Here is a 57671-nt window from a genome sequence, read left to right as displayed (position 1 = left end):
AGTTACCTTGATCGTTCCATGGACAGATTCAAGCGAAGCATCAACCCACGTCAAATGTTCCCCGATCTGCGGCTGGATCCGTATTTTTTTATAGCCTGCTTCTAATAGTTCGATGCCACCGGCAGTGCGATAGAGCCAATCTCCAATAGCACCGTAAGCATAATGGTTATAGGAGTTCATATCATCGCTCCAGAACGAACCGTCCTGTTTTATTCCATCCCAATGTTCCCAAATGGTTGTAGCCCCTTGGATTACAGAATATAACCAGGAAGGATACTCTTTCTGCAGTACCAATTGGTAGGCTACATCCGTATAACCAAATCTAGAGAGGACTAGACACAGATAGGGAGTTCCTACAAAGCCGGTCGTTAGGTGCACTCCATTTTCTTCGATATGGTCGGCTAGCATCTTGGCCGTCCGATGACGATCCTTTTCCTCTAATAAGTCAAACATAAGGGCAAGTGTATACGCAGTTTGTGTCGGTGAGGCCACCCGACCATTTGGTGTTACGAACTCTTGGCGGAATGCCAGAACAATCTTCTCATGCAATGCTTCATATTTTAAGGCATCTTCGGGTTTTCCAATGACAGCCGCTGTCTTAGCTAGCAATTCCGTTGAATAAGCATAGAACGCGGTAGCGATCAACTCTTTTGGTGTTGCTCCGACGTAGCTGTTTTCTTTGGCATCCAGACCTAACCAATCTCCGAAGTGAGAACCTGTATTCCATAGATATTCGTCTTCACCTTGCGCCCGAATATACTCGACCCATGCTTTCATACTTGGATATTGCGTTTTCAGCACACGAATGTCCCCATAACATTGATAAAGCGTCCAAGGACAAATCACCGCGGCGTCTCCCCAAGCAGCAGAGCCGTATCCTGCCGCTGGCACATCGGGAATAACATGCGGAACTCTTCCGTCTCCTTCTTGGTCAGCGGCCAAATCCTTTAGCCACTTTTCAAAGAACGGAACGACATTCATGTTGTAGGCAGATGTGCGAATAAAAACTTGAGCATCCCCGGTCCATCCCAATCTTTCGTCTCGTTGTGGGCAATCTGTCGGGATATCTAGAAAATTCCCCTTTTGCCCCCATAAGATGTTGTGCTGAAGCTGATTCAAGAGTTCATCTGAACAGTTGAAGTTTCCCGTTTGCTCCAAGTCCGTATGGATGACGCAGCCGATAAATTGTTCCAATAATTGATCTAGCGGTATGCCAGTCACTTTTACATAACGGAATCCTTGGAAGGATAAATACGGTTCAAACGTTTCTGCCTCCCCGCCATGGCATATATAAGTAACAGTCTGCTTTGCAGATCGTAAATTTCCGATGTAGAAATTCCCCTCGCGGTCCAACACCTCAGCATGTTCTAAAGTAATTATCGTTCCAGCTTCAGCATGAACCGTAAATCTTACCCATCCAACCATATTTTGTCCCATATCCAGCACGTGTTCGCCTTTGGGTGTAGTAATGACTGCGATAGGCTTGATGGTTTCTATAACCCTGGTCGGTTCGTTTTCCTGAGCAACCAATGAAGTCTCTGGACGGTCCTTGAGAATAGTCTTTTGCCACTTTACATCCTCAAAACCGGGAGAAGACCAACCTTCTACCTCGAGCCTCGCATCATACGATTCGCCATGATACAATTCTGACATCAAGAGTGGACCTGTAGAAGTACGCCAGTTGTCATCCGATACAATGATTTGTTCAGAACCATCAGATAATGTGACGTGTAGCTGGATAAGCACAGCACGATCCTCACCAAAGATGTCTTTCTTTCCTTCCCAAGCTAAATATCCTTTATACCACCCGTTTCCCACCATGCAACCAAGAGCGTTATTGCCAGCAGCAATCAAAGTAGTCACGTCATAGGTCTGATATTGAAGCCGTTTATTATAACTGGTCCAGCCAGGGTTAAATAACGTGTTATCTGCTGGTTTACCGTTTATATATAAGCGGTACATCCCAAGAGACGTTGCATACACACGCGCTGATACAACATTAGCAGGGATTGAAAATTCCGTACGAATATAGTCGCAAGGATCAGCCCCATTCTCTTGGTGATTCGGAGGTGCTGCTATCCATTTTGCCTGCCACTCATCTACCGATAACAATGCCGTTTCCCAGTGCGCAGGTTCACTCCATTCTGAAACTATCCCATGATCGTCCCAAGCTCGAACTCTAAAGTAATACCGGGTGCGGGATTGTAAGGCGGAACCTTCGTATTCAATATACACATTGCTATCCGACTCTACCTTTTCAGAATCCCATATGATTTTTGAAAAGAATTTGTGATCATTTGCGACTTGAACTTGATAGGCTGATTGGATAAATCCCCGTATTTCTGTGCTGATCCACCAACTAAGCCGCGGATGTAAATCATCAATCCCCAACGGATTCTTTCTATAGTTCACTTTAAGATTTGTAACTTCAAAATTGGACATTTGTATCAACCTCCTATATTCATCCAGTAACCTGCCGGAACACTTTGAACTGTATTCATAGATCTTTGATCCGGCAGCTATTTCTATTGTATGAGTTGAGAGAATTTAGAATTGGGGGTATTTCAGACATTTTTATAGGTGGATCTAGACATTCATTCATTAGTTTCGTACGATATGTCTAGCCTTAGCAATTTGAAAGGGGCCACGATTATGAGTATCAGACGCAGCACTTTTGTCATGTCTGGAGATAGCTTCTTCGAGCCTGGTGTGCCAATTTATGTGAACAGGGCTTACGAAACGTTCGAATTGAATGCGCATTCCCATGAGTTTATCGAAATTACTTATATCAGTGAAGGAGCAGGCGTTCACTACATTGACGATGAGGCTGTTCCTGTCGAGCACGGTACGTTATTTTTTATCCCCATTGGACGCAGTCATGTATTTCGACCTAAGACCCCGATGAAAGACCGCCCGCTCATCGTTTATAACTGTTTATTTCCAGTAGAGTATTTATCAGAACTTCAGACTACCTTTCCTCACGCTACAGATATTTGTGAATTTTTCACAGACATGCAATTGCTATGGTTCTCTATGAAAGATGTCAATGGCGCATACCATATAATGTTTCGTGAACTGTTTCGTGAATTCTCGGCAAAACCGCCAGGATATCTAGCTGTCCTCGATGCTCTTGTCGTACAAATATTAACAGGCTTGTTTAGACATCGATTGCAGATTGTTGCGCCATCAGGGGATAAGCCGCAATGGATGGCAGTGGATGATGCGATTGCATTTATAAATTACAACTATGCCAATGGGCTTAAACTTAGTGATCTCGCCAGTAAAGCGAACCTTAGCGAACGGCAATTCAGTCGCCTTTTTCAGCATCAGACTGGAATGAGCTTTACAGATTATACGCAAAGTATTCGAATGGATGCTGCATGTCGTATGCTTTCAGGAGGTCATAGAAGTGTAAGTGAAATTGCCGCTGCAGTTGGATATGCTGATCTCAAATTTTTTCACCAAATATTTAAAAAAAAGATAGGAATGAGTCCCCGACAATATAGTAATTCTATTCGAAGTGAACACTAGCTTCTAACATTCAAGATAACAAAAGCTACCTAGCAATTGCTAGGCAGCGTATCCTACTTATCACCGGCAAGTGTAAGCCACTTGCGATTGTGATGCTCCTGAACTTCAACGGGGGTATCAAAGAAATCGCTCAACACATCCGACTGCAAGCAGTTTTCTGTCTCATCCCCTTTGTAGATTTCTCCGTTCTTCACCAGCAAAGTATGTGTAAAGCATGGTGTTATCTCCTCGATATGATGCGTTACATACAGCAAAGTTGGTCCGTTCGGTTGCTTCGTAATCTTCTCAATCATTTGTAACAGCTGTTCTCGGGCAAAAATATCGAGTCCTGTGCAAGGCTCATCAAGGATCAATAGATCTGGATTGGCCATAAGTGCGCGTGCAATGAGGACCTTCTGACGCTGACCTTGCGACAAGGTATCGTATGTACGAGCGGCTAAGGAAGAGCAGTCTAGAAATTCCATCAGCTCCTCGGCTTGCTTTTGATCCTCTTCATTCGTCTTGTCATATAAACCGATAGTTGCGAATTTTCCGCTGAGGACGATGGTCAGCGCAGTCTGATGGCCGTATAGCTTCTGTTGCAGCGAGGTGCTGACCCAACCGATTCGCTTCCGTAACTCTCTAAGATCCACATCGCCAAAGCGGTGGTCTAGCACTTCGACTTGCCCAGTCGTCGGCCATGTATAGCCGTTTACTACGTTCAGCATCGTCGTCTTGCCTGAACCGTTTAGTCCGACGATACACCAGTGTTGCCCTTGTTTCACTTCCCAATTCATATCGCGTAAGATCATTGTTGTATCACGTTGCCATGATACATTTTTGAGTGATATAATCATGCCCAAATTCCTCCTCTACATGAATGTCTATATTGAACTTAAAGCTCAGAAAGTGTTCCATTTAAAATTTTGAGCGTCGATTGTACTGCTTGATCTGAATCCCCATTTTTAATAGATTCATATACTTGTTCATGGTAATCGGATTGAGGATCATGGGAACTATAATTACGGTTTAATTTACTCATTGCATCTGACAAAATATGAGTAAACGTTCTATATAAGTCAATGATTACAGCGTTTTTACTTGCCATTGCTACAGCCATGTGGAATTCTATATCCGATTTGGCATACAGTTCACGATCATTCTGCTTTAGAGCCATATCTCTTGTATCCAAATGTTTTCGCATGTTGAATAAGTCAGTGTCATCATGCCGTAGAGCTGCTAATCTTGCGATTTCTAATTCAATCATTTTTCGAGCTTCAAAGACCTCAATCAATTCTGCACGAAGTAAACGATGGGTAAGTGGTTCTTGAATAATAGGACTGGATTTTAAGTAAGTTCCAAAACCCTGCTTTTTCTCCAATAGACCAGCATGAACTAACACACGGACTGCTTCTCTTATCGTTGATCGCCCTACATTAAATAATTTCATTAATTCAGGTTCTGGAGGTAATTTGTCTCCTGGCAGGATTGTTCCTGTTGAAATTTTTTGTTGTATTTGATTAACAACATCGTCCACTATCTTAGTGGCTTGAACGGGTTGGAACGACCCCTTTTCAAACATCTGATCATCTCCTCTTTTTGCAGAATAACATGATATTCTTTACTTAACAAGTAAGATTTTGAAGTTTATAACGGTCATAATGGGAATAAAAAAGCAGCTAATCATTTTGATTAGCTGCTGACGTAATTTATTTAACTATCCCCTTATTGCATGTTCACTCAATTTTATTGCCCTTTTCCATTACCGCAAAGTAGTTATTTTCACCGTCTGCGAAATTGAATACTCTTCCACCGGGAATTTCTACAATATCTCCAACCGTAACATTTTTGTCCTTCAACTCTCGATTCAATTGATCAAAATTATCCGAAAAGAACATTAAAGAAGGTGTTCCGAGATTCATTTCAGGATTCATTTGGGCAACCAACTCTTTATTATGAAGAACAATACTAGTCGCTGCACCTTTCGGAGCAAGCTCGATAAATCTCATAGGGCCATTTGTTTCGTCTAAAATCACCTCAAATCCTAGCTTTTCTGTCCAGAATTTTTTGGATTCCTCTTGGTTATTTACATATAACATAATTTGTCCAATTTTATTAATCATAAGTTATACTCTCCTTCTTAGTCGGGATAATTTATTGCTTTTACAATATACCTCATGAAGAATATTCACGTCAAGGAATATTAATTCGAACTCCCCTTTTGCAAATATAAGTTGGCTTTGTTTCCGGAGGTTGTCCATATCCCCATATTATTTACTTTCTTTTCCTACATTAAACCGAATTTCAGACCAGCGAAAGAGAACATCGATAATTATTTTTATTTTTATTTTTATATACCTCTACAATATTTCAATATAACCTTCTGTTCCATTCACACGAATTCGTTGCCCGTCTTTTATCAGCTTAGTGGCATTTTCCACTCCGACAACTGCTGGCAAGCCATATTCACGAGCGATAACGGCTCCATGGGTCATCAGTCCGCCAACTTCGGTGACCAGGCCTTTAATAGATACAAACAATGATGTCCAGCCAGGGTCAGTAAAGGCGGTGACTAATATATCGCCATCTTCCAGATCTGCCTCTTCCATGTTTAAGATGACACGAGCTCGTCCCTCTATTACTCCGGTAGAAACAGGGAGACCTATAATCGCGTTGTCTGGCAGATTTTCTCGTTTGTATTCACCTGTAATAATTTCACCATCAGATGTGATTACACGTGGCGGAGTAAGTTTTTCAAAAAAATTGTAATCGTCTTTTCTTTTACTGATGATCTGATCATCCAGTTTATTTGTGCGTACGACTTCGTGAAGTTCTTCAAAAGTGAGATAGAATATATCTTCTTTTTCATGAATAACGCTAGCTTGTACAAGTTGTTCGGCTTCTTTCAGTAAAGCCTGCTTATAAATGAAGTAGCGGTTAATCATTCCGTATTTTGGATATTCACGGTAACCGATATAATTCCGGATAAAACTGATTACTCGTTTTGTCTCTTCAGCTTTTAGTTCTCCATCCGGTAATTGCTTCAATCGATCTAATAACTCTTGTTCTTTTTCTAAAGCCTCCTGTCGGCCTTGCTCAAATTTCCGATTGCCAGCATTAGGCTCAAAGTTTTTGATATTACTGAGAATCATGGGGACAAGTGTAATCGGCTTTTCACTCCAACGAGTTCTCGAAATATCGATTTCACCGGCACATCGCATTCCGAATTTGTTGAGATAAGCATAGATTGCGTCTTGAGTTGCTTGTCCACCATCAAACTTAACCAGTTTATCCAAAAAACCATCATCTTTTACATGTTGTAAATAATCAACTATTTCCGGGTAAGGACGAATCACATCTGCAACATCCAAAAGCGCCAGACCCATTTCTGAGGTAATGTTGTTTGGTACAGATTGAGAAAGCATATCTGCTGCGTTTTTTTCACCTAACCACTCGTACATTTTTTCATTAATCCATGACGAAGCGTTCATAGCAGTCATAAAAACCTTTGTACTTTGTGGGTCAGATAAGAACTTCTTTAATTCCTGGAGATCTTCAAGAATAAAATCAAATAGATCTGCTCCTGATTTCGTTCGGATGTTTTGTCTTAATTCTTCTATCGACGTTTGACTGTTCTTAATCAAATCAGAAACGATTGCCGGATCATTTTCGATTAATGCTTGAAAACCTTCTGACGAACTATCTTTACTGCTATTAACGGGACTCTGTTCTTTTCTATCATCTGGTAACGATTTTATATATTCTCGTTCTATTAGGGTCATAAATGCGTCTTTTATGAGCGGATCGGATTTCCCAAGGGTATTTATGAAATTTTCTCTGCTGACAGGTGAAGCCAGCATATGTGTAACATCAACAAACAACCTTCCACCGGCCTTACGCATGGGTGCAGGAGTGATTAATAGGTAAAAAGACAATCCTAATGGTTTCATGGGATCCGTCATCATTTGTTGATGACCGACAGATACGTAAACGTGATTTTCTTGATCATTTACTTCAGGGATCGGGTATAAAGTAGTGATTGGCCGGCTTTGAACAATATAAAAAGTATCATGATCCAAACACCATTCGATATCTTGTGGACAACCAAAATAAGCTTCAATCTCTCTACCTAAACGTGCCAGTTGTAAAATTTGTTGTTCGGAAAGGGTTTGAGTCTTTTGCTGATCGAGATCGATTTTCAGGGTCTCTGTTCCACCTTCTTTTAATCCATAGATAGCCAATTTTTTGGTTGCTATCATCATATCGACGATTTCCTCTTCCTGTACTTTATAACAATCGGCAGATACCAAGCCAGAGACCAGAGCTTCGCCAAGCCCAAAACTGGCATTAATAGATAGCAGCTTTCGATTAGAAGTCATCGGATCCGCTGTGAATAAAATCCCTGAAGCCTGAGGGAAAACCATCTTTTGCACGATAACAGATAAATATATCTGTCTGTGGTTAAATCCATTTTGCATGCGGTAGATTACCGCGCGATCCGTAAATAGAGATGCCCAACATTTGCTGATATGCTGCATGATTGCTTCTCTTCCGATGATATTTAAATAGGTGTCCTGTTGACCGGCAAATGAGGCATGTGGTAAATCTTCAGCAGTTGCACTAGAGCGTACTGCATAAGCCTGTTCTTCACCAAGTTGGGAGAGATAGTGAGTAACTGCTGTCACAACATCGGAAGGAATTTCTACTTCCATGAGGAGTTGTCGAAGCTTCTTACTGATTTCACCAATTTGCTCTCGATCGTCTACGTTTAATATGGATAGTTGATCCAATAAAATATGATACTTTTCGTTCTTTTCGATGGCTTTTTGGTAGCCCACTGTTGTAACACAAGATCCTCCTGGTACTTTTATTCCTTCGATAGTTGATAATCGCCCTAAATTCAACCCTTTTCCGCCCACGAGCAAAAGCTGTGTGGTTTCTATTTCCTGAAAACCAAGAACCAATGAACTCATACAATATCTCTCCTAACCATTAAAATGAGAAAAAAATTTGACAAGATTTTGGCTGCATGGTATATTAATAATATAAGATGCATTAACTATACCTTTATATTTTTTATAGTCGTAATCCGATTATATCATCGTGTCTTTTTATATGCAATATAAAAGAACCTGAAAGCTATTCAGGTTCTTTTTTGTGTTTCCCGCTATTATTTGTTATTCAAAAACCATGGTTTGAACCGAACTACAACCCATAGACTTCAAACTCATAAATTCGTGCTGCTGTATCGGCTCCTTGGGTGGGCTTAAGAGTTATTAATTTTACATAGCGAGCTTTCACCAAAGCAATCGCGTCTGTCGACTCAGCTGCCGAGTTTCCTTGCACGTTTACAACATCCGTCCAGTTCGTTCCGTCGTTACTCACCTGAATGGTATAATCGCTTGTATTAAACCCGGACCATTCTCCTCCACTCTGAGCATGCTTGATGATAAAAGTGCTGATTTGATGCTCGGCTCCTAGATCGACTTGTAGCCAATGAGGCAGATTTCCAAGTGCACACCATTTGCTATTATCCGTCACTTTACCGTCAACTGCGTTTGGTGCGCCTTCTTTGTCTCCACATGCATGATCGGCTGTTGCAGGTTTTCCAAGTGCTAAATTCTTCACCGCACCAGCTTCCTTACTCACTGTAATGAGCGCCTTTTTCATAATTGTGTCTTGGCCCGAACTGTTGGTTGCAGTTAGTGATACCTTATATATGCCCTCCTGATTGAACGTTACAACCGGGTTTTTCGATGTGCTGACAGCTGGGCTACCGCTTTCGAAGCTCCATGACCATTCTTCTGTCACTTCGGTCGACAGGTCGGTGAAGTTTACGCTCTCACCTGGAGCTACCAAGGTCCGATCTGCCTTGAACTCTGCAATCGGCTTCGGATAAGCTGGCCAGCTGATCTTCGCGCTGGAGGCCTGACCTTGCTCGTATCTTCCATTGATTGCAACGACCTTTAATGCTGTTAGTGTTTCTTTGTCTATTCTTCTCATCTCAGGAACGTAAAACACATGATTTGGCGTTGCGCCCAATAAAACCTCACTACCATCTGGAAGTACTCGATAGATTTCGTATTGCTTCACCTGCTGATCAAGTGCTTTCCACTCCAATCTAGCATCTCCATAAATTCCATCGCGGAAATCGGATTGAGTAACCTTCAGATCGCGAACCGCCGGCAGCGTTTTGATCGGGTCGTTGGCATTTTGGATGGAGAGCTGGCCAATTTGAATACTATAATTACTAATCGTATCCTTGGAATCAAAATAAAGTGATACTGCTACGATTCGTTTCCCTTTGTATGGGGTCAAATTCAAAGTTTCGGTAGTCCAGCCTGGTGCTGTCTTATCATTCACATTAAGAAAGATAAATTGGTCTGGTTGGTCTGCAAAAGCAAGACCTACCTTCAAGCTAGGCTTGTTCAGCGTTTTATAAGTAACCGATAGCTTTGTGCTTGCTTCGATTTTAAGGTCTGTCTTGTAGAGCTTCAGATGCGTTGCATTGTTATGGCTCAGATCACCTGAAACCTTCAGCGAACTGCCACCGTAATACGCATCGGACCAATCGAGCTCTGGAGTAAGTGAAGTTCCTTTGCTGTCTGCGATCCAGCGCCATGTTGGCAGGATATCCTGCAGGCTCCGGTTATTCCATCCCTTATCTCGTACCTGCTGCCCTCGGACATAATATTTCTGCCCGCTTCCTGTATTGAAATTGGTGATGAAAGGTAGCTTATTTACAGGGGATGATTCTGCCACATTGTTCGCGATTCCTTTCCAGGCCTGATCGCTCACGGTGTTACCCGGATTCCCGTTTGGCCCCACCCAGAATTTGTTCTCGCGTGCGAAGAAATCCTCCATGCTTTCTGCGCTGTTGAAAGACCAGTCTGGACGGTAGATACCAAGGGAAGTGACGGCAGGTTGACCATCCGGAAACAGCAGATTCCAGTTCACATTCGTATCGTAGCCCTTGGCTTCAACATCTATCCCTGCATACAGGTCATACGGACTTCTATCTAAACTTTTGGCCTTCTCTGCCGAGCTTTTAAGATCTTTCCACCAGAAGTTCAGGAACATATTGTCTGTTATTTTCTTATTATTGTCTTGCAGGAACATTGCATTCTTGTCATTTAGCGCATTTTGCCAACTGATACTGCCCTCCTTGGTCATGGAGTCGTACCATACGATTTGCATAGATGCAGATTTGTGCGATTCTAGATAACTTAGGAAAGCTTTCATTTTCTGGGCATCAGCTGGTGTTCCACCCTCAGTCTCCTGGTTAATAAACCAACCGTCAAATCCGTAATACTTCGCAACCTGGATCAGCTTATCTGCGGCAGGAAAGGAACCGTCGCTGTTCTGCTGAAGCATTTGCTTCACCCATTCAAATTTCCCTCCATAAACAGTTGGCGGGAAGAACACCGTTCCGACGATCGGTACCCCATTTTTATGTGCTGCGTCGATCGTATCAGCGCTTGGTGGTACGATAATTCCTTCACCGGCAGATCCGCCCCAATAGACCAGCTTGTCAACATATTGCCAATAAGAAAACGTATTAGCTCCAAATTTGTCTGATCCCTGTGATGGCACACCACTTGTTCCCGAGTTCAGTGCTGATAAAGCCATAACTTTTGGCGCTTTTGTCGCATGAGCATTGACTCCATCTGTCACAAAGCGGTCTTGCAGCGGAATTGTACTTCGGTTGAATACCGCATCCGGGTCGGATGCAGGACTCCACTGAAGCAATTGCTCTGGAAACCAGTAGGATGAATAAGGCTGTTTAGCGAACGCAGTAGTGGATAATGCTACGCACATCACAAATAAGAATATAAAACCTGCACCAATCTTTTTCATGCCGTACTCCTCCAATCGATTATTTTATGATTGCGCTTACATTTTATCAAGTTGGACAAAGCTCTAGATAGTGGATTAATGACAAGTCCAGGTGCAAATATTACAGATTGTAAGTCTGAAGCTAGTATCAGACAGCACTCCATAAATAAAAGAGCCCTCATTTAAACAAATGGGGGCTCTCAATCTTTTTATGTCATTTAGAATCAATACTGGACTTGTTTGGGATTTCAAGTTATGTATCCTGACGTTAAGGATTCAGATTTAAAAGAAATTGCCGTGTGTTCTGATAAGCATCGTCCCATCCCATTTTAGCATAGAAGCGTAGTCCGTCGAGCCCCTTGAAATAATAAGCTCCCATTAGCCGCTCTTTAAAATAAGGTATCTTTATGCTGGCTTTCTCTTGATTGATTTGATATGTCTTAATGACATCACTCCACGGCATATGCCGATCGAGAATCGCAAGGTCTATGAGAGAATCACCGTACATGCAATTCCCATCGATGATGCCGGTAATTCGTGTTCCATCGGACAAAATATTCCACTGTTGAAAATCTCCGTGTATAAAGCTTCTGTACGATTCATTATAGGGTACGTAGTCCATCAACCGACCGTATATTTCTTCATATACATCTCTCTCCAAGCAAGAAGTACGGAAGAGATCATGCCAGTTCTCCCAGAACGTTCCGCTTTGATCCTCTGCATTTACGGCAACGACGAAGTCTTTCCATGATACATAGGATCCGTTGCCGTCAGCAGCGATCCACCCATAGCCGTTAGTTGACCCAATATCTGCTTCAGCCATTTTTTTCAAAATACTAATAATCTCAGGCAACTGATGAGTTTGTTCCTCTGCTGTGAAATCGGATAGATTCCGTCCTTCCATTCGTTCCATGATTATATAGGTTAACTGGTTAATTCTCCCTAACGCCAAACATTTGGGGAAAGGGATGTTTTGACCTGAGAGCAAATTGGATACATAGTGTTCCGTTTCATATGCTCCTTCCAGATCACTGAATTTCACAACATACCCCTTCCCTTCGTGGTTGAATGAAAACACATTACTTATGTTGCCGCCAGAAAGCGGTTTAATCTCAGTTGAACCAGGCCCAAGATGATTTTCTAATACTTTTTCAATTTCACTTATGGCCAATTTCGGTTTCTCATACATCACCATTGCTTCAACTCCTATAAATCGAATAGTCTCAGATCTGTATCCTTTGAGGACTACTTCAAAATTTTCTTAGCCTTTCGTTTCCTAATACGATCAATTTACGTACAGCTTACCAGATAGTATTGATAAACTGGATAGTAAAAACAATTATAATTGAATTATCCGCAACTGAGCATTATTGAACAGAGGGGACATTTTTAGGGGACCAACTAGTTAAGTATTAGACTTAATTATATTTCTGGAAAATCATCCTATGGGTGTTCCATTAGGCAGTTTCATATCTGGCTTCAATAGAATTACGTCACCCTTTTCAGGTACACCTCCAAGGACTAATACCTCTGAATTAAAGCCTGCAATTCGTCGAGGAGGAAAATTGACTACCGCAATTACTTGTTCTCCCATGATATCTTCAGCCACATATCTTCTAGTAATTTGTGCACTAGATTTCTTTATTCCGATCTCATCTCCAAAATCAATCTCAAGCTTGATCGCAGGAACTTTTGCTTCGGCGAAGAATTCAGATTTAATTATTGTTCCAACACGAATATCCAATTTCAAAAAATCATCAATAATAGCCATATAGCATTCTCCCTTTAAATGATATTTTCTTAATTTATTTGCTTATCTACTTTGATTCTGATATTTAACAGTAGTGTAATTGAAGGCTTTTACCCAGAAATACATCCCCATGCCGAGTAGAGTCATCATCCCTCCTATAAATTGAAAGCTAGTGATTGTTTCTCCCAAGAATAGATAAGCTAGTATTATGGCGAGAACAGGCTCACCAATAATCCCTACAGAAATAGTAGTTGCACCTAAAGATTTCAATAACATATTAATAATAGATTGTCCCAAAATAGTTGGGATTAATGCGAGTAAAAAGAAATAGATCCAGTCCGAAGAGTTATAATCTATCAAAGAGAAATGGTTTGACAAATTGTAGATTAACAAGACGCTTCCGCCAAGGAAAAAAACAATAACACTGTATAAACTTGCTCCTATTTTATGACTTACTTTTTGTCCTGCCAGCATATACGCTGATACAAAAACGGTTCCTAATAATGATAAGCCATCCCCTATTAACGCCACTTTAGAAACTCCAAAGTCTCCCCAAGCGATAACTATTGAACCCAGAAGTGCAATCACTAAACAAAGAATGTTTACCACATTTACCTGTTCTCTGAAGATGAAGTATGAACCAATCATTACAAATAAAGGCTGCAATGATAATATCACCATAGAGCTTGCAACTGAAGTATAAACTAAAGACTCCATCCAAAATAAGAAGTGTAATCCAAGAAAGAGACCCGCTAAGAAAACAATACTCCAGTCTTTTTTACTCATCTCCAGACAGCGAAGCTTTTTCCATGATACAAAAGGAAGCAATAAAATTACAGAAGCAAACAATCTATACATGCCGGCTACAGAGGTGGGAGTATTTGAAAATTTTATCATGATGGAAGAGATCGAAATAGATAAAATACTAATAAAAAGCAAAATGTACGGATATGACGGTTTATTTGATTTCACATATAATCCTCCAAAATGTTCTATCTACTTCCTGTGCACAGAGTGATAAAATCAAGATTGGATATAATAATATCATCATCATTGTTTAAATTGTGTCATTATATCGTTGTATTATATATAAATATCATCATTTTAGAAGGGACGTCATTAGATGTCAAAACTGCTGCACGAGAACATTCTTTTTCCTGATGCTTCATTTCCATACGTTATGTACACAGCTAACTCTCGGAAAATTATCCCTGAAGGACGAGGATTTAATGACTTACATTGGCACGAAGAACTTCAGATCACTTTGGTTACTCAAGGTAAACTAGTTATACAAGTGAATGGTATTGATTATGAATTGAAAAATGGCCAAGCCATTTTCATCAATAAAGGTGCCCTTCATGTTACGACGCACCTGACTCCTGACGGTCAGTATGTGAGTTTCAATTTTCCTGAAAAGCTGTTGGTCTTTTATGCAGATAGTGCTATGGAAAAAAATTATGTATCACCTTATACGAACTCTTCCTTACTGTCTCTAGTAATTAAAGGAGATGCTGAATGGCAAAGAGATGTACTAAACATGCTTTTGGAGCTGAAGAATAGATTTGATATGCCAAAGAAATGGGGATGGGAATATGAGGTTTCTATCAGAACCGTACAACTCTGGTTAACCTTGATATCTAATATTTCTCTCTCCTTTGAGGACACAGCTAAATACGTAAAAAGGCAGCAAGAACGACTTCAACTCATGCTTTCTTTCATCCATCAGCACTACGCAACTAATATAACTTTGCAAGATATTTCTGATGCTGCTCATTTAAGTGTTTCAGAATGTACCCGTAGTTTCAAAAAGACCCTTCATATCACACCGTATGAATATTTAATAAAGTACCGGATTAAGAAAAGTATGGAGCTATTAATTTCAACTGATTATACAGTAACTGAAATTGCCCATAGAGTTGGTTTTAATCATGTTAACAACTTCATTCAGTCCTTTAAAAAACATCAAACAAGAACACCTAAAGATTTCCGGAAATTAAGAAATGAAATCAAAATCCAAGATACTTTGCCAATAGATACTCCTGGACGGGGGCCGGAATTGTTTTAAACTATATAAAAAAAAGTGGCAGTCACGAAGGCTTCTTTTGCCCTGTTTGACTACCACTCACTGTTTAATATCCCATATCCTTTAATATTTTGGATAACGTGCTCAGACGCTCACCGATCATTTCATCGTCATCGCTAAGAGCTTGATTAAATAGCTTAATATCTTCATTAATTCGCTCATTATCTGTACATACCGCTACAGTCATCGCATCCCCTTGCAAGCCAACTCTGTCGATGACGGGCTGCTCCGGGTCATATAAATTCTCATATCGATACGCTTCGCGGAAATGTTCTAACGACCGGCAAATTAGAATGGACAAATCAAGCACGCGATGAAGAGGCAGTTCTTCTGATTGTCTGGACCATTTTTCCCCGGTATATCTCCATACCTTAGCAGAAATATCGACCTTTCCTCGATCATTCCACTGCGCCAATCCTAAGGAAAGACCTTTCGCATCTGTGTTTCCAGCCATTCGGCCGTCAACCTTCTCATAATTCTCCGATACGACAACAGGCTTATGTTTTAAAGTTGTAGGTATTTTCATGTTTTTTTTCTTCCTTCCAGTTACTATTTTACTAATTTACTAAACGACGGTTTCATCTTATCTTGGATTTCATCGTTAGTCAATTCGTGGTTTGTTATAACCTTTATCTCCGTAGGGCTGTAACTTCTCTAACCATGGCTTTAAGATTTTCTTCCGTTCCCAGCGCATATCAGTTACCTTATCTATCTCCTTCTGTTCTAGTACCTCATAAGTGAACGCATCCGTACCGAATTCTTTCCAATCCTTCTGGAGCTGGGCATTTGCAAATCTCCCTGAATCCAACTGCATTTGCAGGGTAAGCCATTTGTTTTTCAAATTAGGATAGCTGTCGATAAATATTTTGCCGTTGATTTGGTTTTTGATTTGAGCAACACCCATATAAATCTTAATCTGTTTGTACTCCTCGATCAGCTCTTTGCGTTTATTCATATCCATATCTTTCTCTCCTTATCTTAGATAATAAATTCATGGAAATTGTAGTTGGATTTTCATTTTCCCAGCGATTCCAGCTCCACATTACTTCTTATCTTAACCACAATAGGAAGCAGAAAAAGCGCACCGATAATCACAAATACACCACTCGCCATAAATACGCCCATCAAGGAGAACGTATCCTTAAGGTAGCCGGAAATGAACATGCCAACCACCATCATTCCCATAAAAATAGGCATGATTGCTCCTGAAACTCGGCCAATAAAGGCCCCTTCGGTATTTCGCACAAGAAGTGTCTGAATCCCTCCTTGAATGCAAGGGTAAAACAAACCACTGATCACCAAGAAAATAATCGTCAGCCAAATTTGCTTAGAAGCTCCCATTCCAACCGTACAGACGGCATTGACGAGTAAGCCTATCAAAAGCAATAGCTGTGGCCTTACTTTTTTGGCTATCCCGATTATTGCAGCTCCGCCTACTAACATGGCTGCCCCACTAGCCATCACAAGCCACTGAAGAAATTGTTTGTCCTTACCTAAGTTCTCGATGACAAGAAAAATCTGAAGCGGCTGAGTTAGTCCTGATGCCAAACCCACCGCCGAGAAAGTTAAACTAAGTGTTCTTAAGGGTTTACTCGATCCGATGTATCGCAAGCCAGCCGTTAACTCTTTGATGAAGCCGCTGGCTTTACCTGACTTGGGTTCTTCTTCATCCCGAGGAAGGGAAGACAATATAAGCGAAGAGCCCAGAAACATAACGGCTGTCAGGATCAGAGATACGTGAATTCCAAACTTAATAAAAATAAACGTACCAATAACGGGTCCCAAAACCGTAAAGACAGCGACAAGGGTTTGGGACATCGCCATAACGCCTTGCAGCTGTTCAGCTGGCACATGTCTCTTGTACAGTTTCATCGCCGAAGGCTGAGAAAATTGAGATAAGCTGGCAGATACAAAAGATCCGATAAGAAGCGCAATCCATTCGCCATTCATGACCGCAATCAGCACCACCCCGACGGACAAGCCAGATAACAAATCGCTCCATACCATGGTTCTCTTCGGCCGCCATCGGTCGGCAAAGGTCCCACCAATAAGACCAAAAAGAAAGATCGGTGCAAATTCGGCAACCGATATCAGAGATACATCTACCGGATTATTATTCGTCAATTCAGATACATAAAGAAGGACGGCATAATTCCGGATCCATATTCCGAGCTGCAATAACACACGGGAGAGGATAATTGTTCGAACATAACGATTAGAAAACATTTTAATTCCCCATATCCTTTACTATTTTTTACACCTTCTCAAAACTCTCCAACATGACAACATGATTATGTTTAAACGTTGTTGGTATTTTCATTGCACCACTCCTATTTACTAATTTACTCATTTACTAATTTACTAAATCACTGCTTCATTTTATACAGGATAGTGTCGTTCGTCAAGCCGTTTTCAGTCTCGATATTCCACAATCCTTTTTTTAAAGGTGTTAATTGATTCTGTAAACAAATAAAAAAGTGGAGCAACTGCCGTAGCATTTGCTCCACTTTTTTACGTTTATCTAATTTCAAAAAATTCTTTAGCGTATTCGACAACGCCATGGACATCTGAGAGACCGTCATCTATAAGCTCAACGGCCATAAAATTATCGTCTGAAACTTCGAAAGGTGCTTCTATACCAAATTGACTAGCTTTTTTATAACCAAACTTCGGATAATACTTATCATGACCCAAAACGACAGAGCCTTTATATCCAAGCTGTGTTGCGATTTTGTGGCCTTCAGTAATCAGTAGCTTCCCTATACCCTTGCTTTGCATTTCTGGTAGTACTGCAACAGGTGCAAGCGCAACCAGAGTTTGATCACCCACTAGAATTTCTGAAAAAAGGATATGACCGACGATCTTATTCTCATATTCAGCTACAAGAGATAACTCCGGAATAAACTTTGTCGAGCTCCTTAGTCTATTTACCAAATTGTGCTCATCATGATCTGAATGTTCCGCATTTTCAAATGATTTTTGGACTACATGGTAGACTTTGTTAATATCTTGAGCTTTTTCTTGTCTAATGATAATGTTCATTGATTTAATCTCCTGATCATGGATTTGAGCTCATTGCTTTCTATTCTGGGTCTTGGATAACCGTTAATAGTTACCTGAATCATAGCTCGTCCCAATTGTTCCGATGTAATGACACTGTTTAACTTCTTTAGCAAGGGATAAAGTGGCTTCATCACATCATAAAAAATCTGATACACTTTTGTTTTGGATTGTACGCCATATAGGGGTAGAATCACACCTGGTCTGAACATATATGCGTCCTTAAAAGGTAGCTTCAACAGATCGTTTTCTGTCTTCCCTTTCACTCTCGCCCACATAGAGCGTCCTTTTTCCGAACTATCCGTCCCACTTCCAGAAACATATATAAAGGTCATTTGAGGGTTCAATCTTGCTAATGTTGTTCCGGCGGATAGCGCGATATCATATGTTACTCTTTTATATTCCTCTTCCTTCATACCAGCAGAGGAAACCCCAAGGCAGAAAAAGCATGCATCATAACCTGTGATTTCATGTTCTATACTTGATAATTCAGCTACATTGGAAAGTTGAATTTGTCTTAGTTTTGTATGTTGCTGCTCTGTCTTTTTACGCCCAATCGTAAGTATTTCTTGAACTCTATCATCCATCAAACATTCACGTAACGCGCTTTGACCAACCATACCTGTAGCTCCAAAAATAATGACCTTCATATCATTGACTCTCCAATCTAAAAGATGATTCTATTTCCAATATTAACAGGCATTTTCGAAGCCAACAATCTTTTGGCGTAATCATGGATTGTAACAATGTGCTTGCTTCTTCATCCTTTATAATCATGCAACAACAGAAGGATTCCCAATTTCCGCTTCACCTAATATAAAGTCCTAGAAAGCTATACTATAAATCTATTAAAGTTTGACCTTGTTTAGGATCAGTGAGACGAGCATATTCTATCGAGATTGATAATAGAATGAATGAAATGAAACTCACTCCAAGCCCTTCAACTTAACTATGATGCCCTAACCCCAGCTAGTGGCCTGGGAGGAATAAGTGAAACGATTAACGGAGGTGTTTTTTATATGCAATGTATTTTGTGTGGTCCTTCTCCAGCCATCAACGTATTCCATGAGTATAGTTCGTTTACACTGATGCGGTGTAGCAACTGTGGTCTTATCTTTAGAGCGAATATTGCGGAGGTTGATACAACCGGCTTAATCGCAGATATTTATAATACAGAATGGATTGCAATGCGTGAAAAATATGCTCAAGCTACCTATTCTGATCATGCTCTGTTTAATTTAATGCTGCTGGAAATGTTCAGTCCAGAAAAAGGAGCATTGCTAGAGTTTGGTTCTGGAACAGGTGAATTTTTACATGCAGCTGAAAATGGCGGCTGGAGAGCGGTTGGCATTGAACCCTCACAAATGTCACGAGCCTATGCCAAATATAAATACGGTGTGGATCTGGTTAAAGATGAATGGAAAAGCACCCAAGACGATGACTCGGCTGAAAATCCTGATCTTCCTCGTTATGATGCGGTAGTGTTCTGGCATGTGCTTGAGCATATTTCCGATCCATTTGCATTTTTGAAGGATATTCGTAATCTTTTGACAACGCAAGGGAAAATTTATTTCAGTATACCCAATAGCCATTCATTAACCAACGAAGTCTACGGACCTGAATCACCGTTATTTATTGAACCCGATCACCTGTATCATTACACGGACGCTAATGTGCGTGAATTACTCAATCAGGCTGGATTTGAGATCATTTCGATATTCACGCGGCAACTGGTCTCTGTTTCGGATGGATTGATCGATGCACATCCTCACTATGGGCCAAATACTCCATTTGTTGAACGAATGGCTCTTTTGGCCAGATGGCAAGGTGAACGTCGCGGACATGAGATATGTTGTGTGGCCAGTCTGAAGGAATAATTTATTATACTTGCAAGAAAAAAAGCTGGAGCCAAATACACTTGGCTCCAGCTCTTTTGTGATGATTACAATCCCATAATTCTATAAATCAAAGCAGCAGCCTCCGCACGGGTGGTCAGATTCAGTGGTCTGAAGGTTCCGTCGGAATAACCATTGATTATCCCTGACTGCTGCAGGTACTCAACTGCTTCCCTGGCATAAGCTCCGATTTGCTTCTGATCAGCAAATACTACGGTTTTGCTGGAGTAATCCGGCTGAAGAGCTGCTAAACTCCGAGCGCGAAACAAAATAACAGCCATTTCTTGGCGAGTAATCGGTTCTTTTGCGCCAAATAAGCCTTCGCTGCGTCCGTTAACAATCTTTAGCGCCTGAGCTGTTGAGACAGCTTGGTAATACCAAGCGTCTGGACTCACATCTTCGAAAGTACTGCTGCTATCGGCCTGAAGGTCTAGCGCTGATACTAGCAGTTGAACAAACTCAGCTCTGGTGATTTGGCGGGCAGGCTCATATTTGCCATCGCCTGTGCCGTGAACCAAATCACGAGATGCCAACGCTTCAAGGATAGCACCGAAGACCGAATTGACATCAGAGAAGTGTATATCTCCATTCGCTGCAGCGTATAATCCAAACTTCCGTGTTGTGAAGGTGATGCTCTCTGTACCTGAAACGTATTTGGAGTTCTTGACCACTTCCGCCAGCCCCTCGCGGGTAATAGAATAGACGATGGCTTGATTCGGCGCTTCACTAGGATTCAATTTATATCCAAACGATACCTTCATTGCCGCAGTTTGACTTAATGTTTCTATTTGCTTTCCGTCTACCATCAAGGAGATCCGGTACACGGCATGCGTTTTCCATTTCTCTTTTAATGAAAGAGAAATGGTTGAAGGATCAACAAAATGAATGGACAGCTCCAACTGCTTGGAACCCTCCGGAATATTGCTACCCATCTTGTCAATTGGGAACGTTACGGTGGTTTCACCTGCTTTTATTGTAAGAGAGATAACATTATCTTTCAGTTCGGTAACGGGCAATTGAAAGGTTACTCCCTTAGCTGTGGCATCTAATTTAGTAAGCTCAAGTGCCAATGCACCATCTTGCACACCCTTCATCGCTTTTTGAATTTCTCCAGTAGGAAGCTGTGCAAGGCGCATTCCTTCAGCATCAGGTGAAGCCTGAATCTGAATACGGCCGGCTGAGATTATATTCACTGGATTAACTATTTTCCCTCCACTGTTACTATTGTTACTGCCATTATTGCTGCCGGACGAACTGCCAGGCGTTTCTGTTCCCCCGCGGTCTTCGCTCCGTACCACTTTCAAAGTGTAGGTCTTTGTTGTTGTTCCATTTGCGGCGGTAACTTTGATGCTGACGCTATTTTCTCCTACTTTTAGTTCACTTCCGCCAGTTACTGTTAATTTGGCTTTCGGATCTAAAGGTATCCCTGTAACAGTCACGGCTGTTTTAGAAAAGGGTACATTTATTGTATAGGTCAATGTATTACGGTCAAACCCGGGAATATCTGTACCCTCCATACTCAAAAAGCTCAAATCAGCATTATCACTCGGTTGTGTCTCCTCCTCATCTTCGACATTCATAAACTGGAAGGTGCGGAAAAGTGTCGCATCTTTCGCAGCGCCTATACCTGATCCCCACTCAATATACCCTTTTCGGCCCGCACCATCATTATCGTTAACCAACATCGAGAAGCTCAAGACATTGCCTCCCGCTCCTCGAATTGGACTTACTTCACTCCAAGGTAGTGCCAGTGCATATGAGGTAATCTTAGTCGCTTCATCTCGGGTTACTCTTAGAGTTCCTTTGGTCAACACTCCAGTAGCAGCACCTTTCATGGACAGCCAGCGGTATATTTGCGGCCCCTCCGGCGTCTGTGAAATTCCGTATTCATACCAGGATTGGCTATCACCCGGTACACCGGGAGCAAGGCTGAATTGAATACTGTCATTTTGCCAAATATTAATCCCGGAAGCGTTATGGCTGAATACATCATCACGGATGTCGGCGGTTAAATAAATGTTATCCGCATCCCAGTGTAATTGCGCTGTTCCGCTAAGATCCTCCGCACCGTTATACCCGCTCAACAAAGGGGTTCCGTCTGCAAGATCAATCAGCGCGGGAGTTCCTGTGTCTGATTGATGATTCATCCGGTTAATATCTATGTTTTGCTTGAGGTGAATTGTCTCATAGCCTTCAAGGTCAACGGTCAAGTCAAGAAGATATTTGACACCTTCAGAGAATCCCGGCAAGGGTATTGGATAAGTAAATTTGTTATTCGGAGCGATTTCGGCTAGTTGCGACTCGCTACCGCTGAGTTGGCCACTTCCTTCCCCTATTTTCCAGGAAATTTTGTTAATTTTCAGAGGGTCTACTCTAGAACTGTTTGTAAACTGAAGTTGAAGGGATATGCCTCCGTTTCTACCATCTGTAATATGAGGAGCAATTTTTAAGCCTTGAAAATATAATCGCAGATCATCTACAGGTGCTTCAGGCAGTGTGGCAGGATCAAGTCCGGGTCCATTATAGGCTCCGATATTCGGTGGATTTTCTGCTGAAACAGCATTTCCCCAATAGTCATGGCCTCCGTTGTCTGCAATGATTGCACCAGCCCCAAGCGCAGGGGAGCCTTCTCTTAGCTTGTAACCGTCCACTGTATTCCAGCCAATTCCACCGCTGCCCTGAGCAACCAAGAGCGGATTCGCTGTGACGGGATTCGTATTTTCCGGCTCACTTACTGGATGATTTCCATACAACAGGTTGTGGTCGAAGCTGCCATTTACCCCGGGCAGATTATAACCTCCCTGTCCAAGGTTGTAGACCAGATTATTCCTGAACGTATAGGGAGCGTTGATATTTCCCGCGTCGTCCCATTCATGGTCGATTATTTTGGTGTTTTGCCCAGTGCCGATATAGATCGTATTGTTATAGATTTGCGTATCCGGCGTAACCCCGCCTGCAAAATTAAACGTATGCGTCAGATCATTCTGGCTGATGTTGTATCTGACTACATTGTTAGAGGAGCCGGTCAGCACTCCTGGAGTTAAACGGGCATCGACAAAAAGCATGAATCCGCCCTTATTGCCATGGCTGTAATTATATTGAACTACACTGTCCATAGTATCGATATCCAGATTAAAGCCCTGACCATCTCCCTCTGGTTTATTTGTGTTAAAGGACTCATTAAACTGCACGATATTATTCTTGCCCCGGGTCGGCCAGATTGCGGCTGAGCCGTTAAACTCGCCTTCTTCGGAGTAGTTCCCACCTTCTTCTGCTATGTTATGCTCAATTAACGCTCCGTCCGCACCGAAAGTGAGAATGCCGTCGCTGTCTGCTTGTTTGACATAATTTCCGCGGATCGTAACATTGACCGTAGCATAGTCGGCTCCGTTGAAACGCTGATCCCATACCACAATTCCTGTCCGTCCAATTCGTTCGACCGTGTTGCCTTCGATCCATACCCCATCAAATTTGTCCGTGCCCGTCGTTCCGCCCACATATACGGAGATTCCACCGAATGCATGCGGACCGCCTTCAGCTCCAGAAACTGTCGGATAACGGAAGCTGCTTGATACATCATGAACATAGTTATCCTGGATGAGGATATTTCTTAATGTCCCTCCGTTTGCGTTCTCCACCATTATGCCTTCCCGGTAAACCGTTCCTCTCTCGGAAGCATAATTAGTAACCTCAAGATCCCGAATTGCCCAGTTTGAGGCATTACGCAGGTATACAGCTGCTCCGGCCATGCCTCCACCATTGATAGTCGGTTTACTTCCGCTGCCATAGGAAGTGATTGTTATCGGTTTATCGTCTGTTCCGCTACCCTTAGGATATAATTGTTCATTCCAGATTCCACCCTTCTTTAACAAAATTCGGTCTCCAGCCTCAAAGGTAGTCTGGTTAACTACAGAGAAGGTCTTCCAGGCTGTCTCAGGTGTTTTTCCATCATTGCTGTCGCTGCCTGCAAATGAATCGACGTAATAATCTCCGTCTCCACCGCTGTTCCCTCCATCTCCAGGCAAGCGGTTGGACAAGGAGACCGATCCTAGCTGCAACAGCCAAGGGGCGGAATCGCCGCTGAGCTCTATTTTTAAATAATGAATGCCTGAAGGAATCCCTTGTGCTGGGGTATAATTCGTCCCGGTCCAAGCTGCATCTCCTGTAGATTGTGGAGCTTCATGTATTGCTGAAATCTCTGTCCAGGTGGATGCATCCGCCGATCCATAGAACTTTATGCTTCCGCTAGACCCGGCAAAGGAATGCAGACGGACGATGAAATGCTGCAAATTATGCAAATGGTACACAAGTGATTCTGCCGAATCTGCTGTTCTCACAGCACGAGAATGATCTCCACCAAAAAAAGTGGGATTGCTTGTATCTAAAGACCAATTTGTACTAAATGTATACAGCTGTGAAACATCATCAAGTTCATCATTAATCGTTTGGGGTGCAAGTGATACATTGGAGAGCGTAAGGTGTCCAAGCTGCATCAGCCAGCTGTCGAGGTCGCCGCTGATCTCGATTTTGAGATAATTGACATCATTCGGAAGTGCACCGGCGGGCGTGTATACTGTTCCATACCAACCAGAACCGGTTGCTGTGGGACTGTCATTAATGGCTGGAAGCTCCGTCCACGCTGTCGCATCACCCGATCCGTAGAACTTGATTACAGCTGTTGAGCCAGAGAAATAATAGGCTTGAAGCGTAAACGACTGAATTCCTGTTAATGAATAAACGGCATAACCGGTATCCGTGGATGTCCTGACCAACCGCGTAGCATCTCCGCCGAAGAATTGAGGATTGCTGCTGTCAATCAACCAATTCTCCGAACTCAGCTCCGCTGCTGGCAGAGCAGAGAAATCATCGGCATACGTCTCTTCAGCATGGGCAGAAGCACCCATTACTGGGAACACTGTCGTAAAGATCAGAACCATCATTAGCAGTGATTTTGCGAGTTTTTTTAACATTGTTGTGTTATTCCCCCTTGAACATTTATTGAATGGCTTGGTTTGCGAGTCTTTCAGCCATTGGGTAATTCCATTCTGGGACAGCTTTGGATAGCTTATCGTCCACCATGGATCTAAACTTCTGTTGCGCCAAATGAAGTGTGATAGCATCCTTCACTTGATCGAAAGGTATAACTCCTGCATCCTCTACCGATAGACAGTAAAGTAGATGGATGGCCCCATTTTCAGCAAACAAGCCACTAATCTGTCCAGGTGCAAGCTGATCGGCAGCAAGCAATACCTTAGGATTTTCCAGCGCTGCTGTTCGCCGGGAAGCACTTGTTATTTTGACTTCGCCCACGTTTATACCCAGCTCTTTTGCCTGCTGATGGATGCCTGCGTCTGATCTTATTTCTGCTGTTGCTGCTGCCCGGAGCAATTCCATTTTCTCCATGGCCTCCTGCTGATCCTTGTATTCTGTTTCCGGACCAAAGGGCAGTGATGCCCATTCAAGATGTATAGCTCCCGGCCGAGAATATTTAGCAGCTTGCTTTGCTTCATATTCCAGCCTTACCTGTTCATCTGAAATCACGATGCCTCCGTTGCTGCGCATTGCCTCAATCGTGGCATCTTCAAGGTTGCTCATGTAATAACTGTAATAGGCCTGCGCTTCCAGATGAAGAGGACCATACACCACCTCCTTATTCGCTACCGCCTGACTCCGCCGTTGATTCTCACGCCCCATTCCTTTTAGAAAACCTTCATAGCTGATATCCGATACCACACCTGCTTCTTGAGCAAGCTGCAACTCCATCCGCTTCGTCAGTAGCTGCGTCTGGGATTCTTTTATCCACCTGTGGATTGGTTTTTCGCCGGAATAGTCGGTAGACCAGAATTTCTCTGAGTAGTCGGCATCGTAGGTCTGTTTGAAGTAATCAGCAGTCAGTGCCCGATTCATTTGAAGATGCCAGTTGAACTCCGCTGCAGTGACCTCCTGTCCGTTAAGGGTCAGAAGTGGTGCTTCTGCTTGTGGAGCCTGCATATTCATCGCGCCAATCAGCAGCAGGCTTCCCGCAATGAGAGCGAATAGAATAGTGATAAGTCGATTTCTTTTGGAATGAAGCCTTAAAGTCATAAGTTGATTCCTCCTCTCCGCATTCTTATTAAGCGCTTTCATTCTCTTCGATATTAGACATGTTACCCTTGAAAAAACAGGCGGGAATGCTGCGAAATGGTTTGCCATTTCACGATTTGACCAAAAAGAGAAATTTCACTCCATCCAAAAAACAAAAACAGCCCGAAATATTCCGGACTGCCTTGCATTGCTTTTAGGACGGGACTACCCCCGGACACATACTGAAGCTCAGGACGCCGCCTTTGATAATCTCTTCATGAGGCAAAGAATGGTGCTCCCAAAGCGTATGGTTCCAGTGGATTGATTTACTGTACACATTGGCGGGGCTGTTGTTTTGCGCTTCAATGACCCATTGCCGCCCATTTTCAAGTCGAATCGTTACTTTATCAAATAGTGGGCTGCCCAGTACATATTCGGAAATCCCGGGACTTAACGGATACAGTCCGATGGCGCTCCAAATATACCAGGCACCCATGCTGCCATTATCCTCGTCACCGGGTAACCCATCCATTCCACTGTTGAACAGTTTAGCCATGGTTTTGTGAACCCAGTACTGTGTTTTGGACAATGCCCCGAGTCGGGCGAAAATATAAGGTATATGGAAGCTGGGCTGATTGCTGATGGCAAACTGCCCTAGATCGGCCGCAGCCATTTCCGACATTTCATGAATTTCCAAGCCATAAGATCCCACTTTGAATATCGGTTCCTCAGCCATTAACTGGTCCAGACGCCGAACAAAAGCTTCCTCGCCACCCATCAGACTGGCTAATCCCGGGAAGTCATGGGGAACCGCCCAGCTCCCTTGCCAAGCTCCACCTTCACAGAACGGATCACCCCACGCCAAAGGATCAAATCCTTCCTGCCAAGTACCGTCCTCGTTACGGCCTCTCATAAAACCAACCTCGGGATCAAACAGCAGTTTGTAATTCTGCGCCCGGTCCATAAAACGCTCATAATCATCCATTTTGCCGAGTGCTTTGGCAATCTGGGCTATACAGAAGTCCCCGTATATATAATCCAGCGTGTTACTTACACTTTCATGAAAACGATCATGCGGCAGATAGCCGTGCTGCAAATACAATTCTAGCCCCCGTCTACCCAGCTTCTCGTCTGTAGCCGGACGATCTGCATGTTTCAGCAAACCTTCATATAATAGCTCTACGTCGAAGCCGCCGATGCCCTTAACCACGGCATCCGCAGCTGCCGCATCGATCAGTGTGCCGGGCATGGCACTGCGTTCACCTGGTGACAGCCATTTTGGCAGCCAGCCGCTTTCACCGTAAGCTAATGTCCAAGCCTGCATGATCTCACCGAGCAAGGATGGAAACAGGATACTGTATAACGGGAAGCTAGTCCGGTATACATCCCACAGTCCGATATCTGAATACATTGGACCCCGGCAAATGCTGCCGTTAAAAGGACTGTAATGAATTTGCTCGTCCTGCTCGTTATATTCATGCCATGTTCTAGGAAACAGGCAGATCCGGTACATACAGCTGTAAAAGGTACTGAGGTTCTCTTCATCCGCGCTTTCGACAACGATGCGGCTCAGCCGTTCTTCCCAGCCTGCCTCTGCTTTGCTCAAGGTCTCTCCGAAGCTGTTCCCACCAACCTCCCGATCGAGATTCAATTGCGCTTGCTCCCCACTAATAAAGGAAGTGCCGCATTTCACTTCTATTACACCGGATTCCGGTAGGTTTAATTCTACGTATGCACCCAGCTTATCGCCGGTTCCTTCATACGTCCCTAAAGGTTGGTACTCCCCGTCAAAGATTCCCGAATCCTCCATGAGAATGTCTGTGTCGAATTGGAAGACGAAATACATCGCGAAATTATCGGGTACCCCGGCGGTATGGCCTCTTGTAAAGCCGATGATCCTGCGTTTCTCCGGTTGAAAGGTGAGTTGAGACTCGCCTTTTAGCGGTGCTATTATGAGCCTGTTCTGCTGTCCTTTAGCGTATGATGTTATTCTAATCACTGCACAGCGCTCTGTAGGGGTCAGCTCCAGTCGGGTACGATATCGCCGAAGAGACACATCGAAGTAGTGTGGGGACACTTGCATCTCTTCCGGTTTAAAGGAAGATGAGCGCGAATCAGGACTGAGCAATAACGGTCCAGTCTGCGGCAACAGTGTTAGATGTCCATAATCTCCGATCCAAGGACTGGGCTGGTGAGTTAGTCGTATGCCCTCCAGGTGGCGATGGTGCGGATGGAAGAACCAGGTCCCCCCTGCTTCGTGGGTTTGTGGGCTCCAAGCCGCCATGCCAAATGGCATCGCTGTAAGCGGCAGCGTATTGCCGTGTGAGTAGCGGAAATCCGACTTAGTCCCCTGTAATGGATTAACATAATCTAACAAACCCAAATGGATACACTCCTTTGGCTGGCTTACACCAGCTCTATAATCTCCGACCTTAACTGCTGCCGGCTAAGATAATCGAAATACTTGAACATCTCCAGCTTCTACCCGTATAGACAGTTGAGTTGTTGAAGGTTCTAACGGATTTATTGGCTGAATTTTGGCATTCCCATCGTCAAACCATGGCTCTGCTGAAGTATAATTGGCAGGCAGCGTAACTTTGGCTTCTGCCAACGTGTTCCCTTCATTATGCACATAGAGGAACGCACCTCTGTCTTCTTCAACTTCCCACTCGGAAAGATCAGCGCGGACACCTCCGCTTGCTTGCACATTCGGCTGTAGCTTCAATTCCTGCTGTAAAAGATCGCGCACCAACTGGAGCGTTCCGGTATGTCCATCCTGCCAGTAGGCAGCCGCAAGTAAGGTACCGAACCACACAGCACGCCCATTGCCATAAGCGGCGGCCGTCAACACAGGCATGTTGTCCTCGGCAAATTCGGCTAGGACCTTCACATGACTTTGCAGCGAAATATCTGATTTGTAATAGGAGCCGTGTGCCTTATCATCTGCGGCTGCTTCCCCTTCCTTGCTGTGCTCCATTACATTAAGGAGTGGGATCGCCGTCCGTGATTCGAATGCTACCTGATGATAGCTATGATCCAGATTCTCGGCAGAATGAATCCAAGTCTCCCGAACCCCAAAGACTTCATCAAATCCGTAACCAGGAACTGTATAGCTGTGACAGCCATTCTCTGCCTGAAGCGCGCCGAAGGAGCATTCCGAAACCAATATGCCTCCCTTTTCTACCCACTCACGCAGGAGGTCACACAGTTTACGGTTCAGATACAGTGGATAAGGCATCCACAGGCAGCGGTATTGCTCCAATGTCTTTTCCGTAACATCCGACTCATGCAGAAATTCCACTTTATAATTAAGATCATGTAGCAGTTTATGGACGCCTTGAAGGGAATCGTTATAGGTGTCCAAATGATCATGGGCAGCAAAGTTTGCGATTTGGTTCTGTGGGCTGAATAGAATAGCAATCCCGTCCCCACGCCGTTTTGCCTGTAAAAGCTCATGCTTATTGTATTGCACAAGCTTATTTAGTTGGGCCATATCCTTGTACCATGGGGTTGGACTGCCGTCCAAATACACACTACCCCAAGCCGGAGCCTCCTGTCCTAATACCTCCGGTCTATACTGCCAGAACAGATATCCCGTGATGCCACGGGCGAGCGGGGTCAGAATATGCCGCTTCATTTCTCGTAGCTCCGGCTGGCGCGGTTTCATCGCCGTATTGCCAGGCAGCGCATGAATCTCTGAGTTGATGATCGGTTTGCCTTTGGCGGCAGAGATCAGTAGATCAGCCGACCAAGCTGAGGACCCTAGGCTATTTCCTGTCAGGTCACAGGGCTCAGCCAGCTTAAAGTCGTCTGATCCTGCTGTAATCATATTAAAAATAGGAGCTGGCACAGTATGTGCCATAACAGGATGAAGCAGATCCAGTGACTTCACAGTATCTACCCGGCTCCGCAGCTCATCTGTTAAAGTACCGGACATGAACAGCCGCCAGTCCACCAAATCATTGAATACGCCTTGCCCACGCGGTGCCTCTACTTCCTCCCAGCTTCCGTAAGTCCGCTGCCATGATTCGTTCAGAGCTACCAGAGTAATATATTTATTTTTCAGCCATTCTTGGAATGCCAGCACTGAGTGCTCGCAATAACATACCTGGTTGTCAAATGACAGCTTGCGCTTAATCCCTGTCGTCAGCTCAGGCTCATTCCATAAATCCCACACCCAGAGTGCAGGATGATCTTTGAAAGTCTTCACTGTTTCCGCCAGAAATTTCGCCTTCTCCGTGGCTGCAGCTGCATGGTGATAACAAGGTCCAGGAGCTCCGCCAATCTGGCGGCAGTTAATTGCCCTTGGTTCCAGAACGGAACCGTCTGCTGTGATCATTTTGGAATCAGGATGTTTTTTATAAAACCAGGCTGGCGCCACATCGAAAATCACGTTCAAAATGACCTTTAAGCCATTCTGTTGAGCAATATCCATCAGCTCCTGAATATCATCGAACTGGTAGATCCCTTCTTTGGACACGCTGGCGCGCCACTGCACCCAATACTTCACACAATTGAAGCCCTGCCCGGCAATATTGCTTAGGTCTTTCTCCCATTGATCCCGGAATGGGGTTGGGGAACGGTAATATTGAAACCCGAATGGAATAAATGATTTTTGTATCAAGGGTACTCCTCCTACAGCGTTCAATTTCGATGTCATGTATTTATAAAAGCGCTTACCGCTCTTTTACGGTTAAAGTCTATCACAGTACATTTTGCAAAAGTTAGGATGGAATCCTATGAAACGGTTTGTTAAGCTGTTGAAATGTTTAGAACTTCCGCTATGCGGACATTTTTGTACTTAGCCACCGGTGAACATACTGCGAAATCGTTTGTGATCCTGACAACTGAGAAATTACCGCTCCTCTAAAAGAGGTTTCATGTTTATAATGACTGTAAGACATATTAGAAACTACTTCGAGGTGAGGCCAATGTTGAAAGCGCTTATAGTAGATGATGAATATCTCGTCCGTATGGGCATCACCCAAACCATAGACTGGGCAGAATACAACGTCGAGATCATAGGAGAAGCCAGCAATGGTGAAGAGGGTTTGGAGCTTGCACTACAGCACCGCCCGGATGTGATTATTACCGATATCCGTATGCCGTATATGAACGGTCTTGAACTTATCGAGAAAATACGGGAGCAGGACATGCTCGTAGGCATTGTCGTACTTAGCGGTTATGACGAATTTCAATATGCGCAGGCTGCATTACGTTATGGTGCCTCCACCTATTTGCTGAAGCCCATTAATATAGAAGAACTCGCAGATACAGTACGAAGCGTTGGCGATGAAATCCTGGGGAAAAAGCAACTCTCCAAGCGATATTCACAGCTTAATGAGGAAATTGCCGCGATATCCAAACAATTCTGGCAGGATTTACTGCATGGCCAGCTGCATAGTGAGGAATTCATTACCAGCAAAATAAAGCTGCTGGAGCTGCAATTGGAACCAGGAAAAGCTATGCTGCCGCTGTCCATAGCCTTCCCTGCTGATAATGGTCTTCAAGGAACTGATGTAGGCAAAGCGTTGGAGGATGAAGCAGCGGTTATTCTGGAAGCGTATTCTTTTGAACAGCTCTGTCTATTCCGCGATAGTCATCTGGAGTGGGTTATGATTCTCCGAACCGATGAACCTGAGCTTGCTGGTGATTCTGCCCGCAGATTAGGTAAGCAGCTATCGGAATGGAGCCAGCAGCACTTCGGCCAGGCTCTTAGCGTTGGCATCGGCAAACCAACTGAAGAATGGAACGGAATCGTAGATTCATACAAACAGGCTGTGCTTGCTTCGCAGCGTGCATTGTCTGGTATTGAACGCGTGTTGTACGCTGAGGAAGAGGCCGGAGCTCGATGCCGGCGTGAAATCAGAGACGCCCTCGCTTTTATCCGGGAGCATTATGCTGGGAACATTACCGTGGAGATGGTTGCTGCTGCGGTGTTCGTCAGTCCAACCCATTTAATGCATCTATTCCGCAAAGATTTGAACAAGACGTTCTATGAATGTCTGACGGAATATCGGATTGAAGAAGCCAAACGTATGCTGCGCAATCCGATGTACCGGGTCTATGAGGTAGGCAATCAGGTTGGTTTCACCGACTCCAAATACTTTAGCCAGATTTTCAAAAAGATGACGGGCATCCCGCCGAGCGAATATGCAAAAACCTATGGTTAAGCTAACGATGGCCAACCGGATGGATTCTTGGATGCGGAGGTTCAAGATCAAAAGTCGGATTGTTGTTGTCCTGTTAGTGGGATTGTCTCTGCATCTGGTGCTGATGCTTGTTATTTTTAACTTCTATTCCTATACCTATCTGCAGAAGGATCTGTATCGCCATGTGGTCCAGACTCAACGCCAAATTGGGCTCAGTGTGGAGTTGATGGTCGATGACATTCAGATGTTGTTCCTGCGATTTCTGGTGAACAGCGACATTTACCAGATCATTAATAACGATTCCCTGCCAGCAGCAGACAAGGAATTACGGATCGGGGCTATCATCGACGGTATGCTGGCACAGAATGATCTGGTGGGCAATGTAATCATCAACACCAATGATAATATGCTTTACTCTTATCAGTCCAAGGAGCAGATGCTCGAGGTTCCCGAAGCCTTGTTCATTAAACGTATTCAGGAGAGCAGCATGCCTGTTGTCGGTGAAATCAAACGGGATGGGGACGGCAATGCCTATATCCCCTTCGGACAGCAATTCCGGAACTTCAATACGGGGCAAAATATCGGGGTCGTCATCATCTATGTCAGAGAAGCCGCCTTGGCAGATCTTTATTCCTCCAGTTTCACTGGCATTGGCTACTCCTTCCTGACTTCCAGCGACCGGATTATATCTCACCCCGACAAGCGGCTCTTGGGCAATTTTTTGGAGGAGAACGCCCCTCTTCGTCCGGGTCAGAAAGAAGGCTACCGCACCTGGTCAGATAACGGGAATTCCTATATCATTGCTACTTATCCTTTGAATCCTAGGTTGGAAACGCTTGGCGTTAGCTGGGAGTTCACCAGTGTGATTTCTAGCCATAAGTTGCTGGAGGGAATTGCCAAGGGTAACCGAAATGCCCTTCTTTTCGCCAGTGTTACCTTCATTGTGCTACTGATTCTTTCCTTTTATCTGGCGGCCAAAATCACCCGACCACTACTGAACTTGAAGAAGAAGCTGAGTCTGTTTGGCAAAAAAGACCTAGCAGCTGTCTATGAGCAGCGGGCACAGGTCGATGAGATTTTCCAGCTAGAGAACAGCTACTATCAGATGGTAGAACGGATCAGCCAATTAATGCTTGAAAAAGATGAGGAAAAAGAGAAGCAGCGCAAGGCGGAGCTGACTGCGTTGCAGTCGCAGATCAATCCCCATTTTCTCTATAATACGTTGGATGCGATTGCCTGGATTGCCCGGCTGAAGAAACAGCCCGACATTGAGCGGCTGATTTCTTCTCTCGCGACCTTTTTTCGGATTAGCCTGCATAAAGGCGATAAATTCGTTACTGTCGACGAAGAAATCCGTTTGGTTGAGAGTTTTGTGACGGTCGAGCAAATGCGTTTCCCGAATAAATTCGAGATTGAATACGATATTGAGGAATCGCTGCGCAAAGTCCGCATTCTAAAGCTGATTCTTCAGCCTATCGCAGAGAATGCGATCAAGCACGGCATTAGCGAAAAACGTGGCATGGGCAGAATCTGGATTAAAGGCGAGCTGCTGGAGGATGAGATTCGCTTTACAGTGACGGATGACGGAGTCGGCTTTGCCAACGGTGCGACACTTAGCCAAGCTAAGGAAGATGTGCTGTTCCAGAGCGGATATGGGTTGCGAAATGTGGACGAACGGATCAAGCTGGAATACGGTCCTCAATATGGGCTAAGCATCTCCAGCACTCCGGGGCAAGGCACCACGGTTACGATTAGCTTGAAGAAGGAGCTGCCCAATTAACTAAGATTGTTAATGAATGCGGACACTACAAAGAAATCGTTCCTTTTTTGAGAGGTAGGTGGTACTTCCACTTTTCTCATAAAGAACGATTTCTTTTTTTGACGTGTGAGCAGTGTGGGTAGATATTCTGCTCAATGCTGTCAATACTGATTTAATAAATAATATCGTGTTGTTCCCCGTCTTTGGGATCGTTAATAACAACCCACTGTTCCTCAACTATGTTTAGTTCCTCATTGCAGAATTCCATTGCTTCTTCTAATGTTTCATAACAATAGTCAGCATTTGCACCCTTATTTTCATGAGTTTCAAATAGAAATAAATAAACACGATACTTTGATTCATAAATCATTACCTTACTTATGTTCCCTATTGGTTCTGTAAGAAGAGCATACATTCTCATTTTTTCACCCCATATGTTCTATTGCATTATCTTACCATAACGTTATCCAGCCCAATAGTTGAACAAGCCCCTACGAAGTAGATTCGCTGTGATCGGTTCCCACCCAAGTAGATATAAGCACTGCTAGCCAGTGACCTTTTGCAGATTTTAGCGGGTAACCTGAAATTCCAATGCTTCATAGATTCTGTCTGCCATTCCGACTGCCAATCTTAGTCTTTCATCGTGGAGTTAATTTTCAAGTACAACTGTTTCAGCGGATTAACAATACTGCCACTAAGCATTGAGATCAGCAACCAGAACACTATGAACACGACGATGTTTAATCCAATCATTAAATACTTAAATGTCCGCAGCTCTGCATTCATCCCGTCTGCAGAGATGTAGGTGACAATCCGCTCATCCGATTCGGGCAGCGGATAGAGCAAAATCAAGCCGTCGGCCGTTTCACGCTCCAACAAATCCATAGCACCGCTACTTGAACTATCTTGTTCTTCCGGCATAGCTGGATTATCCTTCTCTGGTGTGGCCAGCGCAGTTCTAATTTCTTGCAGCCGCTTCATGGGCACATCCGCCGCATTCAATAGCTTTCCGTTACTTGTCAGCAGATAAACTTCATTCTCGCCGTAGATCGTATTCTTACCTGACAGATAGAAGCTGTACAGCTTGTCAATCTCAACTTCGAGCGAGAGCAGACCTAAAATTTGCCCCTCCGTATTCTGAATTTTCACCTCAAGCAGCAGACGGTCGCGCAGATCAGAAGGCGCGTTCATCAGATGTTCCCGGTTCAGCACCGTCCAGCGCAAAGCCTGTTCCCGATTATCCAGAAATTGTTCCATCCCCGGAACTTTCTTGATCTCTGTAAAGGGGAGAAGCCCGGATACATTGCTCGAGGAGTACATCCCCCCTGCTTCACCCCAAATATAAATGCCGAGAATGTCACTGCTAGAGGAGCGAATGCCCTCAAGTATAGGAGAAATCGCTCCGTCGTACGCTGGTTTTTTCAACGCATTCTGTACCACCTGATTGTTGGAGATAAGCTTGGAGGTCTCCTCTAGCCAGTTCATGAACAAAAGAGTGTTCTTATGCTGCTGGCCAGTGTATTGAACGGACAACTGCCGCAACATATCCAAACTTCTATGCTCCATAGTACGGTACAAAATGAAACTCGAAGCGGCAATGTAAACGGTAATAAACAGCACCAGGACAAGGCGGATGTTGCGGCCGAATGATCTGAACATATAACTCCCCATCCCCTCTGGTGTATGAATCAACGAAAACGAAGATCAATTGAAATCAGACTATCAGCTAAAGTGACTAATGTCGATCTCCTTATAAAAAGAACCTGCATCTGTTAGCAGCACTTCATGATTAGGCAAGATAATTGTAATCGCCGAACCGGCTGGCCAGTTAGCTTCAAAATGGAAGCTTTTATGTCCCGCTTCTGAATGAATTTCCCATTTTACATGTATTGGACCCAGACTTGTGCTTACGATTCCACTGGCCTGTTGCAGTTCGCCGCAATGTGGCTTTACGGTTATTCCCTCTATCCCTTGCCGGACACCCAATATCCCTCTTGTGAACTCAGTGATCGGCAGCGCGCTCCAGGCGTGACAGTCACTTCTGGTTCCAACAGAGTCCATTTCTGGGAGTGTAGTGAGGTTCAAATCCAGCTGTTTCATCCAACGAGCCCATAGTCCGAAGGAGCGGTCATACCATCCGCAATGTTCCAACGCGCGAAAAAGATAATAGCTCATCGGCAGCGAAAGTTTAGCCAGTGATGTGTCAGCCATTGTAGCCTCTAGTAGTGCTGCCCCCTCTACAGCGTCCACCGTGCCAGCTAAAATCGCCCAGACCTGCGTATGCTGGCTAAGCTGCGATTCCGCTGTTGCCGCCGGACTGTCGCGGAACATCAAGCTGTTCGATTGGCGACAGCAATCCAGTACCGCAGTGTTGACCGCGGCTTTGCGCTGGCGCAACTCAGATGCAATCTGCGTCCACCCGCTGGCGGCAAGTAATTCAGCCGCTTGCTCCAACGCGGCTGCATACATCAAGCTAAGCACGGTTGCAGGTGCATCATCCGTACAGTCTGGTGCACCAAGTGGCCATTCTTCTACCCAGTCAAAATAATTCCAATATTGGCGAGGCGTTCTGTCCACCAGACCTTGCGGTGTCAGTCGCTGATCGAACCAGTCCAATACAGATAACAGTGGCAGTCGGTACTGATTTACGATATCCAAATCTCCAAAGGATCTATAGTGGTCATGAATCATCCCGATCCAATACAAGGAGAAGGAGGGAATGACCTGTGGCAGCACGGAGGGGTAGCGGCTTTGCAACATGCCGTTTGGCAGCTGCGAAGCCCTATAATCTTCCATTGCCCTCTGTGCCAATCGGTCGTCTCCTGACAACAGGTACGTAAACTCCATCATCAGTTTGGTATCCATGGTATATTGCAGCTGTTCATAATACGGCGTATCCTCGTAGGTCTCATGCATGCAGCGTTGTAGGGTTCGGACACTCAGCTCCCAGAGCTGGTTATATCGTTCATCGTTGCAATGAAAGCTTCCTTCCGCCAGTAACGGATACCCAGTCTCTCGATAACTGAAGCCGGATATCGTCAAAGGTTCAGCTCCAGTATGCACCTCCAGTCGGACATACCGGAAGGTACGAAACCAGAACGGTTCATAGGTTTCCACCTGCATCGAGGTGCCATAACCGGCTGGGTGGTAGCTGTCATATCCGCCTCTTAGTACATGCTCCCGCATATCATCTCGGACAGCTTTGCGGCGGATCTCGTCATCCCCAGTCTCTTCTTCGTAGCACTCGGAGTAAAGCAGGGTGATCCGGCTACCTTTACCCCCAAGGAGCTTAAGCTGCGGATAACCTGTGATTAGCTCACCTGCATCCAGCTCCAGCCAAAGCTGCTGTCCCGCTTCCACGTGTATTCCTGCTAATGGCGTCGAGGCTCCACCAGCTTCATTCCGCAGCTCCAGACTATGCCCGTTTTCAAAAAGGGCTTCCCCTTCACCACTGCTGCTGCGCATCAGCTTCAGGAAGAGCTGCTCCCGCTCATACAGCAGCGGAATCGGACGTTTGTCCAGTTGCCATGGGGCCAATTGGCCATAATCATCCCGCACCGGCTGTACAATCCTTGCGGCTAACCAGGCGCTGTCGTCATATTCCGGCAGCGTCCAATCCAGCAGCGCTACGTCCCCCTCCACCTCTTCCAATCCGCCCATCCAGCGCATAATCGGAAACGGCTGAAGTCGGTAGCTGTGGTCCCTAATGCTTTTCCATGAGGTATCCGTATTGAGTTCCTGCACAAGCTGCCCATTGTTCATAACTTCCGATTCTACAAGCAAGCCGCCTTTTTGCGAACGCCAGATGGATAGAGGTCCGTCTTCCCCCAGCTCAAAGGGAGATGTCCCTGCATAATGAACTACCATAACAGCAATCACATTTATACCTGGTTGCAAAACGTCGTCCAAATTGAACTCCTCATAATAGTGTACATGACCATGACCCTTGCAAGGACCGGCCCATAAACGCTGCCCGTTAACAAAGAGTCTGTAGCGACTGTCAGCAGTAATGGCCAAATTCAGACTGTAGGCCCTCTCGGCTCCAGCTGGCAGCTCAAACATTTTGCGAAAATACACTCGCTCGTGTTGCTGCTCCCAACTTTCTGTCCCTTCCTCATCCAAAGGCCAGATCCATCGCGCGCTCCAGCCTCCCCATTCTTTTGCTGCCATATAATGCACCTCTCCTTTATCCCTTAGAGTAGATTTGTCAATCTACGCAGAAACGGCATCGCCGCCCTTCAGAAGGACGACGCCGCCGTTTGACTGTGTTTATTTCACCTTGTCGAGATAATCACGTTGGAATTCTTCAGCAGCCTTAGTCAAAATCTCCAGTGGATCTGCGTTTTTGTCTGTTAGGACGGTTTGCAGTACAATATCCAGCTTCTGGTACAATTCCTGAGCGTTGACCGGCTCTTCTGCCCGCATGCCTTTGCTGCCGTTGTCCATATAATCACGGAACAAATCCAAGTTTACATTGTTGTATTTGTCGAGAATCTTCTGTTCTTCACCAATCCGTTTCTCATCTGTCCAAATCCGCAGGCCGTAAGGGCCTACGATCAGCCCCTGATCACTCAGTGTCTTTTTCTCGATATCCCAACCAGTTAATGCCTCTTCTGAGGACTCCGGTGTGAAGCCGTAGGTTTTTAGCCATTTGAATCCAGCATCAATCTGCTCAGGGGTTACATTAGGCGAGAACATATATAGACCACCGCCGAGCAGAGTTACAGGTTTCCCGATCGGTCCAACTGGAAGGGCGGACATTGCTACATTATCTTTAGACATTTTGGTCTGCTGCTGGATGACTGGAGGCCAGTCATTCATGCCAAAGCTCATAGCGACTTGATCGGTTCCGAACATGCGGAACATGTCATTCGTAACATCCACCAGATTATTGTCCGGCAGGACATCATATTTCCATTTCAAGTCCTTCACATATTGCAGGGCCGCCGCTGCCTCTGGAGAATTGAACACCGCTTGCCATTTTCCATCTACCTGTTTCTCGAATTCCGCGCCGTAAGCCCAAGCAATGTTCATGAACATCCAGCCGCCCTGGCCGCTTTTGGTTGGCAGGAATATTCCCGCCTTACCGGTCTTTTGCTTGATGATCTGCGCAGTTTGTGCCAGCTCTTCATATGTTTTAGGGAACTTTGGTATGCCCTTATCGTCCAGCAGTCCAGCTTCCTTGAAGAGATTCATATTGTACAGCATCCCCATCACGTAGCCGTCCTTCGGAATCCCGTAATATTTGCCGTCCTTGGTCACCATCTTCAGCAGATCTGGATTGATCGCTTTGTCATAGCCATATTTTTTCATCGTATCCGTGATATCTGCCGCGTAATTTGCCTTAATGATTTTGCTAGTTTCTGTAAAAAAGGTTTCGTACACCGTAGGAAGCTGACCGCTAGCCGCTTTAGGCAAGAAAGAGCTGACATCATAACCCCATTCATCCTTGTCCACAATGATATCTGGATAATTAGCTTTCATCTTCGCCATGAGCTGCTCATACTGGGCAATTTTGGCTTCCTCATTCGGCTTCGGCCAGTTGCTGACCTTGATCGTCACCTGTTTGTTGCTCGCTTCCTCCGTATTCCCTCCGGCGTTCTCTTCTTTGGAGCCTCCGCAGCCAGCCAGACCGGCCGTAAGAAGCAGCGTTAGCGCCAGTGTAGCTGTAATTTTTTTGGTGTGTTCGATTCTCAATGTAATTCCCCCTAGTCTTATTGTTAAAGCATTCTTCACAACATGTAAAGCGCTTTCTTTTAAATCTGAAATCATCTTACCACGCACCTTCTGCAGCACCCTACGGGGCAAAACTGTGAAATGGTTTGTGATCGGGTGATGTTACCCTTTAATGCTGCCGCCCATGGATTGTCCGTTCATAATGTACTTTTGGAAAAAAACAAACAGAATAATCGGTGGCAGAATCGCAAACGTCAGCGCAATAAACTGAATGTCCTGCGGCAAAGTCGCTTTCAGATTATAGATGGCCACAATGACCGACCAGGTCGATTTATCCTTCAGCACCATAAAAGGCCAGAAGAAGTCCTGCCAGACACTGTTCATCGTTAGTATTGTAATTGTGGCCATAACTGGTCCGCTAAGCGGGAGGATTATCCTGATAAAAATGCCGATGGTGCTCGCTCCGTCAATTTTGGCCGCTTCCAGCAGCGCCAGTGGGATGGTATCAAAAAAGTTCTTGAAGATCAGAATTACCACTGGATTCACGGCAGCCATAAACCACATCGGCCAGTAGGTATTGGTCAGATTCAAGTGCAGCAGTGGAAAATCAATCAGGTTTTTGAACAGCGGCACCATACCGACTGTATTCGGAACCATCATGGTCCACACGATCAGAGCAAACAGCAGTGCACTCCCTCGAGGCTTCAGCTTGGAAAAAAAATATCCTGCCAGCCCGTTAAACGTAAGACAGAACAGTACAGAACCGACGGCTAAGTAAGCCGTATTCAGATAATAACTGAAAAAGTTAAATTCCTGCCAGGTCTCCCATAGCTTGCCAACATTGAATGAGCGAGGGATCAGGGTGGGCGGGATCGCATAGAACTCTTTGATGTCTTTAAGACTCGAAACCATAATCCAGACCGGAGGCAGAATACAGACGGCGGCAAGCACAATCATCAGAATGAACATGCACCAGTACAGCACGCGCACCCAAGGTGATCTATATTCTATATTGCCGATAATACCAAATGCTTCTTTTGTTTTCATAGCTTCTACTCCCTGTTCAATTTCTTATCCAGCCGGAAATAAATAATAGTTAGCACCATCAGAACAAGAAAAGTAATAACCCCCAGCGCCATGGAATGCCCTGCTTCAAAACTTCGGAACGCATAATAATAACTTTGCAGCATCAACGTCATCGAAGCATTGTTTGGCCCACCCTCGGTCATGACTAGAGGCTCGTTGAAAATCTGGAATACACCGCTAATCTGCAAAATCATCATCAATCCGATCATGCTGGAAATTTGCGGAATGGTGATGCTTTTAAATCTCCGCCATACATTCGCACCGTCGATGGAAGCCGCTTCGTACAGATCATGATTAATGCTTTGCAGACTGGCTAGATAAAGCAGCACCGTTCCCCCGAAATTCCGCCAGGTAATCGTGAAAATAATCAGCATAATCGTCATGTCCGGGTCCTGAAGCCACTGCTGCACCGGGAATCCCAGAGCGCTCAGCATAATATTCAGCACGCCGCCCTTCCCAGGCTCAAACAGAAACATCCATAACATCGAGGCAGCAATGCCGGGAACCATGCTCGGAAAAAAGACCGAAAAGCGGAAAAACGATTTCCCATGCCTGAGCTCATTGATCACAACTGCGACTATAATGGGTACAGCAAAACCGATCAGCAGCGACCAGAACACATACACGAAAGAGTTGGTCAGTGTCTGCTGAAATGCTGAGTTCTGTATCACATCCTTGTAATTCTGCAGTCCGGCAAAGCTTACGGCATTATAACCCTCTGTATTGAAAAAAGAGAGCACAATGCCCTTGACCAGCGGCTGCCACGAAAAAAAGAAAAAGGCAAACAGCGTAGGGACAATTAATATCCAAGATGACCAATCTCTAAATAGACGCCGCACAGGATAACCTTTCTTTTTCTTAGTCATTAAAGGATTTAGTTCAGTGGTTTTTCCAATCATGCTCCTGTCCTTCCTTCCTCCCGAAGCCAAGAATTCACTCCGGTCAGGCGTTGTATAATTGTTATATTTAAATGATAGCGCTTCCTACAAAACCTCGAAATCCGGTAACCCTGCGAAAGCGTTTGTAAAGCTACTTATTTTGCTGGTAAGCAATCATGCGAGAAATATAAGAGATTGTGTATGGTATGAAACTTATACTTTCTTATATTTCAAAAAAAAGCAATGTACGCACCGGAATGGTCGTACACCGCTTATGTTCATGGTATGACGTTTTGTTTAGGCCTCACTTAGCCCTGAGCTAATGCATAGGACGGCTGCTTCCGCTCGAAATGCTTCGCTCGCCGGATTGGGCTGCTCCTCCAAAATGCGGAGTACCGCCTGCGGCTCCACGCCGGGCTGCGGCACACGGGATGGAGATACTACGTTCCAGTCCTGTTCACCCTTGAGCCTGTAAGATAACTCATAGAGATAATAACCCGCATGCTGCCCGTCAGCGAGTTGACTTACCTCATCCTGCCATGAGCAGAGTTCAAGAGGATGCTGTTTATCAGGTAAAACACCGGAAGCGAGGGTAATGCACTCATTACGGACTACCTGCTGCTTCTGTTCCCAAGCTTGCTGATCTAGGATTCCCAGCTCTAGGCGGTATTCCATTCCCGGCTCTCCATAAAGAGTCCAAGCCACTGGACTACCCACCGCAACGAACTTCGGTGCCTCCAGAAAAACTGGCTGATGAACCGGAACAAAACGTTCCGTCTGCTCCCACTCGCCCGCAGCTGGACTGCGTCTGCGATAATGCACCGTCCCCGTGAATTCAAGCTCCTGTTCCTGTAGTATAGCTTTTAGACACAGAGCAGCCTGCTCGTAAAGGTCCGTGCAGTTGTTATGCCCGAAGCGGTAGCCGATCTCATGGCGAAGTGGAATGCCGCGACTCCGGACCAAGGCCGCGAAGGTAAAGCTGAATCGGCTGAGGGTAAAGGCATCATGCGTGCCGTGGTTTATCAGTAGCTTAGTGCCGCTCGCTTTAAGGCCGTCTAGGAAGAAATCGGATTCCAGTCCGGTCGTTTCCCGCAGACTTGCAGAGTCACCGGCTCCCGTAAGTGTCTGTAGCAGAGTCTCGATACCTGATCTTCTGGTCTGAGGATGCCGCCAGTCCTTCTTCCAGATATCCCGGTACCCGGTGTCCACCTCTGCCACGTGCCAGATCAACGGGCATGCCCCTTCCGCAAACTCACGGGTAAGCCCATTCAGAATTAGCGGAGGTGCATAACACAATGTGTACCGCACCCGGTACGGCAGCCTTAGAGGATTGCCTCCCGCCAGCAACGCGGTCAGCCCACCGCGTGAGCCACCCACGGCCACAACCTGCTCCGCATCACCACCATAGCTATCTTGGCCTCTGGCAATTGCCGCCCCAATGCCGGCGTAAATGGAGCTTTGCAGGGAGCGGCTGCCGATGTAACCTCCACCGTTCCAGAGAACACCAACAACACCTTTGCCTGTGCTGGCTAGAGTCTTTCCGATGATTTCCAGAAATGAGGGACCTACAGTGCTGAAGGTATTTTCATTGGCATCATAATAACCGTTGAATAACAGCGGATAGCCCTTAACACTTTTCGCACTCCAATTGGGCGGCAAAATATAGGACGCAAGGCTATGCTGACCGTTCTTCGTAACCAACAGACTGCCGCTGATGAGCTGAAACACAGGCGCATTGCTTAAAAGAGCCCCATCGTCAGCGGATTCATTACGGTAGACCACCGGATACCCGAAGGTCTTCAGGATACGGTCGCTCAAGGAGATGGCAACTAAATCATCTACTGCATAGAGACTGTAGCGGTCACCAATATAGCGTTCAAATTGCGGGGTTTTAAGTGCTTTATCCCCTTCGTTACTGCCGAACAACTGATAATCTTCGGTATTGTATACATAAGGGCTATCTGGATCGTTATTATAGAGCCGTACATGCTCAGCTACAACCTTCTCTCCAGCTTCGTCCATCCGCAGGGTCCCGATGCCGTCGGTCCCACCATAACGGAAGCCGCCTTTCCCCTCAGCAGTACTGTTATCCCAGTGTGACACTACTGGAAGCGTATTGATCAGTAACGGACTGACCAATACGAACACTCCTTCCTCTGAATTCTGGGTTCCTTCCGCGTTTTCAGCCTCGACTGTATCCTCTCGCAGGGTTGACCAACCGGCTTTGTGATAAGTTACTTCACCGCTCCGCAAGCAGGCCAGCAGTAGTTCTGCATCGTGCATTTTTAAGTAATCGGCCACAGCCCTAGTAACGGGTAGAGCAATGGGTTCAGATCCACCACTCAGAATAAAGCGACTTAGCGGAACGTATTTCCCCGGTACAAAACACAATGATTTACTCATATATTCCTTCTCCTTCATCTGGTATCGTATCGCCATGTGCTGTCAGAAACGAGCAAAATTTAATTTCTGGCAGACCGTCGGTACTACAGTAATTCTCCACAGCCAGAAATCCTCCCGACAGTTTTGGTGTGCAAGTAACCGTCACCGTCCTTTTTTCTCCTGGAAAAAGGGTGAGGAACTGTTCTTCTGCTTCCATCCAGTAGCGGTCCCCCTTCTCCTCTGCATGTACATGTAACAGTACTTCACTACCAGTATTATGGAGAGTGAAGTGAGCTTGGTGACTTATCTTTCCTACACCAGTAGGTTGCCATAAGCTTTCCTGCCGCACCTGAAGGTTGCCACCTGTAAGATCAAGTGCTGGGGCATAAAGATGTTGGTTAGCGGTAGAGAACACATATAAATTTTGCTGCGATTCTTCTTCAATGTTCCGGAATGACAATCTGACAAAATATAATGGATCCTCAGGCTCAGGAACGTTGAAATTCAACTCCCCAACACAGACAGCACGATCTTTGTCTCCTTCTGCCTCGAAGGTTTGCCGATATAGGCTTCTGCCCGTTGCATCTAGCACTTCTGCATCAACCTTTACCTTGCTTCCATCCACACCATGTACGAATACATTTCCATGAAATCTAGTACCAGGCGTTAAAAGTAGGCTGCGATAATCTAGCGAAGCATGCTGCGGACGGAAGGCTTGTTTCACCCAGTGGTAGGCCATTTTAGTTTCACCATAATAATCTACAAGATTGGTGCAAGACACATTCGGCCATGGCTCGTTGAACTGCCAGACAATGCTGCCGCTGTTCCGGAATTTGCGGCGACGGTTAGCCTCCAGCACGAAGCGGATTCCTTCTGCCTGCATCCATTGGCTGCAAGCAGAGAACTGCTTCAAATCATTCATGCTACCGAACATTTCTTCTTCACGGCTTAGCGTATCCCACCACTCCCCGTGATGTCTCCATACGGCGCTGTTCTCCATCGAGACAGGCTGCTGGTTGGCTTCATTCAGAAATTTCTCTAGGCTTTTGAGAGAACTCAGACCGTCCACACCAAATTCGCTATGCAGCAGATTATCGTTACTGCCATATAATTCGTAGTGATAGGGGTTGCCCATATACTTCCAGTAGCCATGAACATCATGCCCCTGGCCGTTGGCTTCCGTAATATACTCCACCGGACCAGATGCCGAGGTCGGCAGAAAGAGCCGCTGCGGATCATACTGCTCTACCAGCCCCTTTAGCATCGCCAGATTGGAATCACTGAGGTCTGAAGGCTTGTTTGGTTCACTCATTAATTCATTTCCACCGCTCCATACCGTTAGTGATACATGATTGCGTTTGTCGCAGAGTGCGGTGCAAGCCGTCTTACGCAGCAGTTCCAGGAACTCTGGCTGCTTGGATGGAATATTATCAATGCCAGAACTCGATTGGATGAACTCCTGCCAGACCATAATGCCGTTTACATCACATAAGTCGTAAAACGCTTTCTTCTCAATGATTCCACCGCCCCATACCCGAATTAGGTTGATATGTGCCGCTTTCATAAGATGGATCATCTGCTGATACTGTTCGACCGTCACATTTCCGTAGAGATGATCCAAGGGTGTCATATTTACCCCTTTTATATAAATCTTGCACCCGTTGATCACAACCGTATAAGGTAGCGCGTTGTCGGGGCTTCCTTCATTAAGGATATAATTAAGTTTGCGGATGCCTGTCTGTAAGCTTCGTGTATCGAGCTCCATATCGTCTTCGTCCATTAGCTTCAACTCAAGGCTGTAGAGCGGTTGTTCTCCGTAACCGTTTGGATACCATAGCTGAGGTTCAGGTATTTCGAGCTCCGTGTTCACAACTTCTCCCGCAAGAACAGAGTACGTCTGAACCAGCAGCGGATTCCCCTTCGGATCAGAACAAGTGATGCTCGCTGTCAGCCTTCCTGTATGTTCAGGACCAGCCATCTGTTTGATGCTTGCCTGAATAGAAATTCGACCAGACACCTGCCCGTCATTTTCACCAAGGTCCGCATCTGTAGTGATCGACACGTCTTGCCAAGAACAATCCCGGTGAACCCTCAGTACCACATCATCCCAGATTCCGACGTTAACTAACCTGGTGGAGAAATCCCATTTATAATTAAAACGGCTCTTCTGCGTAAAGGTGGCCGAAGTTTTGCCGATTTGACCCATTTCATCCGGTGCCTGCTTCAGTAGCACTGAGATTTCCAGACTCTCCCGCTCCGAGAGGAGATCTGTAACATCAAATACAGCAGGTTCGAACATTCCCTTATGTTCACCCAACAGGATATTGTCGGCGTAAACAGCTGCTTCATAGTCTAGCCCCTGAAAGACCAGTTCAACTCGGGATGCCTTCAGCTCAGGATGTTTCAAAGTCGTGCGGTAAACCCACCAACGGTTCTCTACCCATTCACAGCTTAAGCTGTTCAACTCTTCATAAGGATTGCTAATCCAGCCCTGTCTGTAGAGATCATAATGAACTCCACCCGGCACAGTAGCTGGCATCCAGTCTGTAACTCCCATCAATTCCTGCCCTAGCTCCATGCTGGTGCCCTTTAACGGCACCCAAGGCCAGTACCCCTTGACTTCCCACTTTAGATCGTTCAATAATATTTGTTTCATGTCTTCTCCCGTTCCCCCAAATCCTGCTTAATTTGGCGCTGTTCATGACTAAGAACGGATCTGGCGCCATCGGTTAATGCGCTTACAATTCTATTCATCCAGCTTCATTACCAATGATAGCATCGGGTTATCATTTTCGAAGGCCCCTAACCCTGTGAAATCGTTTGTTAATCTGCGCAGTTGCAGATAAATACAAACAACTATTCTAGAACCAAGCCGTTTGTAGAACGCGAAAAAAGGAGTTCCCTCAAGCCGTGAAAGGCCACTGGGGAGCCTCTTTCTGAGCAATAGGTTCACTGGAGTCCGAAACTCTCACAAGCTAGAGGATGATTACACTGTTGAAGTTGAAGTCTGCCTCCTGACTAGCACAAAAAGAGCAGCGGTTCTCTCGTGACTTAGAGAATCGCTGCTCTGCTGTTAAACGGTCCATCGTATATAAAGAATCACTGTCCCTGTGTTCTGTTCATCCATATGAAATACAATGAAGAGTCTTAGCAAACCCCTACTTGATTAACTCAAGAAGCTCGTTAACAGTTGCTTTGTATTGTGGTTTGAACGCTGCGGATTTCATGTAACCCGCAAGGCTTGATAAGAACTGTCTTCCTTCAGGCGTATTGCTTACCTTGTCTGCATCTAAAGCGCACACTAGTAAGTTGCCTGCTCCTACGCTGCATTCCACGAGGAAACTAAGCTTATGGTTTCTTTCAAAATTGTCGATGGTCTGCACCACGGGATTCCAACTTCGATCAGCTTCATCCATGATAATGGATTTTGAGTGCTGAACGATATTCCACCATGGATATGTTGAATACTCCTCGGTAGGGAACTCGTGGAATACAGGATGGCTGTTATCAATTAACAGCCCCATGGTACCCACAGGAACTGGCCGGTTCATGCTCTCTGAGATAGAGCGGAACATTGGGTAACACCAGAAATCTGTGCAGTAATAACCCTCGACAGCATTTTGGAGAGTTTCCGGTTTCGGCATCAGCAGCACGTTCTCACCTTGCTCCAGCAGTGCAAGCGCATCACTAGACAGCTTGTCGAATACATGGATGCCTTCCAGCATATTGCCGCTCTTTTCTGGGTAAATCCATAGATCGTAGCTCTTACGAATATCTGTCCCCTGTATCGAGAGAGACAATACGATTGTACTCATCCGGTCAACTACAGGCAGCGTTATTTCCAAATCGCAGATATTGATGTAATTCGTTCCTGCAGGAACGTTCACCTCGCTTGTCCCTTCTGCCAAAATACCGTTATCGACAGTCAGTTCCCAACGTAATTCAAGTGTATCTGGCAAACCGCTGCGGAAGCAGCTTAGCTCTACATGAGCATCGAACGGTTCACCGGAGACATAGTTATACTTAGGAAATCTCGCCAGCAGAACGGCATCATTACAGAAGGTTCGCCATTCCTCAGGGCTAATCATTCCTTTGGAATCCATAAAGGCGTCGAGGACACCTACTAATGCTGTTCCCTGACCGCTGAAATCCTGGAGATCCAGGAGCTGGAAGCCGGCAAGCCGCCGGGAGCGGAATGCCGCCTCGAGTTCCTCTTTGTAACAGGCTACGGCCAGCTGACCTGAACATTCGAAGTATTTAGCGGCTAAATGCCCCAGTCCCTTACTTTCCAAGCGTTCACGGAAAATTTTGAAATTCTCGGCCTTGAGTGGTCCGTTATATTTTTCGATCTCTTCAAAATTTGGATAGGTTGCGTATTGTCCAATCTCATGCGAAACAACAGGAATATGCGGTATCCATTCTCCGGATGCCTCATCTGCCTTCACGGTCTTGGCTTCGGTACCATACTGAATCTGGATCTCACCGCCAGCTGTATCTTCGATCTTCTCTCCATCTAAGAGATCCAAAGGTACGATTTGATCATCATAATCCTTCATTGTACTCGGCAAGGCAGTCTGTACATGTCCTAGTGGTGCATCACACATGGCATAAGAGCCTCTAAATAGTCGGTCTCTGGAGAAGCGTACCCCACTGAAGAAATCGTCATGTTCCAGAATTTCCGGTACCCATTGGTGGTTGTTGGAGCCCTGTGTATAGAGAATCCGATTATCGAACGCTTTATAGTCCTTCAGGAAAGAATCAATTTTAGCTTTACTGCCCCATAACTCATTACCAAGGGACATCATCACGAAGGAGGGATGATTGCCGAAGGCCTGGAGAATGGCATAACCCTCACTGATCAGATAATCCTGCTCTGCTTGATTATGGCCATCATCGGTTTTTTCCGTGATTGTACCCCAGAATGGAAGTTCTGGTTGCATATAGATCCCAAGCATATCCGCAGCGGTAAATGCAGCCTCCGGTGGACAGCAGGTATGGAAGCGATAATGATTGATACCATAGGACTTGGAAATGCCAAGGATTCTTACCCATTCCTCGACATCAGTTGGGGCATAGCCGGTGAGCGGGAAGATCAGGCCGTCATGTTTGCCGCGGAGAAAGGTTTTCTCTCCGTTGATTGTAAACTTGTCGCCCTCCGCTCGGAATTCCTTCAAACCAAAGATAAGCTCCTGTTGGTCAGTAATATGTCCATCCCTGTCTTTCAAAACAAGGGTTATATTATAAAGATTGGGAGCGCCTTCACTCCAGAGCAACGCGTTTTGTCCTAGCACATAATCGACGGAAAAAAGCCCCGGTGAAACAGGAAACTCACGCTCGTCCACCGCGTGTGTCTCTTCACTATTGAAGCTTTGGGCAGACACCGCAAGCGTAGTTTCACTGTTGCTGTCCAAAATTGCTGTAATACGAACCGTACGTTCAGTCAGATTCGACTCCAATCGGATATTAGTAAGCTGCGATTCCCCATAGAACTGAAGCTCCATACGACCGGTAATTCCATTCCAGTTGGTCTGGGTATCCTGTGAAGTCAAATGTCCGCCTTTGGTTGGGTAATCGATATTGTCCACACGGACGGTGATTGTATGAATTCCAGCTTGTAGCTTCGGCAATTCATATATATGCGGGGTGTTCAGACTATTACGGCTACCGATCTCCGTATTGTCCAGCCAAAGCGTCGTAAGTCTCGTCCGTTCCAAAAATAGATAGCAGGCCTTACCGGCCAGCTCATCCGGAATGAATACCTCTCTTGCAAACCAGACTTGCCCTTCAAACAAATATTCATCGGTTAGAGCGCTTACTAAAACTTCCTCGTTCTTTGGTCCTTTACGTGCGTATGACGTTGTTCCCGGCAGTGTGATAACATCTGTAAAAGGCAAGGTTAGTCCCTGTTTTGTCTCATCCAATTGCAACTTCCATTCGCCTTCTAGGTTGATCTTTGTCTGCAAAATATCACTCCTATTATGGTAATCACTGAACTCTAGCAGTATAATGCTCTACTATATAAAGCTTAGCATATTAAGCCAGATAATTCAGTAGAGTGGTTAACACTCATTTGAATGACGACAGGTCTAAACTTACAATATAGCCGGAGCATGAATGTGCCTGATGACAAGATTTAATAGTAATTTCAGAACAATAAAAAAAGCCGCAATGAGCGGCTTTTGAATATAATTCATTACACATTCTCCAGCATGAAATTCCCAATTTCAATCAAACTATCTTCCGCTTGCGGTGTGACCCCCACCTGATCGGCAAAGCCGTGAGAAAGTCCTTTGTACCGTACCGTTTTCACTTTGACGCCCGACTCCTTCAGCTTTAAGGCATATGCATCATCCTCAATCCGCAGAAAGTCATATTCGCCAAACAAAATAATGACAGGCGGCATCCCTTTCAGATCTCCTCGCAGCGGGCTCACATAAGGGATTGTATCATCGGGCACGCCCAGATATTCACCTAAGCCGACAGTTCCTAAACCACCGCTCAACAGATCCAATATAGATCTAATTTCTTTTTCCTGAGAAGGGGATATTTCATAAACATCTCTGCGCTGCATATGTTCCTGCATACCTGCTGCGTCCACGCTTGGATATAGTAGTGCCTGTGCCTTTACCATCTGCGTTCCTTCATCCCGATCTTTCATTGCGCATACCGTGGCTAAATTCCCACCTGCGGAATCACCGGAAATACAGATGCGATTCGGATCACCATTAAATTCTTCGGCGTGAGCATATATCCATTTCAACACGGTATAACAGTCGTCGAGCCCAGCGGGGTATGGGTTCTCCGGAGCTAAGCGGTAATCAACCTGAATCGATACACAGCCCGTATTTGCAACCACAAGCTTGCACATCTCCTCTACTACTTCGGGTCCTCCTGCTACGAAACCGCCTCCGTGGATGTAATAGAACACTGGCTGCAACTCTCCACTCTTCTTCTGCGAAGTGTAAATTCGTACCGGGACAGCAACATTACCGTTTTGAACGGTAGCATGCCTCACATCAACACCTTCAGTAATCGGAATGCTGTTCACGCCATTCATCATCTTGCGCATTTGGGCTGCACTTTTTTGGATATTTTTCTTTCGGCTGCCTTTCAACATCATCTTAACCAGCATTCCCTTGAAACCTTTTAGGATTGACTCCATACTTTGATAAAAGCGAGGATCCAGTACACCAGGCTCATCGGTTTCAGGAATAGGCTTAATCAGGATATCCAGTCCATTTTCATTAATTACATGTTGCCTTTCTAGCATCGATGTAAGAAGCTGTTGCGAATATTTACGTTCCATGATGATTACTCCTTTTCAAATGTTGTATGGTAAAATGATTTGCGGCGATTTGTATTGGTTGCCATAACTCAATTATAGGTTTGGGTTTGCAGAAAAAATATCGCATTATTTCTTTTGTTATATCCTTCTTTTATCATTAATATTGAAAGCGATTTCAAAAATGATGTCGAGAGCAAAAATACAATATAAAAAACAAAAAAGGACAACACTAAAGTCATCCTTGTTATACTATTCTCTATTTAACGTGTTAATCTAATCACTTGTACCTCATGTGGTTGTACAACAGCATTTACCACAAAATTTGCTGTCACTTGCAGCGAACGTATTTGAAATAACGGCAGGGACCGACCTTCAAGATAAGACCATTCTTCTGGACGCATGTCCTTAGGTGCCCCCATATTCAACCATTCATCAAAGGCGCTTCCCCCAGCCGGACCTACTGAATACCTTCGCTCTGTATAAACACCCGGCGTTAAGCCGTCTAGACGAATGTGATACTGACGGGTATTGCGTATATTGAACACGTTGTAACGTTCGGTTTGAGTCAAGTGAGTGGTATGACGGTAGCGATATAGAGTATCATAATGACAATAATTATATAGAAATATCTGTATTTCACCTTTCGAGGAAGTTATAAAATACCCATCACCTTCAGCTATCAGACCGCTTCCTGCATAACGCAACAATTGCAGCGCCCGATAACAGCTTTTGGGCAAACCTCCGCGAGTGAATAAACCAAACCCGCCATGAAAAAGATCCGACGAAGGAACAATTTCCTCCATATGGTCACTGAGCGACCAGTATCCCATAGCCTCAAAGTGGTCGTAATTCTCCAGAATATTTTTGAAAAGAAAAGCAGATTTGTAGGAGGTATCATTACACAAATCACGCTGCCATATGTTATTACTCCACTCTTCAAGAATCACAGGCAGACTAGCGAAACCACGTTGACGCAACAGCTTTTTGACCTTATGTAACGCGTGTTTCATAAACTGTTCATCGCCGCTTACCGCAAGTGGAAAAGCTTCATCCTCTGCCATGAGCTGAAGACCAGTGTCTTCCTGACCCGGTAAGATGCTGTGATAAGCACGTAGAGCCAGAGAGTCGGGCAAACAATTCCCCTTACTGCAAGACACTAGGAATTCGCTGATAAAATTACTAGAATCAATGTTGCTTCCTGGACCAACAATATGTAGCTGCGGATCGATAGCACGGATGGCGTGGCTGGTTTCACGGTAAAGCACCCAGTATTCTTCCATGGTAAACACACCATATCCTGAAAACTCTGGACTCACAAAAGGAGCAAATCTCCATTCCCGCACGGACTCAATCCCATACCGATCAATGAAATGCCTAACAAGGGAAGTCACAAGGTCGAGCCATTTGTCAAGATGCTCAGGCATAGAAAGGATGCTTGGCCTCTTAAATGGAAACACGGCTTCCCTCGCTAATGCAGAAGGCATATAACTAAATTCAACATAAGGCTTTAACTCCACTGAAAGCATGAAGTCCAGTACCTCATCTACATAAACAAAGTTATAATCTGCGCTACCAGACATTTTCCTGACATACAGCATCATGTCATCGTCTAACAGACCTTTGCAGCGCATATAGCGAAAGCCAATCTCCTTTTGCAGCTTTCGTATTTGCGCCTGTACCGCGCCATTCAACAGATCCTTGGCGTAACCTGCATTAATCAACGTCCGCCAGTTATGACTCAGCGTCCGAATCTTACGGCCAGTGTCCACATGAAGATCATATCCCTCATTGACCTGAGGTTGGACAATGGAGTGCTCGTTGTGATGCAAATGCCGCATTAGTGAAGTGAAATCGGTCGAAAATCCCGCTGTGACCATTCTGTTCTCCTGTGGATCTGTCGCATCATGCTCATTTACTAGACGGTATTGCCCTGGTGTAACACCAAAGCGCCGTTTGAAGGCGTCGATCAAAGCGTTGGTACTTGGAAATCCAACTTCTGAGGCGATGTCCGTGATCGTTCTTTCACTACGAAGAAGTGCCACTGCCTGACTCAGTCTGACATTTGTAAGGTAGGCAGTAAAAGTAAGGCCAAGCTGTTTCTGAAATAAATGGGACAGGTAGGAGCTACTTAAATAGATAGTGGAGGCTAGTCCACTCAGAGTAATATTTTCCCGATAATGTCGGTGGAGATAGTCGGTTGCTTTGCGCAATCTTTCCTTACTTGAGGATTTGGAGGGATCCTTCTGCTTGTTCTGCTCAAGAAAAGTATGCACTAGACTGTTCAGCAGTACACCTACACGACTACGCATTAGTATAGGTAAACGAGATTCGTTTTTGTAATAGGCCTGGAATACACTGGCGAACTCACTTCGGATTACATTAAAGCGAGCTTGTTCGTCCTTAGGGTATAGAAAAGACTTACACTCTATAATTATACTTTCAATCTCAGGACAAAAAGCTGCCAAAAATGCCGGCGAGATAAACAGCGATAGCGCCTTGCCCGAACCTTTCATATTTAAAGCGTGCAGTTGGTAGCTATTCAATACAATAATGTCATCCTGCTGAACTTCATAGGTAAACTGATTGTCATCCAACTGTAGTACCCCAGTTCCCTGCAAGATGTACATTACCTCAAGTTCTTGATGCCAGGAAGCGATAGCGTCTTCAGGGAGATTAATTGAAAACCTGAAATCCGAGGCTATCAATGTATTTTCTTGCATACCTAACCTCCTATTCTTAATCTTAATAGAGCCTTGCCTCATCCAAAATCCTATCATATAAACCCATGAAATCAAGTTTACTGTCTTATTGATAACGAAGGTTCAGGTTGTTTTTAGTGTCTTTTTTACAATCAATATAAAAAGCACCAGACTAATAAACCCAGATATAGCACAAGTAATAAATACCATCTGATATCCCATAAGCTGTGAAACAAATCCAAGTAGTATTGCTCCTAAACCAATTCCTAAATCAAAAGCAGTAAAGAATGTAGCGTTCGCTACACCTCTTTTCGCTGGTGGGGCTAATCGAATCATCGCTACTTGAAGCACTGGTTGAGCTGATCCGAATCCAATTCCGTACAAAATAGCTGTAATAACCACTCCAGCAATTCCTTTAGTCATTGTTAGGACGAATAGTGCGACTATCAATATGAAAAGAGCAGGTACAATAATGACCCCTTCCCCATACTTATCGGATATCTTCCCCGTAAGTGGTCTAATTACTGTAAGTGTGACTGCATACACTAAGAAAAAAGTACCCGTGTTAACTTCAATATTTGCCGCAAACAGTGGTAAAAAAGTTGTAATACCACCAAAAGTAAATGATAAGAAAAATGTAACGATAGCGATAGGTAAAACTGTTTTTTCATAAAATGATATTGGTTTTTTTGATGTGTTTTGAACTGCTGGAATTTTTGCACCAAATCCAAGAATGAATGCAATCAAAGCTAATGCTGTGCATAGAAGAAATAGGTAATGAAATGAATAAGATTTTGTTACCCAAAGACCAATGATTGGTCCTAACGCCATTCCTAATGTCATTGCTAGTCCATACCATCCCATTCCTTCTCCACGACGAGATTGTGGAATAACATCAGTCACAGCCGTTCCTATCGAAGTTGTAGCAACTGCCCAGCTGACTCCATGAAGGATACGTAATATTACTAAAAATATAATGCCTGTTACCCAATCATAAAAATACATGGTTATAGCAAAAAAAAGTAATCCGCTTATTATAAATGCACGTCGACCAAACCGATCCATTAATCCTCCAATAATAGGACGAAAAATTACTGCCGATATTGTAAACACTCCAATTATTAATCCAACTTGAGATTCACTTCCACCTAGTTGTTTGATAAACATAGGCAATGTTGGCATTAGTAAATAAAATCCACTAAATAGTAATAAAGCTGTAAGGGTCAGCATGATATAGTTTTTTGTCCATAACCGTTCCATTGTAATGTAATCCTTCTTTCTATCGACTTTAGGTAATCCCCAAAAATAGTGAAATAGGCGAATAAAAAAGCAGCACCACCGCTATAAAAGTGTTGGTACTGCCCTATATAGACTGATACACGCTTGGTTATTTAGAACGTCCTTGATACTTTAACAGCTTTTTCAAGCCCTGCGACAATAATCTCTTCTGCCTTATCAGGGAATTGGCTGTGCCCTTCAATGATAATAGTCTCTATATTTTTCACACCAAAGAAGTTCATCATACTTGTTACATATTTAACAGCCATCTCTAAATCAACTTTTGGTCCCTCAGAATACACACCACCACTTGCGTTTAATAACACTATTTTTTTATTTCCAATAAGCCCTACTGGACCTTTTGGCGTATATTTAAATGTTTTGCCTGCGCGGTTTAAGTAATCAATATATGTGTGTAGTACAGCTGGGATGGTTAAATTCCATAAAGGGAACCCAAATACGACTTTATCAGCTGCAAGGAATGGATCTAAATACTTATCAGCAACAGCTACTGCTTTTGCTTCTTCTACTGTTAAATCTAATCCTCTACTAGACTTAAATGTTCCGTTAATCATATCTGCACCTACGTAAGGCAATTCCTCATTGTATAAATCCAGCTCTACTACAGTGTCATTTGGATGTGATTCTTTATAGCTCGCTAAAAAAGCCTCAAATAATCTAACACTTACCGACTGATCTGCTGGTCGATTGTTTGCTTTTACAAATAAAACGGTTGTCATTCCTTGTTCCTCCTGATGTGCACTCTTATGTTGTTTATAATATTTTTTTGAAGCTATACTCCATTTCTCCAGCCATAGCTTCAGGAGTATCACCAGTTACTCTGTAATCATGTGTATAAATTTGTTCGAACGTTCCAAAGTTCACTTGTTTATAAAATTCAAAACAAGGAAATCCATCATGTGCTCCTTGCATATTGACAGTACCATCCTTTTGAATATGAACTATTAAAAGATAGTCAACTGGAGGTGCAAATGCATTTAATGGATTGCTAGCACTTGCACTCATTTGAAACCTAACGTCTTCAGAGCCCCACACAATATCAGTGCACAAAATACCTTCTGTAGTAGCTTTTCCTGTTTTTTTATTAACAGAACCATCTGGAGTAGTGACTCTTTCTGTTGTAATACCAGTATTTGCATATGTGAAAATATCTTTTTTGTAAAAATCTACAACTACTTCTTGTTCCACTCTGGAGCGCATAGCGTTGACAGCATAGGGTGTGAATTCACGTGAGTCACCTTCAAAATGGATTACGTTTCCTGTTTCTTCATCCTTCCTAGGATCAGTCCACGGTGTTGGAATAAATACACTTGCTCTAACTTTAACAATATTAGTCATGAGAACCCTCCATAATTTATTAATTCTGTTTCAGTAATTCCTGTTTCTTTCACAACAGAAAATATAGTCAACTTGATTGACTACTTTTCGCATAGTACAATGTATTTCGTACAAAGTCAACTAAGTTGACTTTATTTAAGGAGGTTTTATGTATGACTCAGGAAATCTTTAGTGAATTGGATCTGACAACACTTTTATCAGTATCCTTTAGTACATCAATTAATGAACTACATGATAGATTGCGTGAATTAGGATTTGCAGATATTAGACCTGTACATGGTTTTATGTTTAAGTGTATTGCTCCAAACGGAGCAACAGGTATAGAATTAGCCGAATATTTAGGAATTACGAAGCAAGCTGTAAGTAAAATGGTAGATTATCTTGAGAAAAGTGGTTATGTAATTCGCGAAAATCATCCCACTGACAAGAGAGGAAAAATCATTGTTTTGACTGAGCGAGGTTGGTTAGCAGTGAAAGCAAAAGAGGAAATACTAACTGAGATTGAGCAACGTTGGATTGAAATCATAGGTGCTGAACGACTGCAGATGCTCAAAGATGATTTAACAACACTTGTATATAAAGCAAATGAAGATAAATCTACTATGAGATCAAGACCTGTCTGGTAAGTGTATGGTGAAGATTTGGTGTATGCTGCGATTCATCAAACCAAAAAGGGTAGAAGACTTAAAGATCTGTCTTCTACCCTTTTTGAAAGCTGATTATCTGCAGCATACATTTAGTATTTGTTCTGGGAAATCACTACTCTAAATACCCTTTGACTAAGCCCAGCGGCAATGGCTTGGGCTGCTCGCAGCTGGTTACCAGTTGAGCATATTGCTTAGAGTCGGAACTTGTATGGAATGCATGCATGATCTCAAGTACGTGATTGGCGAGTTCTCCGTTTGCACGAGGAGTCTCCC

At 44.4% G+C, this 57671-nt stretch carries 39 protein-coding genes (2 of these 39 cut by a window edge); 6 read left to right on the top strand and 33 right to left on the bottom strand.

Annotation, left to right across the window (positions count from 1 at the left end; translation table 11 throughout):
* Positions 1-2442, bottom strand: the 5' portion of a protein-coding gene (locus tag ACQKMP_RS24980) for a family 78 glycoside hydrolase catalytic domain (RefSeq protein WP_427471605.1). The gene continues 219 nt to the left of window position 1, outside the view; the window shows 2442 of its 2661 coding nt (coding positions 1-2442); it begins with the start codon at positions 2440-2442; the stop codon falls past the left edge of the window.
* Between the two features lie 210 nt (positions 2443-2652).
* Between ACQKMP_RS24980 and ACQKMP_RS24975 the strand changes: the two genes are divergently transcribed.
* Entirely contained in the window at positions 2653-3531 is an 879-nt protein-coding gene (locus ACQKMP_RS24975; RefSeq protein WP_427471603.1) for a helix-turn-helix domain-containing protein, read from the top strand.
* A 53-nt stretch (positions 3532-3584) separates the two neighbouring features.
* Here ACQKMP_RS24975 and ACQKMP_RS24970 read toward each other — a convergent pair whose 3' ends face one another.
* From ACQKMP_RS24970 to ACQKMP_RS24935, 8 genes are all read right to left on the bottom strand, one after another.
* Positions 3585-4367 (bottom strand): ABC transporter ATP-binding protein, encoded by a 783-nt coding sequence (locus ACQKMP_RS24970; protein WP_427471602.1) that lies wholly within the window; start codon positions 4365-4367, stop codon positions 3585-3587.
* 38 nt (positions 4368-4405) lie between these two features.
* Complete coding sequence (locus tag ACQKMP_RS24965) at positions 4406-5092, bottom strand: FadR/GntR family transcriptional regulator (RefSeq protein ID WP_340969583.1); 687 nt, start codon at positions 5090-5092, stop codon at positions 4406-4408.
* Between the two features lie 154 nt (positions 5093-5246).
* A complete protein-coding gene (locus ACQKMP_RS24960; protein WP_427471600.1) occupies positions 5247-5633 on the bottom strand; it encodes a VOC family protein in 387 nt (128 codons plus the stop codon).
* Between the two features lie 237 nt (positions 5634-5870).
* The gene (ppsA, locus tag ACQKMP_RS24955; protein ID WP_427471598.1) at positions 5871-8483 is read right to left on the bottom strand and encodes a phosphoenolpyruvate synthase; all 2613 of its coding nucleotides are present in this window, start codon (positions 8481-8483) and stop codon (positions 5871-5873) included.
* Between the two features lie 232 nt (positions 8484-8715).
* On the bottom strand, positions 8716-11367 hold the full coding sequence (locus ACQKMP_RS24950) for an endo-beta-N-acetylglucosaminidase (protein WP_427471596.1): 2652 nt from the start codon (positions 11365-11367) through the stop codon (positions 8716-8718).
* Positions 11368-11614: 247 nt separating this feature from the next.
* Complete coding sequence (locus tag ACQKMP_RS24945; RefSeq protein WP_427471595.1) at positions 11615-12541, bottom strand: aminoglycoside phosphotransferase family protein; 927 nt, start codon at positions 12539-12541, stop codon at positions 11615-11617.
* A gap of 243 nt (positions 12542-12784) precedes the next feature.
* A complete protein-coding gene (gene csaA / locus ACQKMP_RS24940; RefSeq protein WP_076283759.1) occupies positions 12785-13117 on the bottom strand; it encodes a chaperone CsaA in 333 nt (110 codons plus the stop codon).
* 42 nt (positions 13118-13159) lie between these two features.
* Positions 13160-14068, bottom strand: a complete 909-nt coding sequence (locus ACQKMP_RS24935; RefSeq protein ID WP_379424238.1) for a DMT family transporter — start codon at positions 14066-14068, stop codon at positions 13160-13162.
* Between the two features lie 151 nt (positions 14069-14219).
* Between ACQKMP_RS24935 and ACQKMP_RS24930 the strand changes: the two genes are divergently transcribed.
* Complete coding sequence (locus ACQKMP_RS24930) at positions 14220-15161, top strand: AraC family transcriptional regulator (RefSeq protein ID WP_379424239.1); 942 nt, start codon at positions 14220-14222, stop codon at positions 15159-15161.
* Positions 15162-15225: 64 nt separating this feature from the next.
* On the opposite strand, the gene ACQKMP_RS24925 is transcribed toward ACQKMP_RS24930, so the two are convergent.
* From ACQKMP_RS24925 to ACQKMP_RS24905, 5 genes are all read right to left on the bottom strand, one after another.
* On the bottom strand, positions 15226-15705 hold the full coding sequence (locus tag ACQKMP_RS24925; RefSeq protein WP_042188373.1) for a DUF6530 family protein: 480 nt from the start codon (positions 15703-15705) through the stop codon (positions 15226-15228).
* 75 nt (positions 15706-15780) lie between these two features.
* Complete coding sequence (locus ACQKMP_RS24920) at positions 15781-16140, bottom strand: GIY-YIG nuclease family protein (protein WP_379424240.1); 360 nt, start codon at positions 16138-16140, stop codon at positions 15781-15783.
* A gap of 53 nt (positions 16141-16193) precedes the next feature.
* Positions 16194-17405, bottom strand: coding sequence for an MFS transporter (locus tag ACQKMP_RS24915; RefSeq protein WP_341145328.1), 1212 nt, complete (start codon positions 17403-17405; stop codon positions 16194-16196).
* A 291-nt stretch (positions 17406-17696) separates the two neighbouring features.
* Complete coding sequence (locus ACQKMP_RS24910) at positions 17697-18221, bottom strand: GNAT family N-acetyltransferase (protein WP_427471591.1); 525 nt, start codon at positions 18219-18221, stop codon at positions 17697-17699.
* Positions 18218-18889 (bottom strand): epimerase, encoded by a 672-nt coding sequence (locus tag ACQKMP_RS24905; protein ID WP_042188365.1) that lies wholly within the window; start codon positions 18887-18889, stop codon positions 18218-18220. Before ACQKMP_RS24905 ends, ACQKMP_RS24910 begins: the two co-directional genes overlap by 4 nt.
* Positions 18890-19258: 369 nt before the next feature.
* Between ACQKMP_RS24905 and ACQKMP_RS24900 the strand changes: the two genes are divergently transcribed.
* A complete protein-coding gene (locus ACQKMP_RS24900; protein ID WP_340969557.1) occupies positions 19259-20116 on the top strand; it encodes a class I SAM-dependent methyltransferase in 858 nt (285 codons plus the stop codon).
* A 65-nt stretch (positions 20117-20181) separates the two neighbouring features.
* On the opposite strand, the gene ACQKMP_RS24895 is transcribed toward ACQKMP_RS24900, so the two are convergent.
* From ACQKMP_RS24895 to ACQKMP_RS24880, 4 genes are all read right to left on the bottom strand, one after another.
* Positions 20182-25104 carry an S-layer homology domain-containing protein gene (locus ACQKMP_RS24895; protein ID WP_427471588.1) on the bottom strand — a complete coding sequence of 1641 codons (4923 nt, stop codon included), beginning with the start codon at positions 25102-25104 and terminating at the stop codon, positions 20182-20184.
* Between the two features lie 25 nt (positions 25105-25129).
* Positions 25130-26218: a hypothetical protein gene (locus ACQKMP_RS24890; RefSeq protein WP_427471587.1), complete on the bottom strand. Its 1089-nt coding sequence runs from the start codon at positions 26216-26218 to the stop codon at positions 25130-25132.
* A 193-nt stretch (positions 26219-26411) separates the two neighbouring features.
* The gene (locus ACQKMP_RS24885; RefSeq protein ID WP_427471743.1) at positions 26412-28586 is read right to left on the bottom strand and encodes a GH92 family glycosyl hydrolase; all 2175 of its coding nucleotides are present in this window, start codon (positions 28584-28586) and stop codon (positions 26412-26414) included.
* A gap of 57 nt (positions 28587-28643) precedes the next feature.
* Positions 28644-30821, bottom strand: coding sequence for a beta-galactosidase (locus tag ACQKMP_RS24880; RefSeq protein ID WP_427471585.1), 2178 nt, complete (start codon positions 30819-30821; stop codon positions 28644-28646).
* Between the two features lie 307 nt (positions 30822-31128).
* Between ACQKMP_RS24880 and ACQKMP_RS24875 the strand changes: the two genes are divergently transcribed.
* Both ACQKMP_RS24875 and ACQKMP_RS24870 read left to right on the top strand, forming a co-directional pair.
* Complete coding sequence (locus ACQKMP_RS24875; protein ID WP_427471583.1) at positions 31129-32370, top strand: response regulator; 1242 nt, start codon at positions 31129-31131, stop codon at positions 32368-32370.
* A gap of 31 nt (positions 32371-32401) precedes the next feature.
* On the top strand, positions 32402-34129 hold the full coding sequence (locus ACQKMP_RS24870; protein ID WP_427471581.1) for a cache domain-containing sensor histidine kinase: 1728 nt from the start codon (positions 32402-32404) through the stop codon (positions 34127-34129).
* A 151-nt stretch (positions 34130-34280) separates the two neighbouring features.
* On the opposite strand, the gene ACQKMP_RS24865 is transcribed toward ACQKMP_RS24870, so the two are convergent.
* From ACQKMP_RS24865 to ACQKMP_RS24800, 14 genes are all read right to left on the bottom strand, one after another.
* Positions 34281-34529: a hypothetical protein gene (locus ACQKMP_RS24865; RefSeq protein WP_427471579.1), complete on the bottom strand. Its 249-nt coding sequence runs from the start codon at positions 34527-34529 to the stop codon at positions 34281-34283.
* Positions 34530-34738: 209 nt separating this feature from the next.
* Positions 34739-35767 (bottom strand): cache domain-containing protein, encoded by a 1029-nt coding sequence (locus ACQKMP_RS24860; protein ID WP_427471577.1) that lies wholly within the window; start codon positions 35765-35767, stop codon positions 34739-34741.
* A gap of 63 nt (positions 35768-35830) precedes the next feature.
* Positions 35831-38278 carry an alpha-L-rhamnosidase N-terminal domain-containing protein gene (locus tag ACQKMP_RS24855; protein WP_427471575.1) on the bottom strand — a complete coding sequence of 816 codons (2448 nt, stop codon included), beginning with the start codon at positions 38276-38278 and terminating at the stop codon, positions 35831-35833.
* A gap of 99 nt (positions 38279-38377) precedes the next feature.
* Positions 38378-39805 (bottom strand): ABC transporter substrate-binding protein, encoded by a 1428-nt coding sequence (locus ACQKMP_RS24850; protein ID WP_156113113.1) that lies wholly within the window; start codon positions 39803-39805, stop codon positions 38378-38380.
* 141 nt (positions 39806-39946) lie between these two features.
* Positions 39947-40831, bottom strand: a complete 885-nt coding sequence (locus ACQKMP_RS24845) for a carbohydrate ABC transporter permease (RefSeq protein ID WP_339240981.1) — start codon at positions 40829-40831, stop codon at positions 39947-39949.
* 5 nt (positions 40832-40836) lie between these two features.
* Positions 40837-41769: a carbohydrate ABC transporter permease gene (locus ACQKMP_RS24840; protein ID WP_218640913.1), complete on the bottom strand. Its 933-nt coding sequence runs from the start codon at positions 41767-41769 to the stop codon at positions 40837-40839.
* A gap of 276 nt (positions 41770-42045) precedes the next feature.
* On the bottom strand, positions 42046-44151 hold the full coding sequence (locus tag ACQKMP_RS24835; RefSeq protein WP_427471572.1) for a hypothetical protein: 2106 nt from the start codon (positions 44149-44151) through the stop codon (positions 42046-42048).
* Positions 44144-46786 (bottom strand): glycoside hydrolase family 2 protein, encoded by a 2643-nt coding sequence (locus tag ACQKMP_RS24830; protein WP_427471570.1) that lies wholly within the window; start codon positions 46784-46786, stop codon positions 44144-44146. The genes ACQKMP_RS24835 and ACQKMP_RS24830 overlap by 8 nt, the downstream gene beginning before the upstream one ends.
* A gap of 502 nt (positions 46787-47288) precedes the next feature.
* Positions 47289-50093 carry a glycoside hydrolase family 2 TIM barrel-domain containing protein gene (locus ACQKMP_RS24825; protein WP_042188339.1) on the bottom strand — a complete coding sequence of 935 codons (2805 nt, stop codon included), beginning with the start codon at positions 50091-50093 and terminating at the stop codon, positions 47289-47291.
* 230 nt (positions 50094-50323) lie between these two features.
* On the bottom strand, positions 50324-51436 hold the full coding sequence (locus ACQKMP_RS24820; RefSeq protein WP_042188337.1) for an alpha/beta hydrolase: 1113 nt from the start codon (positions 51434-51436) through the stop codon (positions 50324-50326).
* A 239-nt stretch (positions 51437-51675) separates the two neighbouring features.
* Positions 51676-54135 carry a GH39 family glycosyl hydrolase gene (locus tag ACQKMP_RS24815; RefSeq protein WP_042188335.1) on the bottom strand — a complete coding sequence of 820 codons (2460 nt, stop codon included), beginning with the start codon at positions 54133-54135 and terminating at the stop codon, positions 51676-51678.
* A 102-nt stretch (positions 54136-54237) separates the two neighbouring features.
* A complete protein-coding gene (locus tag ACQKMP_RS24810; protein ID WP_427471568.1) occupies positions 54238-55374 on the bottom strand; it encodes an MFS transporter in 1137 nt (378 codons plus the stop codon).
* Between the two features lie 131 nt (positions 55375-55505).
* Complete coding sequence (locus ACQKMP_RS24805; protein ID WP_042188331.1) at positions 55506-56132, bottom strand: FMN-dependent NADH-azoreductase; 627 nt, start codon at positions 56130-56132, stop codon at positions 55506-55508.
* A 34-nt stretch (positions 56133-56166) separates the two neighbouring features.
* Positions 56167-56751 carry a DUF3238 domain-containing protein gene (locus ACQKMP_RS24800; protein WP_042188329.1) on the bottom strand — a complete coding sequence of 195 codons (585 nt, stop codon included), beginning with the start codon at positions 56749-56751 and terminating at the stop codon, positions 56167-56169.
* 152 nt (positions 56752-56903) lie between these two features.
* Here ACQKMP_RS24800 and ACQKMP_RS24795 point away from each other — a divergent pair, with 152 nt between their 5' ends.
* On the top strand, positions 56904-57377 hold the full coding sequence (locus ACQKMP_RS24795; RefSeq protein ID WP_042188327.1) for a MarR family winged helix-turn-helix transcriptional regulator: 474 nt from the start codon (positions 56904-56906) through the stop codon (positions 57375-57377).
* A 133-nt stretch (positions 57378-57510) separates the two neighbouring features.
* Here the strand turns inward: ACQKMP_RS24795 and ACQKMP_RS24790 are convergent, their stop codons facing one another.
* Positions 57511-57671 carry the 3' end of a Gfo/Idh/MocA family protein gene (locus tag ACQKMP_RS24790; protein WP_197071293.1) on the bottom strand. It continues 943 nt past the right edge of the window, so the window shows 161 of its 1104 coding nt (coding positions 944-1104); its start codon lies beyond the right edge, outside the window; its stop codon occupies positions 57511-57513.

Source organism: Paenibacillus sp. NPDC101420 (assembly GCF_050277435.1).
Taxonomy (GTDB): domain Bacteria; phylum Bacillota; class Bacilli; order Paenibacillales; family Paenibacillaceae; genus Paenibacillus_AQ.
Note: the sequence above shows the minus strand (reverse complement) of the source record. Positions and strands in the feature narration are given on the sequence as shown.

What these genes read in the sequence shown, in the direction of transcription:
- ACQKMP_RS24975 (WP_427471603.1), top strand. Translation starts at nt 2,653, where the DNA reads ATGAGTATCAGACGCAGCACTTTTGTCATGTCTGGAGATAGCTTCTTC.
- ACQKMP_RS24970 (WP_427471602.1), bottom strand. Translation starts at nt 4,367, where the DNA reads ATGATTATATCACTCAAAAATGTATCATGGCAACGTGATACAACAATG.
- ACQKMP_RS24965 (WP_340969583.1), bottom strand. Translation starts at nt 5,092, where the DNA reads ATGTTTGAAAAGGGGTCGTTCCAACCCGTTCAAGCCACTAAGATAGTG.
- ACQKMP_RS24960 (WP_427471600.1), bottom strand. Translation starts at nt 5,633, where the DNA reads ATGATTAATAAAATTGGACAAATTATGTTATATGTAAATAACCAAGAG.
- ppsA (WP_427471598.1), bottom strand. Translation starts at nt 8,483, where the DNA reads ATGAGTTCATTGGTTCTTGGTTTTCAGGAAATAGAAACCACACAGCTT.
- ACQKMP_RS24950 (WP_427471596.1), bottom strand. Translation starts at nt 11,367, where the DNA reads ATGAAAAAGATTGGTGCAGGTTTTATATTCTTATTTGTGATGTGCGTA.
- ACQKMP_RS24945 (WP_427471595.1), bottom strand. Translation starts at nt 12,541, where the DNA reads ATGGTGATGTATGAGAAACCGAAATTGGCCATAAGTGAAATTGAAAAA.
- csaA (WP_076283759.1), bottom strand. Translation starts at nt 13,117, where the DNA reads ATGGCTATTATTGATGATTTTTTGAAATTGGATATTCGTGTTGGAACA.
- ACQKMP_RS24930 (WP_379424239.1), top strand. Translation starts at nt 14,220, where the DNA reads ATGTCAAAACTGCTGCACGAGAACATTCTTTTTCCTGATGCTTCATTT.
- ACQKMP_RS24925 (WP_042188373.1), bottom strand. Translation starts at nt 15,705, where the DNA reads ATGAAAATACCTACAACTTTAAAACATAAGCCTGTTGTCGTATCGGAG.
- ACQKMP_RS24920 (WP_379424240.1), bottom strand. Translation starts at nt 16,140, where the DNA reads ATGGATATGAATAAACGCAAAGAGCTGATCGAGGAGTACAAACAGATT.
- ACQKMP_RS24915 (WP_341145328.1), bottom strand. Translation starts at nt 17,405, where the DNA reads ATGTTTTCTAATCGTTATGTTCGAACAATTATCCTCTCCCGTGTGTTA.
- ACQKMP_RS24910 (WP_427471591.1), bottom strand. Translation starts at nt 18,221, where the DNA reads ATGAACATTATCATTAGACAAGAAAAAGCTCAAGATATTAACAAAGTC.
- ACQKMP_RS24905 (WP_042188365.1), bottom strand. Translation starts at nt 18,889, where the DNA reads ATGAAGGTCATTATTTTTGGAGCTACAGGTATGGTTGGTCAAAGCGCG.
- ACQKMP_RS24900 (WP_340969557.1), top strand. Translation starts at nt 19,259, where the DNA reads ATGCAATGTATTTTGTGTGGTCCTTCTCCAGCCATCAACGTATTCCAT.
- ACQKMP_RS24895 (WP_427471588.1), bottom strand. Translation starts at nt 25,104, where the DNA reads ATGTTAAAAAAACTCGCAAAATCACTGCTAATGATGGTTCTGATCTTT.
- ACQKMP_RS24890 (WP_427471587.1), bottom strand. Translation starts at nt 26,218, where the DNA reads ATGACTTTAAGGCTTCATTCCAAAAGAAATCGACTTATCACTATTCTA.
- ACQKMP_RS24875 (WP_427471583.1), top strand. Translation starts at nt 31,129, where the DNA reads ATGTTGAAAGCGCTTATAGTAGATGATGAATATCTCGTCCGTATGGGC.
- ACQKMP_RS24870 (WP_427471581.1), top strand. Translation starts at nt 32,402, where the DNA reads ATGCGGAGGTTCAAGATCAAAAGTCGGATTGTTGTTGTCCTGTTAGTG.
- ACQKMP_RS24865 (WP_427471579.1), bottom strand. Translation starts at nt 34,529, where the DNA reads ATGAGAATGTATGCTCTTCTTACAGAACCAATAGGGAACATAAGTAAG.
- ACQKMP_RS24860 (WP_427471577.1), bottom strand. Translation starts at nt 35,767, where the DNA reads ATGTTCAGATCATTCGGCCGCAACATCCGCCTTGTCCTGGTGCTGTTT.
- ACQKMP_RS24855 (WP_427471575.1), bottom strand. Translation starts at nt 38,278, where the DNA reads ATGGCAGCAAAAGAATGGGGAGGCTGGAGCGCGCGATGGATCTGGCCT.
- ACQKMP_RS24845 (WP_339240981.1), bottom strand. Translation starts at nt 40,831, where the DNA reads ATGAAAACAAAAGAAGCATTTGGTATTATCGGCAATATAGAATATAGA.
- ACQKMP_RS24840 (WP_218640913.1), bottom strand. Translation starts at nt 41,769, where the DNA reads ATGATTGGAAAAACCACTGAACTAAATCCTTTAATGACTAAGAAAAAG.
- ACQKMP_RS24835 (WP_427471572.1), bottom strand. Translation starts at nt 44,151, where the DNA reads ATGAGTAAATCATTGTGTTTTGTACCGGGGAAATACGTTCCGCTAAGT.
- ACQKMP_RS24830 (WP_427471570.1), bottom strand. Translation starts at nt 46,786, where the DNA reads ATGAAACAAATATTATTGAACGATCTAAAGTGGGAAGTCAAGGGGTAC.
- ACQKMP_RS24820 (WP_042188337.1), bottom strand. Translation starts at nt 51,436, where the DNA reads ATGGAACGTAAATATTCGCAACAGCTTCTTACATCGATGCTAGAAAGG.
- ACQKMP_RS24815 (WP_042188335.1), bottom strand. Translation starts at nt 54,135, where the DNA reads ATGCAAGAAAATACATTGATAGCCTCGGATTTCAGGTTTTCAATTAAT.
- ACQKMP_RS24810 (WP_427471568.1), bottom strand. Translation starts at nt 55,374, where the DNA reads ATGGAACGGTTATGGACAAAAAACTATATCATGCTGACCCTTACAGCT.
- ACQKMP_RS24805 (WP_042188331.1), bottom strand. Translation starts at nt 56,132, where the DNA reads ATGACAACCGTTTTATTTGTAAAAGCAAACAATCGACCAGCAGATCAG.
- ACQKMP_RS24800 (WP_042188329.1), bottom strand. Translation starts at nt 56,751, where the DNA reads ATGACTAATATTGTTAAAGTTAGAGCAAGTGTATTTATTCCAACACCG.
- ACQKMP_RS24795 (WP_042188327.1), top strand. Translation starts at nt 56,904, where the DNA reads ATGACTCAGGAAATCTTTAGTGAATTGGATCTGACAACACTTTTATCA.